The organism is Streptomyces sp. GQ60, assembly GCF_059758875.1.
In genome coordinates, this window is the sequence record NZ_JCAXEG010000027.1 from 1 (window position 1) to 54936 (window position 54936).

Sequence of the window (54936 nt, forward strand, 5' to 3'; positions counted from 1 at the left end):
GATTGCTCAATGAGGCAGCGCGTTGGTTGTCCATCGCGAATCCCAAGAATGTCCTATGCAAAACAGGAGGAAGTAGTGGTACTCAGGGGATCTGTCGGCACCCTCACGGAGCTCTTCAGGCAGTCTGTGGAGGCGCACCCGCACCGCTCGGCCGTGAGTGATGACACCCGGACACTGACCTATGCGCAGCTGGACGAGGAGTCCAACGCGGTCAGCGCACTGCTGCGGAGTCACGGCGTGGGGGCCGAGGACCGTGTCGGGATCTATCTGCAGCGGTCGGTCGAGCTCTTCGTGGCCATCCTCGGAGTCCTCAAGTCGGGTGCGGCCTATGTCGCCGTGGACAGTCGCTACCCGGACACCCGTCGCGATCTGATGCTGGAGAACAGCGGCGCGAAGGTCGTGCTCACCGAGGCCGGATGGGAGGACCGGCTGACTTCCGTGTCCGCTCGGATCGTCTCCATCGCGGACCGCGATGCCGCTGACACCGCTCCGGTCGGGGAGATCGTGGAGCCTCACAGCGCGGCCAGCGTGCTGTTCACCTCCGGTTCCTCCGGTGAGCCCAAGGCGATCGTCCTGGAGCACCGGAACATCGTCTCCTTCGCCAGTAACCCGAGCTTGCCGGCGCTCACGCCGGCGGACCGGACCGGCCAGATATCCAGCATTTCCTTCGATGCGTTCCACTTCGAAATGTGGAGCACCCTCAGGCACGGTGCGCAGGCGGTCATCCTCCCCCCCGTTCCGGATCTGCTGGCCGCCGACTTCCAGCGACAGATGAGGCAGTACGGCATCACGGCGATGCTCGTGCCCACCATGGTGATCAACCACGTGGTGCGCGAGGACCGGGACGCCTTCGCCCCGCTGCGCGTCCTCCAGGCCGGCGGCGACGTGCTCCTTCCGGGAGCTTGCCGGGCGCTGCTGGGCGGACAGTTCAAGGGCGCCCTCTACAACCTCTACGGTCCTGCCGAGATCACCACCGCCTGCACCGCGCATCAGGTGACGGCCGAGGACGCGGAGTCCGACGCCATCCCGATCGGCCTTCCTCTGGACGGCGTGTCGGTGCGGGTGCTCTCCCCGGAACTGGAGCCCGTGGCCCCCGGCGAGATCGGCGAACTGTTCGTCAGCGGCCCCGGCGTGGCCCGCGGCTACCAGGACCGCCCCGATCTGACCGACGAACGCTTCCTCGTCCTGCCGGGCGAGGACGGCGGAGAACGCATGTACCGCACCGGCGACTTGGTGCGGCAGCGCGAGGACGGCGCCCTGATGTTCGTCGGCCGTGCCGACAACCAGGTCAAGATCCGGGGCTACCGGGTCGAACCGGGTGAGGTCGAGCGGGGCCTGCGCCGCTACCCCGAGGTCCAGGAGGCCGTCGTACTGCCGGTCGGCGAGGGCAACGACCGGCGCCTGGTGGCGTTCGTGGTGCTCGAGAACGGCCTGGGCGTCAAGGAGCTGCGCGAGCGGGCCGAGCGGGACCTGCCGGACTTCATGGTGCCCAGTCAGTTCATCACGCAAGACCGGATCCCGGCGACGGCGCACGGCAAGCGCGACCTGGACGCCCTGCGCGCGACGCTCACCAAGCACCTGGAACGCGAGGCGTCCTACGCAGGTCCGCAGACCGACACCGAGCGGTTCCTCGTCGGCCTGTGGGAGAGCCTGTTCAGCGTCGAACGCGTCGGCAGGGACGAGGACTTCTTCGGCCTGGGCGGCCACTCGCTGCTCGCCTTCCGCATGCACCACCGCATCAACCGCGAGCTCGGCCTCACCCTCCCCTTCCCGGTGCTGCTCAACAACACCGTGCTGAAGGACCTCGCGGCCGCCATCGACGCGTCGCGCGAGGGGGCTACGGGATGAGCCACCAGACCCTGACCCAGCCGCAGGCAGTCACCGGCATCGACCTCACCGACGTCGACCTGTTCGTGCGCGGCGACCACACGGCCGCCTTCGCCAAGCTCCGTGCCGAGCAGCCCATCTACTGGAACGAAGGCGCCGACGGCAGCCGCTTCTGGGCCCTGACCACGTACGACGACGTGATGTGGGCCTACCGCAATCACGAGGACTTCGGCTCCGGGCGCGGCGCCATCGTGGGCGGCTCCTTCCGCAGTGAGGACGACACCTCGGCCGGGCGGATGCTGGTCACCACCGACCTGCCCCGCCACCGCATGCTCAAGCAGGTGATCCACCCGTCGATGTCACCGGGCGTGGCCAAGCGCGTCGCGGTACAGGTCGCCGAGCTCGTCGCCCAAGCCTTGGAGCGGACCCGTACCAACGGCGGCTGTGACTTCGCCACCGACATCGCTCCGGAGCTTCCGGCCGGTGCGCTCATGGTGATCATGGGCATCAGCCACGAGGAGGCCCACCACCTCATCGGGCTGACCCGGCGGATGGTCGGCTACCGCGACGAGATCTTCGTGGACACCGGCGGTGACCAGCGGCTACGCCTTGCCTGGCTGCAGGCCGAGGTCTTCGAGTTCTTCGCCGACATCGTCGCCGAGCGCCGCCGCAACCCCGGCGACGACCTGATCAGCATCCTCATGCGCGCGGAGGTCAACGGCCGCCCGCTGAGCGAGGAGGAGATCTTCTACAACTGCATGAACGTCGCCGTCGGCGGCAACGAGACGTCGTCGTACACCGCGTGCACCGGCCTGCTCGCCCTGATGGACCACCCCGAGCAGTACCAGCGGCTGCGCGAGTCGCCGCAGCTCGTCGGCACCGCCGTCGAGGAGATGCTGCGCTGGAGCTCGACCAACGCCTACGTGCAGCGGGTGGCCAAACACGATGTGGTGCGCGGCGGCGTCCAGATCAAGGCCGGCGAGTCCGTCACGCTGTGGAACTACTCCGCCAACCGCGACGAGACCCAGTTCGAGGACCCGCACCTCTTCGACATCACGCGCACTCCCAACCGCCACCTGACCTACGGTTCAGGGCTGCACCGCTGCATCGGTGCCCCCATCGCCCAGGCGGAACTCTCGCTGCTCTTCGAACAGCTGATGGCTTCCGGGTTCCGGTTCCGGCTTGCCGACGACGTGCGCCGGCTGCGTTCCAACTTCCTGCTCGGCATCACCCGCCTGCCGGTGGAGGTCGTCTGATGAGCACCCCCGCCGGCGACGGTCCGTACGTGTTCGGCGAGCGCATCGAACAGGTGGTGGCCCACCATGCCGCGCTGCGGCCGCACGCGGTCGCGGTCGAGCAGGGCGAACGGAGGCTCACCTACGGCGAGTTGACCGAGCAGGCCGCGACCGTCGCGGCCGCGCTGCGCCGGCTCGGCGTCGCGCCCGGCCGGCACGTCGCGGTGCGCATCCCGCGCTCACCGGAACTGGTGACCGCGCTGCTCGGCGTCCTGCGCGCGGGCGCCTCCTACGTGGCGGTCGACGCGCAGTGGCCGCAGGCACGGGTGGACGAGACGCTCCGGGGCACGGATGCGGCGCTGTTCGTCATCGATGTGCCCGGCGCGCAGACCGTCCCGGCCGCGGCGGAGGTGCGCACCGTCACCCTCGCCTCCCTGCTGGAGCTCGGGCGCACCGCCCCGACCCCCGAGCCGCTGTACGACGGCACCGCGACGGCCAGCGTCTTCTACACCTCCGGCTCCACCGGGAAGCCCAAGGGGGTGCTCTCCCCGCACCGGGGAACCATCCGCACCCTGGTCAACTGCCCCACCATCCCCCTCGGCCAGGACTCGGTGTTCCTCCAGGCGGCTCCGCTGCCCTGGGACGGGCTCTCGCTCGAACTGTGGGCACCGCTGCTCAACGGCGGCCGCTGCGTCCTGCTGGACCAGGCGGTCACGGCGCTGGACGCGCAGGCGCTGGAGGCGGCCGTACGCCAGGGCGTGAACAGCCTCTGGCTCACCAGCTCGCTGTTCAGCGTGCTGGCGGAGGAGCGGATCGACCTCTTCGACGCGGTGCGCCTGCTGCTGGTCGGCGGGGAACGGGTGTCGGTGAGCAACGCCCGCCGCGTGCTGACCGAGTTCCCCACTCTGCACATGGTCAACGGATACGGGCCGGCCGAGAGCACCATTTTCGCCACCACCCACGTGATCCGCCCGGCCGACGTGGAGGAGGGCAGCACGGAGATCCCGATCGGGACGCCGGTGCCCCGCACCACGGTGGCCCTGCTCGGCGCGGACGGGCAGCCCGTCACGGACGGCGATCTCGGCGAGATCGCGGTAGCCGGCGACGGGGTGGCCCTCGGCTACGCGGGCAACCCCGAGGAGACCGCCCGCCGGTTCTTCGCCGAGGGCGGCGAGCGCTTCTACCGCACGGGCGACCTCGCGGTGCGCGACGCCGAGGGGCTGTTGCGCTACCGGGGGAGGTCCGACCACCAGTTCAAGATCCGGGGAGTGCGGATCGAGGCCGGCGAGGTCGAGGCCGTCCTGGAGAACCACCCCGAGGTCACCTCCTGCTGTGTCCTTCCGCTGGAGACGGCGCCCGGGCGGGTTCAGCTCGCGGCGGCTTACACGACCGTCCACCAGCAGCCCCTGGACGAGGCGGAGCTGACGGCGTACGCGGCGCGCAACCTGCTCGACGCGATGGTGCCGACGCGGCTGGCACACGCCGTGCAGCTCCCGCTGAACGCCAACGGGAAGGCAGACCGCAAGGCGGTGGAGGCGCTGCTGCGCCGCGGCGCGGACCCGGCCGGGGACGCGCCGCTGCAGCCGGCCCAGGGCAGCCCGGTCCTGGACGACATCCGGGGCCTGCTCGGCCTGGCGCACCTGGCCGAGGACGACGACCTCGTCATGGCCGGGGCGAACTCGCTCGACGTGATCCGGCTGGCTGCCCGGGTCGGTGCCCGGCTGGGCGCCCGCCTGACCGCCTCCGACGTCTACCGGCTGCGTACGCCGCGCGCCATCGTCGCCCACTGCGCGCAGGCGGCCCCCGGCGAGCAGCTGCCCGCCCCCGGCCCCGACCGCGTGGCCCCCGCCCCGCTCTCCCGCGCCCAACAGCGTTTCTGGCTGGCGGAGATGACCTCTCCGGGAGCCGCGGACAACATGATCGTGCTGGCCTACGCACTGACCGGACCGCTCCGGCATGACCTGCTGCAGGCGGCCCTGAACGACGTCGTCGTGGCCCACCCGGCGCTGCGCACCATCTACCCGTGGCTCGACGAGGCCCCGCAGCAGCAGGTGCTCGCGCCCGCGGACGCGACCCCCGTGCTGGAACATGTCACACCTCCCAGTGCCGAAGGAATGCAGGAGCTGGCCGAAGCGGTAACGGCCGACTGGTGGACGCGGCCGTTCTCGCTGGAGGACGAGGCCCCGCTGCGGGCCCGGCTGTGCCGCCTGGCCGAGGACCGGCACCTGTTCTGCCTTCAGGTGCACCACATAGCCTTCGACGGATGGTCGGAGTCGGTGCTCATCGACGAGCTGGCGCGCGCGTACGCGGCGCGGTCGGAGGGCCGCGAGCACGAGGTGGCACCGGCGTTGTCGTACGGGGAGTTCAGCGCCTGGGAGGCGACCCGCCTCGACGACTGGGCCGGCCGTGACCTGCCCTTCTGGAAGGAGCAGCTGACAGCGGTCCCGGCACCGTTCCTGCCCGCTCCCGCGCGGGCGGCCGCCGGCCCGGCGGCCCGGTCGGAACGGGTCCTGAAGGTCGACGCGCAGACCGTGCGGCGGCTTGAGCAGGCCGCCGCCCGCCGCGGCGGCCCCGCCCTGGCAGCGCTGCTCGCCGGCGCCACTCGCGCCCTGGCCCGCACCTTCCACGCCGGCGACATCGCGGTGGGCTCGGTGACCGCGGGCCGCTTCGACCCGGCCCTGGAGCCGGTGGTCGGCTACTTCGTCAACCCCTTCACCGTGGTGCTCTCGCACCCGCACGACGGCAGCGCCGAGGGCCTCCTGGACCAGGCGACCGCCCAGGTGGTGACGCACCTCCAGCACGTGCACACCCCGTTTGACGAGCTCGTCCGCACCTTCTCGCCACCCCGGGACCGCCACCCCTTCTTCCAGACCTGGGTCGTCCTGCAGGGGCAGCCCCCGCACGGCAGCCTCGGCGGCCACGTGGCGGTCGAGCCGGTGCGGGTGCGCCCGCCCAGCACCGACATCGAGCTGATGCTGGAGGCCATCCCGGCTCCGGACGGCTCCTGGGACCTCGTCATGCTGTGGCGCGCGGACGGCATCACCGCCGCCCAGGCAGAGGAGCTCCTGGCCGAGCTGCACACCGCGCTCGGCGAGACGGCAGATTGCGCCTGAGGGAAAGACACCCATGCAGACACAGACAGCAGCCCCGGCCGCCCCGGCCGCCCCGGAGACCGACTCCGCGCAGCTGCGGAAGGTCCGTAGGTACTACGAACTCGTCGACTCCGGCCAGGTGCAAGCCCTGGTGGAGCTGTTCGCGGAGGAGGCCCAGTACCACCGCCCCGGCTATGAACCCCTGGTCGGTAAGGAACAGTTGGAGCACTTCTACCGGGAGCGGCGCGTGATCCGCGAGGGCCGTCACACGGTGACCACGACCGTCGAGTCCGGTGACTGCGTGGCCGTGCACGGCGAGTTCAACGGTGTGCTGCACGACGACCGGCAGAGCAGTCTGCGCTTCGCGGACTTCTTCCACCTCGACGCGGACGGCCGGTTCAGCAGGCGCGACACGTTCTTCTTCTCCCCGCTGGTCTGAGCCACCCGTCGACCGCGCCAGAAGACCGCAATCGAAAGGCCCGTGGGATCCATGAGTCCGAACACGGCGCGGCGGTGGCTGCGCCGCTTCCACCCCTGCCCCGACGCCCCCGTCCAGCTCGTGTGCCTGCCTCATGCGGGCGGCTCCGCGAGCTTCTACTTCCCGTTCTCGCAGGCGCTCTCGGGCAGTGCCGAGGTGCTGGGCGTCCAGTACCCCGGCCGCCAGGAGCGCCACCACGAGTCCGGCCTCACCGAGCTGCACACGCTGGCCGACCGGATCACCGAGGCCGTGGTGGAGGGGGCGGACGACCGGCCGCTGGCCCTGTTCGGGCACAGTATGGGCGCCATGCTGGCCTTCGAGGTCGCCGGCCGCCTCGAGGACTCGGGCACCGCGGTGGCGACGCTCTTCGTCTCCGGGCGGCGGGCCCCCTCCCGCCACCGCCCCCCGCGGAACGTGCACGGCTTCACCGACGAGCAGCTGGTGGCCGAGCTCGCGGCACTGGACGGGACCGACGCCGAACTGCTCGCCGATCCGGACGTGCTGCGCATGATCCTTCCGGCGATCCGCAGCGACTACGAGGCGGTGGAGACCTACCGCTACCGACCGCGGCCGCCGTTGCGCTGCCCGGTCGTGGCGCTGGTGGGCGATCGCGACCCCCGCGTCGACCTCGACGAGGCTGCCGCCTGGGCGGACCACACCGCACGGTCCTTCGCGCTCCAGGTGTTCTCCGGCGGCCACTTCTACCTGTCCGCCCAGCAGACCGCGGTGGTCGAGCTGGTGCGGCAGCACCTGATCGCGTCCACCCTGGTCGGTGCCGGCTGACCTTTCGTCCTCGAGCGCCGTCTCCCGCCGACGTACACCTGAACGTGGTCCTGGCAGGATTTCCGTGAACCGGGGCTCGCCCTCGTAGGGTTTCCCCATCGTGGCGACTCCGACCCGGAGCCCCCCAGGAAGTCGGGACGCATGGCGACGGAAACGCTGTCGAACGGCGCACGGCCCGCCCGCCGCGCCGGCCGGTCCGGCCGCACCGGCCGGATCCCGGGCGCCGTCCTCGCGCTCGGGGTGTACGCGGCCGTGCGCGGGGCCGGCGTGCTCGCGGTCGCCGTGGCGGCCTGGTGGAGCGGGCGCAACCCCCTGCGGGTGCTCGGGGAGTCCTGGGACTCCGTCTGGTACCTGCGGATCGCCGAGCACGGCTACGGGCGGACCCAGATCTATCCCGGCATCGGGTCCGTGCAGAGCGACTCCGCGTTCTTCCCGCTCTACCCCGTCCTGATCCGCTGCGCCTCCGCCGTGCTGCCCGGCTCCCTGACCGTCGCCGCACTGGCCGTCGCCTGGATCGCCGCGGGCGCCGCCGCCGTGGGGGTGTACCGGGTCGGCGAGCACCTGCTCGGGGCCCGTGCCGGGGTGCTGCTCGTCGCGCTGTGGGCGGCGCTGCCACACGCCCTCGTGCTGACCCTCGCCTACACCGAGCCCCTGCTGGCCGTCTTCGCCGCCTGGGCCCTGTACGCCCTGCTGCGCGGCCGCTGGGGGTGGGCGGCGGGGCTGGCCGTGCTCGCCGGACTGACCCGGCCCACCGGGATCGCCGTCGCCGCCGCCGTGACGGCGGCCGCCGCGTACGAGATCTGGCGGCGGCGGGGCCGCGCGCCCGCGGCGGTGTGGGCCGCCGGGCTGGCCGCTCCCGCGGGCTGGGCCTCGTACGTCCTGCTCGTCGGCGTGCGCCGGGGGGATCCGCTCGGCGGCTACTTCGCCGTGCAGAGCGGCTGGGGCTCGCGCTTCGACTTCGGCGCGGGGGCACTGCGCTCGGCACGGCACGCGCTGTCCGGCATCGGGCAGGTGGAGCTCGCCACGACGGTGACGGTGGTCCTGCTCGCCGCCGCACTGGTACTGGCCGGGCTGCTGGCGGCCGACCGGCGGATCCCGCTGCCGCTGCTCGTGTACACCGGCGTGCTGCTGGTCATGACCTACGGCGGCGCGGGCTTCTTCGAATCGAAGCCGCGCTTCCTGCTGCCCGCGTTCCCGCTGCTGCTGCCGGCGGCGGCCCTCATGGCGAAAGCCCGGCCGCGCACCGCGGTCGTGGTGACCGGGGTGCTGGCCGGGCTCTCGTACGGATACGGGCCGTACCTGCTGCTCGCGTCCGGGGTGGCGCCGTGAGGGTGGCGCCGTGAGGGTGGCGCCGTGAGGGGCCGGACCGGGACCTAGTTGGTCTCGGAGCCGCCCTCGCCGTCCTCGTCGGGCTTGCCGTCCGCGGAGTCGACTTCCTTCTCCAGGCCGAACTGCTCGACGAGCCACTTGTCGAACTCGATCGACGCGCGGACCCAGCTGACCGTGGAGGACACGAAGTGCTCCAGGTTGACGCCGGTGCCGATCAGCATCTGCGCCTCGCCGATCAGGCGGACGGAGCCGTCGTCGTGCGTGTGGCTGTAGACCTTGGGCCACAGCGTGCGGCGGTTCCAGTCGTCGATCGACTCGAGGAGCTGAGCCTTCTCTTCGATCTTGTGCGGGCGGTCGTAGAAGGTCCGCACGGAGAAGACCTGCTGCTCGTCCTCGCCGCGGAACATGAAGTACGTGCGGAAGTCCTCCCACGGCGCCGCGAGGTCACCCTCGTCGTCGACGACGTACTTGAGCTCCATCTGCTCCAGGAGCTGCTTGACCAGATCCTGATCGGGGACGACGGGGCCCGCCGGTCCTGTGGCCTGCGGATCGGGCTGCTGCCCTCCGAAGTTCGGAATCGAGGCCGGGTCGATGCTCACCGTGTGACTTCCCTTCGTGCGGATGCGGCCATCCTCCCCCATCGCGCCCACCCCGTGTCCACCCCGGACGGTGTCGATCCGCGCAGGGCGGACAGGAGTAGGGCCCGGGTAAGCCGGGCCCCGGGGATCCAGGGGCCCGGCTGAGGCGGGATTGCGCCGTATTGCAGCGCCTTGTTACGGCAGCGCTTCGTTACGGCAGCGCCTCATTACGCCAGTGCCTTGCCGACCAGCAGGTCGTCGCCCGCCACGGATACCCGGACGGTGTCGCCGTCGCGGATCTCGCCCGCGAGGATCTCCTTGGCCAGGCGGTCGCCGATGGCCGTCTGGATCAGGCGGCGCAGGGGGCGGGCGCCGTACGCCGGGTCGTTGCCCTTGTCCGCCAGCCAGGCCAGGGCCTCGGGGGTGACGTCCAGGGCCAGGCGGCGTTCGGCCAGGCGGCCGGCCAGGCGGCCGATCTGGAGCTCGGCGATGTGGGCCAGCTCGGCCCCGCTCAGGGCGGAGAAGACCACCAGGTCGTCGAGGCGGTTGAGGAACTCCGGCTTGAAGGTGGCCCGCACCACGTCCAGGACCCGGGCCTTCTTCTCGTCCACAGCTGTGGACGGATCCATCAGGAACTGACTGCCCAGGTTCGAGGTCAGGATCAGGATGGTGTTGCGGAAGTCCACGGTGCGGCCCTGGCCGTCCGTGAGGCGGCCGTCGTCGAGGACCTGGAGCAGGACGTCGAAGACCTCGGGATGGGCCTTCTCCACCTCGTCCAGGAGGACGACGCTGTACGGGCGGCGGCGGACGGCCTCCGTCAGCTGACCGCCCTCCTCGTAGCCCACGTAGCCGGGCGGGGCGCCGACGAGCCGGGCCACGCTGTGCTTCTCGCCGTACTCCGACATGTCGATGCGGATCATGGCCCGCTCGTCGTCGAAGAGGAAGTCCGCGAGGGCCTTGGCCAGCTCCGTCTTGCCGACGCCCGTCGGCCCGAGGAACAGGAAGGAGCCGGTCGGCCGGTCCGGGTCCGCGATGCCCGCGCGGGTACGGCGTACGGCGTCGGAGACGGCGCGCACGGCCTCGCCCTGGCCGATCAGGCGCCGGCCCAGCTCGTCCTCCATGCGGAGCAGCTTCTGGGTCTCGCCCTCCAGCAGCCGGCCCGCCGGGATCCCCGTCCAGGCGCCGACCACGTCCGCGATGTCGTCCGGGCCGACCTCGTCCTTGACCATGGCGTCTTTGGATCGTCCGGTCTTGGAGACCTCGGCCTCGGCCTCGGTGGCGTCCGCGAGTTCCCGCTCCAGGGCCGGGATCTCCCCGTAGAGCAGCTGGGAGGCGGTGTCGAAGTCCCCGTCGCGCTGGGCGCGCTCGGCCTGGCCGCGCAGGTCGTCCAGGCGCTCCTTGAGCTCGCCGACCCGGTTGAGGGACTGCTTCTCCTTCTCCCAGCGGGCGGTGAGGCCCCGCAGGTCCTCCTCCTTGTCCGCGAGGTCCTTGCGGATCTTGTCGAGGCGTTCGCGCGAGGCCGGGTCGGACTCGTTGTTCAGGGCCAGCTCCTCCATGCGCAGCCGGTCGACCGAGCGCTGGAGCTCGTCGATCTCCAGCGGCGAGGAGTCGATCTCCATCCGGAGCCGGGACATGGACTCGTCGACGAGGTCGATGGCCTTGTCGGGGAGGAACCGGGACGTGATGTAGCGGTCGGAGAGGGTGGCCGCGGCCACGAGCGCGCTGTCGTTGATGACGACCTTGTGGTGGGCCTCGTAGCGGCCCTTGAGCCCGCGCAGGATCGCGATGGTGTCCTCGACGCTCGGCTCCGCCACCAGCACCTGCTGGAAGCGCCGCTCCAGCGCCGGGTCCTTCTCGATCCGCTCGCGGTACTCGTCGAGGGTGGTCGCGCCCACCATGCGCAGCTCGCCGCGGGCCAGCATGGGCTTGAGCATGTTGCCCGCGTCCATGGAGGAGTCCCCGCCGGCGCCCGCGCCGACGACCGTGTGCAGCTCGTCGATGAAGGTGATGATCTGGCCGTCGCTGGACTTGATCTCCGCGAGGACCGTCTTCAGCCGCTCCTCGAACTCGCCGCGGTACTTGGCACCGGCCACCATCGCGCCGAGGTCCAGGGCGACCAGCCGCTTGTTCTTCAGGGACTCGGGGACGTCGCCCTTGACGATGCGCTGTGCCAGGCCCTCGACGACGGCGGTCTTGCCGACGCCGGGCTCGCCGATGAGCACCGGGTTGTTCTTCGTACGGCGCGAGAGCACCTGGACGACGCGGCGGATCTCGTGGTCGCGGCCGATGACCGGGTCGAGCTTGCCCTCGCGGGCGGCCGCCGTGAAGTCGGTGCCGAACTTCTCCAGGGCCTTGTACTGGCCCTCGGGGTCGGGGGTGGTCACCCGCCGCCCTCCTCTTGCTTTTTCGAAGGCGTCGCGCAGCTTCTTCGCGGTCGCGCCCTGGGCGGAAAGGAGCTCGCCGGCGGCGCCGCCCTTGGCGGCGACGGCGATGAGCAGGTGTTCGGTGGAGAGGTACTCGTCGCCGAGCTTCCCGGCCTGCGCGTCGGCCTCCGCCAGTACGGCGAGCAGCTCGCGGCTGGGCTGCGGGGGCGCGACCGTGGAGCCCGTGACGCTGGGCAGGGCGGCGAGCAGCCGGTCCGCTCCGGCGCGCACGGCGGCCTGGTCGGCGTCGGTGGCGGCGAGCAGGTCGGTGATGTTCTCGTTGTCCTCGCCGGCGAGGAGCGCCAGCAGCAGGTGCGCGGGCGTCAGGTCCGCGTGCCCGTCCTTGACGGCCCTGGTCGTGGCCGCGTTCAGCGCGTCCCGGCTCCTGTTGGTCAGCTCGGCATCCACTGCGCCTACTCCCTTCCCTACTTCGTGTGCTTTACATGAGCAACCTGCACAAAGTTGAGTCTATTCCACTCAAGGTGGAGGGACGTACCCTTCGCGCATGTCGACTCCCAGCCCGGCCGGCACGGCCCGCAGCGCACATGACGTACTCAACCCGACGCCGGAGTACCTCGCCTTCTGGCGGGAGCGGCACATCTGCACGCTGACCACGCACCGCCCCGACGGCAGCCCGCACGTCGTCCCGGTGGGCGTGACGTACGACCCGGAGGCCGGGCTGGCACGGGTGATCAGCAACAAGAACAGCAAGAAGGTCCGCAACGTACTGGCGTCGCAGGGCGACCCGCAGGGCGGGGCCCGGGTGGCGGTGTGCCAGCTGGAGGGGCGGCGCTGGGCGACCCTGGAGGGCCGCGCGCTGGTCCGTACGGACGAGGCCTCGGTCGCGGAGGCGGTCCGGCGCTACGCGGAGCGGTACGGGCGCACGCCCTCGCCGAACCCGGACCGGGTGGTCGTCGAGATCACCTTGGACCGGGCCCTGGGGCGCGCGTAGCCGCGGGCGGCCGGTTCGGCCGTGCCCGGTCCCAGGACGCCCGGTCCCAGGACGGCCGGTTCCATCACGGCCGGTTCCATCACGGCCGGTTCCATCACGGCCGGTTCAACCACTGGACACGGACATCACAGCGACGCCATCGTGGTCAGGTCCACGATGGCGTCGCTGTGTGGGGGTAGTGCCTGAGCGATCTGCGACGACGGGGGAATCGCTTCAGGCACTGCGGGGGGTGGCGGCGGATTCGGGCTCGAAAAGTTGGTGATCACGCTGGTCCAGATTGACGAAGACCATGCCGTACCGGATCTCGCAGCGGACGGGCTGCGGTGCGCCGCGGGGGCGGCGCAGACAACGGTAGGCGCGGACGTCCTCGTCCTCTTCCCGCACCACGATGATCGGCTGGCCGAAGAGGGTGACCTTCAGCGAGTCGCCGGCGTAGGGGATGGCGCTGGTGAGATCGATGAACTGCCAGCCGGAGCGGTAGGCCGATGCCATTTCACGGCGGAAGCCGTGGTCGTCGGGGGTCATCAGTCCCAGCCGAGGTCGTTGTTCGACGCGACGGCCGAGTCCCAGCCCAGATCGCCGGGCATCGAGTCCCAGCCCAGATCCGGCGGCGTCGTTCCTATCGACACGGCGAGCGCGCCGGTACCCCCCACGTCCCCACCGAAGGCGTTGACTGCCCCAAAGACCGCGGCGGCGGAGAACCCAATGGCAAGTACCGAGCGAAGCATTCTCTTGTACATGGTCGGCTTCGTCCTCACTTGATGGAAATCTTCTCCCCCGCGTGTCAGACGATGGCTCATTCGGGCACGTCACTGCCACAGGGACGATGCATCATGTTCTTGCATGTTCAGGACCCTGGGGGGTGGAGATTTGCCCACAAACAACACAAAGGCGACACATCCTCACCCCGTCACGTCCATGTGCGCCGAGGGGACGCGGCTCTACACGGCGGCGCTGAGCACCGGCCGGGTGGCTCGCGGCGAGGTCGAGAACGCCCCCTGCCTGCTCGAATTCGCTCTCCTGCGGCCCGACCCCGATGACGCGAACCAGCTCCGCGCGGTTCCGCCGTCCGTCGCGCTCGCCCAGCGGCTCCATCCGCTCGAACGGGAGATTCAGGACCGGCGCCGGGACACCATAGATCTCACCGACGCATTCGAGCCGTTTCTGACCATCAGCGCCCAGAGCCCCGCGAACACCCACGCCATCACCGTGCTGGAGGGCTTCGACCAGATCCACACCGCCCTCGACCAGGCCACCGCCGAATGCCGGACCGAGGTGCTGACCGTACAGCCGGGCGGCGCGCGGTCCACGTCCGTCCTCACGGAGGCGCTGGAGCGCGCCGCTCCCCTCGTCAACCGCGGGGTCCGGATACGCACGCTCTACCAGCACACCGTGCGGCACAGTCAGGGCACGCTCGCCTACGTGGACCGGATCTCCGCGGGGAAGGTCGAGATCCGCACGCTCGAAGAGCTCATAGAGCGTCTCATGATCTTCGACCGCACGGTGGCTTTCATCCCCACGAGCGACGACCGCAAGACGGCCCTGGAACTGCGCCACCCCGGGCTGGTCGACTACCTCATCAAGGTGTTCGAGCAGTTGTGGCACCGCGCCGTGCCGCTGTCGGCGGAGGTGACCTACCAGCACACCCCCGGCGGCATCTCCGGCGTGCAGCGCTCCATCGCCCAGCTCCTCATCGAGGGGCACGTGGACGAGGCCATCGCGCGCCGGCTGGGGATGAACGTACGGACCTGCCGTGCCCACATCGCCAAGCTGGCGGCCTCGCTGGGCAGCGGCAGCCGGGCGCAACTGGGCTTCCTCATCGCCCGGTCGGGGATCCTGGAGGACCCGGACTCCCGGCCCTGAGGGCCGCGCCGGGGCCCTCAGGGCCCCGGTGGCGGACGCGGAAGGCCCCGCCCCGGGAACGGGGGCGGGGCCTTCTCCGCGCGTCCGTACGGGCGCGCTCAGCCCATCGGGCGCTTGGGCGCCGGCCGCCAGACGACCAGGGCACTGCCCGGCTGCGGAGGCTGGTACGGGACCAGGTCGCGCCGGTACGAGGCGTGCACCTGGGCCTCGCGCTGCTGGAGGACGGCGGCGGCGCCGTCCACGGCCGTCGAGAGCTCGGCCACGCGCTGCTGGAGCGCGGCGACCTGGTTCTCCAGCTCGATGATCCGCTTGATGCCGGCCAGGTTGATGCCCTCTTCCTGGGACAGCGCCTGCACCGTGCGGAGCAGTTCGATGTCACGGGCCGAGTAGCGCCGGCCGCGCCCGGCCGTACGGCCCGGGGAGACCAGGCCGAGGCGGTCGTACTGGCGCAGGGTCTGCGGATGCAGGCCCGAGAGCTGGGCGGCCACCGAGATCACGTAGACCGGGGTCTCATCGGTGAGCTGGTACTGGCTCCTACGGCGGCCGTCCATGTCATGCTCCCTTCGCGGACTCGAACAGCGCGGAGCGCGGGTCCTCGGACTCCGTCGCCTCGCGGTACAGCTCCAGGGCCTCGCGGGCCTTGTCGTTCAGCTCGGTCGGGACCGCGACCTCCACCGTCACGAGCAGGTCGCCGCGGGTGCCGTCCTTGCGGACCGCCCCCTTGCCGCGAGCCCGCATCGTGCGGCCGCCCGGGGTGCCCGGGGGCAGCTTCAGCGTCACCGAGGGGCCGTTCAAGGTCGGGACCTTGATGTCGGCTCCCAGCGCCGCCTCCGCGAAGGTCACCGGAACGGTCACCGTGAGGTTGTCGTCCTTGCGGCCGAAGACCGGGTGCGCGTCCACGTGCACGACCACGTACAGATCGCCGGCCGGGCCGCCGCGCTCGCCCGGAGCGCCCTTGCCGCGCAGCCGGATCCGCTGGGAGTCGGAGACCCCCGCCGGGATCCGGACCTGCATGGTCCGGGAACTGCGGGCCCGCCCGCTGCCCTTGCAGATGTCGCACGGGTTCTCGGCGATGAGGCCGCGGCCCTTGCAGTCCGCGCAGGGGTCGGTCAGCGAGAAGCCGCCGCCGCTGCCGCGCGAGACCTGGCCGGTGCCGACGCAGGTCGGGCACACGCGGGGCGTGCCGTTCTTGTCGCCGGTGCCGGAGCAGGCCTTGCAGGGCGACTGCGAGGACATCCGGAGCGGGACCGTGGCCCCGTCCACCGCCTCCGTGAAGGAGAGGGTGACCTCCGACTCGATGTCCTGGCCGCGGCGCGGCTGGGTACGGGTTCCCGCACCCGCGCCGGCGCCGCCGCGGTTGAACAGTCCGCCGAAGACGTCGCCCAGGCCGCCGCCGCCGAAGCCGCCGGCCGCGCCGCCCTGCGGCTGGCCTCCGAAGAGGTCGCCGAGGTCGAAGTTGAACGAGCCGCCGCCCCCGCCCGGGCCGGGGCGGAAGCCCCCGTTGCCGAACAGGGCGCGGGCCTCGTCGTACTCCTTGCGCTTCTTCGGGTCGCCGAGGATGTCGTTCGCCTCGGAGATCGACTTGAAGCGCTCCTCGGCCGAGGCGTCGCCCTTGTTGGCGTCCGGGTGGAACTCGCGGGCGAGCTTCCGGTACGCCTTCTTGATCTCGGCCTCGGTGGCGTCCTTCGGGACACCGAGGACCTTGTAGTAGTCCTTCTCGACGAAGTCCTTCGTGCTCATCCCCGGTGTCCCTCCTCTCGTCCTGCTCGTGCTTCTGGTCCTACACGTCGTACGAAGGGCGCCGCAGCTTCAGCCCTCGTCGGGGGCATCCGAGGCCTTGTCCGACGGGTCCGACGAGTCAGCCGAGTCCGCCGAGGACACGGTCTCCGCGGCCTCGGACTTCGGCGCCGCGCCCGGCTGGGGCTCGGCCACCGCGACCCGCGCGGGACGGATCGTACGCTCGCCGATGCGGTACCCCGGTTGCAGGATCGCCACGCAGGTGTCCTCGGTGACGTCCGGCGCGTACGAGTGCATCAGGGCCTCGTGGATCGTCGGGTCGAAGGGCTCGCCCTCCTTGCCGAACTGCTGCAGGCCCATCTTGGCCGCGGCGGTCTCCAGCGATTCGGCCACCGACTTGAAGCCGCCGACCAGCTCGCCATGTTCCCGCGCCCGGCCGATGTCGTCCAGGGTCGGGAGGAGCTCCGTCAGGAGGGACGCGACCGCGATCTCCTTGACGGCGATCCGGTCCCGCTCCACCCGGCGACGGTAGTTCTGGTACTCCGCCTGGAGCCGCTGGAGGTCCGCGGTGCGCTCGCCGAGCGCCGTACGGGCCTGGTCCAGCTGGGCCAGGAGAGCGACATCCGGTGCTGCTGCTGAGTCCCCGGCCGGGGCCGCGGCCTCCTCCTTGGAGGAAGCTGCGGCCTTCGGCTCGGCGGCGTCGTCAGGTGCGGCGTCGGCGGGGACTTCGGGCTTCTCGTCGAAGCCCGGGGTCTCCTCCGACATCAGGCCGCGCCACCCTTCGGCTTCTCGTCGTCGACGATCTCGGCGTCGACGACGTCGTCGTTGGCGTCGGCCTGGCCGGCGTCACCGGTCGGCGCGCCACCGGCGGCCTGGGCACCGGCGTCGGCGTAGATCGCCTGGCCGAGCTTCTGGCTGACGGCACCGAGCTTCTCGGTCGCGGTGCGGATCTCGGCGGCGTCCTCGCCCTTGAGCTTTTCCTTCAGCTCGGCGATGGAGGCCTCGACCTCCTCCTTGACGTCGGCCGGGACCTTGTCCTCGTTGTCCTTGACGAACTTCTCCGTCTGGTACACGAGGCTCTCGCCCTGGTTGCGGGACTCGGCCGCTTCCTTGCGGCGCAGGTCCTCGTCCGCGTACTGCTCCGCCTCCTGGCGCATGCGGTCGACCTCGTCCTTGCCGAGCGAAGAGCCGCCGGTGACGGTCATCTTCTGCTCCTTGCCCGTGCCGAGGTCCTTGGCCGTGACGTGCATGATGCCGTTCGCGTCGATGTCGAAGGAGACCTCGATCTGCGGGACGCCACGCGGGGCCGGCGGCAGGCCGGTCAGCTCGAACATGCCGAGCTTCTTGTTGTACGCCGCGATCTCGCGCTCGCCCTGGTAGACCTGGATCTGCACGGACGGCTGGTTGTCCTCGGCCGTCGTGAAGATCTCGGACCGCTTGGTCGGGATCGTGGTGTTGCGCTCGATGAGCTTGGTCATGATGCCGCCCTTGGTTTCGATACCCAGGGACAGCGGGGTCACGTCGAGGAGCAGGACGTCCTTGACCTCACCCTTGAGAACGCCCGCCTGGAGGGTCGCGCCGATGGCGACGACCTCGTCCGGGTTGACGCCCTTGTTGGCGTCCTGACCGCCGGTGAGCTCCTTGACGAGCTCGGCGACGGCCGGCATGCGGGTGGAGCCGCCGACCAGGACCACGTGGTCGATCTCGGACAGGTTGATGCCCGCGTCCTTGATGACGTTGTGGAACGGGGTCTTGCAGCGGTCGAGCAGGTCCGCGGTGAGCTGCTGGAACTGGGAGCGCGTGAGCTTCTCGTCCAGGTGCAGCGGGCCCTCGGCGGAGGCCGTGATGTAGGGCAGGTTGATCGAGGTCTCCGTGGAGGAGGACAGCTCGATCTTCGCCTTCTCGGCGGCCTCGCGCAGGCGCTGGAGCGCCATCTTGTCCTTGGACAGGTCGACGCCGTGGCCGTTCGCGAACTGCTTCACGAGGTAGTCGACGACGCGCTGGTCCCAGTCGTCGCCACCGAGGTGGTTGTCACCGTTGGTGGCCTTCACCTCGACGACGCCGTCGCCGATCTCCAGGAGCGACACGTCGAAGGTGCCGCCACCGAGGTCGAAGACGAGAATGGTCTGGTCGTCCTTGTCGAGACCGTAGGCCAGGGCGGCGGCCGTCGGCTCGTTGACGATGCGCAGGACGTTGAGGCCCGCGATCTCGCCGGCCTCCTTCGTCGCCTGGCGCTCGGAGTCGTTGAAGTAGGCCGGGACGGTGATGACCGCGTCCGTGACCTTCTCGCCCAGGTACGCCTCGGCGTCGCGCTTCAGCTTCTGCAGGATGAAGGCGCTCATCTGCTGCGGGTTGAAGTCCTTGCCATCCAGGTTGATCTTCCAGTCAGTGCCCATGTGGCGCTTGACGGAGCGGATGGTCCGGTCCACGTTCGTGACCGCCTGGCGCTTGGCCACCTCGCCGACGAGGACCTCGCCGTTCTTGGCGAAGGCGACGACGGACGGCGTGGTCCTGGCGCCCTCGGCGTTGGTGATGACGGTGGGCTCGCCGCCTTCCAGAACGCTGACGACGGAGTTAGTGGTGCCCAGGTCGATGCCGACCGCACGTGCCATTTTGATTCCTCCAGCTGACTTGAGTGGAACAGACTCAAGGGTGCCGCACCGTTCCCCCGGTGTCAACAGAGGTGAGTCGAGGGGGCTCAACCTTTAGGCTGCGCTTACGCTCAGGAGCAGGAAATCCAGCCGCCCGGCGCGTGCAGCGCGGGGCCCGGGCCCGCGCCCCCAGCGGCGCCGCCGCACCCGAACGGGGCACCACGGCCGCGCGGCACCCCCACACCGCCGGAGGCGTACGGCACCGTGCTGGCATGCACAAGCTGCTCGCGCTCCCCGCCCTGCCAGGGCCGTGGCCCGCCAGGCCATCGGCCAAGCGGGTGCTCGACCTCGCGGGAGCGGCGCTCCTGCTCGGGGTGCTCCTCGTACCCCTGCTGCTGACCGCCGGCCTGCTGTACGCGACCCAGGGCGCGGGCGTCCTCGTCCGCGAACCGACGGCGGGACTCGCCGGACGGCCCTACCGGGCGTGGCGGTTCCGCGTCGGCAAGGGGCGGGCCGGGGCCGCGCTGGAGCGGTGCTCGCTGGACCGGCTGCCACAGCTCCTCAACGTGGTGCGCGGCGAGATGTCGCTGGTCGGGCCGCGCCCCGGAAACAGCGCGTCGGACCGGCCCGAGCGGCTCCTCGTACGGCCCGGGATGACCGGGCTGTGGCAGGTGAGCGCACGTTCGGACCTACCGTGGGAGGAGAGGGACCTGCTGGACCGGCACTATGTGGAGAACCACTGGCTGGGGATGGACCTGGCGATCCTCGCGCAGACCCCGCGGGCGGCCTGGCGGCACGGGCGGCCCTGAGGCGGGGGCGGGGCGAGCCGAGGCGAGGCCCGCCACGGCCGGGGGCGAGCGACGCAGATCACCGCGCGCTCGGCTACATTGCGGCGTCGGGACTGGGTAACCTCAAGCCTTGACTGGATAAGTTACCGCTTAGTAAGTGCCGCCCGAGGAGCCCTCCCATGCAACTCGCCGCGATCATCGTGTCGCTGGTCCTGACCGTGGTCGGCGTCGCGCTGCTCGCCCGAGCCGTGGCGCAGATCTACCGCTTCGTGAAGCTCGGACAGCCCGTACCGGCCGGCAGCCGTACGGACGACCCGAAGTCCCGAACGCTCACCCTTGCCCGGGAGTTCCTCGGCCACAGCCGGATGAACCGCTGGGGCCTCGTCGGCTTCGCGCACTGGTTCGTCGCGATCGGCTTCCTGACGCTGCCGCCGACGTTGGTGCAGGCGTACGGCCAGCTCTTCCAGGCGGACTGGGTGCTGCCGATCATCGGCGGCTTCCTGCCGTTCGAGCTCTACATCGAGTTCATCGGCCTGATGACCGTCGTCGGCATCCTCGTCCTGATGGGGATCCGCCTCGCGTCGCTGCCCTCGCGGGCCGGCCGCAAGTCGCGCTTCGCGGGCTCGAAGGCCTGGCAGGCGTACTTCGTCGAGTACATCATCCTGACCATCGGCCTCGCGATCCTGTGCCTGCGCGGCCTCGAAGGCGCGATCCACCACGTGGACTCGTACGAGCCGGCGTACTTCGTCTCGTACCCGCTGGTGCTGGCCTTCAAGGGCATGTCGCTCGGCGCGCTGCAGAACGCCATCTACTTCACCGCGATGATCAAGATCGGCACCTCGCTGATCTGGATGATCGTCGTCTCGCTGAACACCAACATGGGTGTGGCCTGGCACCGCTTCCTCGGCTTCCCGAACATCTGGTTCAAGCGCAACGCCGACGGCGCGGTCGCGCTGGGCGCGCTCCAGCCCATGACCAGCGGTGGCAAGGTCATCGACTTCGAAGACCCGGGCGAGGACGACGTCTTCGGCGTCTCGCAGGTCGAGCAGTTCTCGTGGAAGGGCATCCTCGACTTCTCCACGTGTACGGAGTGCGGCCGCTGCCAGTCGCAGTGCCCGGCCTGGAACACGGGCAAGCCGCTCTCCCCCAAGCTCCTGATCATGTCGCTGCGCGACCACGCGCACGCCAAGGCCCCGTACCTGCTGGCCGGTGGCGGCAAGGACATGGAGGGCAACGAGAAGGCGACGCCGGAGCAGCTCGCGAACGTGCCCGCGGCCGCGCTGGCCGAGGCGGAGCGCCCGCTGATCGGCACGGCCGAGGAGAACGGGGTCATCGACCCCGACGTCCTGTGGTCCTGCACGAGCTGTGGCGCGTGCGTCGAGCAGTGCCCGGTGGACATCGAGCACATCGACCACATCGTCGACATGCGGCGCTACCAGGTGATGATCGAGAGCGCGTTCCCGTCCGAGGCGGGCACGATGCTCAAGAACCTGGAGAAGAAGGGCAACCCCTGGGGCCTCGCGAAGAAGCAGCGCGTCGAGTGGACCAAGGAGGTGGACTTCGAGGTCCCGATCATCGGCAAGGACGCGGAGGACCTCTCCGAGTTCGACTACCTGTACTGGGTCGGCTGCGCGGGCGCCCTGGAGGACCGGGCGAAGAAGACCACGAAGGCCTTCGCCGAGCTGCTGAACATCGCGGGCGTCAAGTTCGCGATCATGGGCGGCGACGAGAAGTGCACGGGCGACTCCCCGCGCCGCCTGGGCAACGAGCCGCTCTTCCAGCAGCTCGCGCAGGAGAACGTCGCGATGCTGAACATGGCGTTCGGCGAGGAGGACGAAGACCCGGGGACCAAGAAGCCGAAGTCGGCGAAGCGGATCGTCTCCACCTGCCCGCACTGCTTCAACACCATCGCGAACGAGTACCCGCAGCTCGGCGGCGAGTACGACGTCATCCACCACACGCAGCTGCTCCAGCACCTGATCGACGAGGGCCGGCTCACGCCGGTGACTCCGGTCGACGGGCTGATCACGTACCACGACCCGTGCTACCTGGGCCGGCACAACAAGGTCTACACGCCGCCGCGCGAGATCATGTCGGCCGTGCCGGGCCTGCGCCAGCAGGAGATGCACCGCCACAAGGAGCGGGGCTTCTGCTGTGGCGCGGGTGGCGCGCGGATGTGGATGGAGGAGCGGATCGGCAAGCGCATCAACAACGAGCGCGTCGAGGAGGCCCTGTCCCTGAACCCGGACATCGTCTCCACCGCCTGCCCCTTCTGCCTCGTCATGCTCACCGACTCGGTGAACGGCAAGAAGAACGACGGCCAGGCGAAGGAACACGTCACGGTGGTGGACGTGGCGCAGCTGCTGCTGGACTCGGTGAAGACGCCGGAGCCGGTCGCCGAGCCGGAGCCCGTCGCCGAGCCGGTGGCGGAGCGGCAGGCCGACGCCGCGGCCGAGGCGCCCGAGCCGAAGGCGGAGGGCCCGGCGCAGCCGGTGACCGACGCCGGGGCCGACGCCGAGGCGAAGTAGCCCGCGCGGTACTGAACGCCGGAACGGCCCGTCCCCCGTGGGGGGCGGGCCGTTCCGGCGTTCGGGGTACGGGGTACGGGGTCCGCAGGTCAGGACCGGCCGGCGGACCGGCTGCGGCGCAGCATCGCGAAACCGAGGCCCGCGGCGCCCACCGCGGCCATGCCCCCGCCGGCGGCGAGCAGCAGCGGGGTCTGCCCGTCGCTCTGCGCCGACACCGGGGCCACACCCTCGGCCCCCGCCTTCACGCCGCCCTTCGGCACGACCCGGTCGGCCGCCTTCTTCTCGACCGGCTTGGCGACCGTGGCGTCCTTCTCCCCGCCCTTGGCGTCCTTGGCGACCTCGTACTTCTCGATCAGCTTGCCGCTGCCGAAGTCGTAGACCCAGCTGTTGCCACCGCTCTTGCCGTCGATGACGACGAACTTCACGCGCTTCCCGTCCTGGACGAGCTTGTACGTCCAGCCGTCGTTCGTCGCGGTCGGGTGCTTCAGGTCCATCGTTCCGAGGAGGTTCCCGTTCGGCATCGACAGCTCGACGCGCTTGCCGTTCGGGCCGTCGATCAGGCGCGCGTTGCGCCCGTCGGGCATGGCGACCTGAACGGAGTTCTCCTTCTTCTCCACCGGCTTCGGCTTCTCCACGGGCTTCGGCTTCTCGACGGGCTTCGTCGCGCCCTCCACCCACGACGTGACGGTGCCGTTCGGCTGGAGGACGACGTGCAGACCGTTGTTCTGGCCGTAGGCCGGCGCGCCGCCCATGCTGACCAGAGTGTCCAGCTTGCGGTCACCGGCGAAGATGACGGCCTCGAAGTGGCCGTCGCCGAACGTGTAGACCCTGGCGACCGATCCGTCGGCCAGCTTCACGGTGGTGACGTAGTCCCGGACCGAGGGCTTCACGGGCGGCGTGGTCGGCGGCGTGGTCGGCGGCGTGGTCGGCGGGACGCTCGGGTCCACCTGCGGCTGCTGCGGGTCCACGGACGGCTGCTCGACGCCGGGCAGGACCTGCGGGTCCGGTACGGCCGGGGTATCCGCGAAGGCGGACCCCACCGGAAGGGCGAGGACGGCGGCCGCACCGGCCACGACGGCGGCGGTACGGAGGCTGGTGCGACGGTGCGGTCTGCGCATGACGGGGCTCTTCTCGTGTCGTTCGTGCTGCGTGGCGGTGGCTACGTCAACGAAGCTACGGAGCCGGTATGTCCGTATTCCGTCGGAGATGTAACAGGCATCCGCAGACTGTCGCGCAGCCGCGTAACCCGCCCCGGTCCACCCTGAGAAGGCCCTCCAGGTACCCCCTAGGGGATGTCACAGCTCAGCCGCAAAGGGGGCTTCTTCCCCCGGCCCGGCCACCCGGCCGCCCCGGAGCGGGTACTTTCGATCACGTGGCTGGATTCAGGATCGGACGCGGCCGGGACAACAACCGCACCCCGCAACAACCCCCGCGGCAGCAGCCGTACGGTCAGCAGCAGGCGCCCCAGGCGCCCGCACCGTACGGCCAGCAGCCCTACGCACCCCAGCAGTGGCCCCAGCAGGCCGCTCCCGGGGGCCACGGCGAGCCCGAATACTTCGACCCGCACGGCGGCAACTCCGGCCAGGGCCAGGGATACGGCTACGGCCATCCCCCCAGCCCGGGTCCGGGCCGGGGAGCCGGCGGACCGAGCGACTCGCCGGGCTACACCCAGGCCTTCTCCATCGGCGAGGACCCGTACGCGTACACCCAGGGCGGGACCTACCAGGCGGGCGCGGCCCAGGCCGCCGCCCCCACCGGTCCGCGGCTGCCGTGGAAGGAACTGCTCCGGGGCATCGTGACGCGCCCGGGCCCGACCTTCCTGCAGATGCGCGACTACGCCGTCTGGGGGCCGGCGCTGATCGTGACCTTCCTCTACGGACTGCTCGCGGTCTTCGGCCTCGACGACACCCGCAACGACGTCATCAACGCCACCCTCCCCAACGCCTTCCCCATCGTGCTCTCGGCGGGCGTGGCCTTCGTGATCTGCGGCCTGGTCCTCGGCGCCGTCACCCACACGCTGGCCCGCCAGCTGGGCGGAGACGGATCGTGGCAGCCCACGGTGGGCCTGTCGATGCTGGTCATGAGCCTGACGGACGTACCGCGCCTGCTGTTCGCCATGTTCCTGGGCGGCGACAACATGCTCGTCCAGATCCTGGGCTGGGCCACCTGGGTGGCGGCGGGCGCGCTCTTCACCTCCCTCATCAGCAAATCGCACGACCTGCCGTGGCCGAAGGCCCTGGGCGCGTCGGCCATCCAGCTGATCGCGCTGCTGTCGATCATCAAGCTGGGCACGATCTAGCGCACGCACACGCACACAGAGGGGCCCGCCGCGCACCGCGCGGCGGGCCCCTCTGTCACGTTCAGTGGCGGGCGGGCGTCAGGCGTCGAGGACCTGTCCCTCGCGCTTCACGACGGGGGGTTCGACCGACCAGGGGAAGTTGACCCACTCGTCGGTCTTCTTCCACACGTACTCGCACTTCACGAGCGAGTGGGACTTCTCGTAGATCACGGCGGACCGGACCTCGGCGACGTGCCCGAGGCAGAAGTCGTGCACCAGCTTGAGCGTCTTGCCGGTGTCGGCGACGTCGTCGGCGATCAGCACCTTCTTGTCGGTGAAGTCGATCGCCTCGGGCACGGGCGCCAGCATGACCGGCATCTCCAGGGTGGTCCCGACCCCGGTGTAGAACTCCACGTTCACCAGGTGGATGTTCTTGCAGTCGAGCGCGTACGCCAGACCGCCCGCGACGAAGACGCCGCCCCGGGCGATGCTCAGGATGATGTCGGGCTCGTAGCCGTCGTCGGCGATGGTCTGCGCCAGCTCGCGCACGGCCCGGCCGAATCCCGCGTAGTCGAGGTTCTCGCGCACGCCGTCACTCACTCCGTCACTCATGCCTCGTGCCTCACCTGGGTCCGGTGGAAGTTCTGGAAGGACCGCGAGGCCGTCGGGCCGCGCTGGCCCTGGTACCGCGATCCGTACCGCTCGCTCCCGTACGGGAACTCCGCGGGCGAGCTGAGCCGGAACAGACACAGCTGCCCGATCTTCATACCCGGCCAGAGCTTGATCGGCAGTGTGGCGAGGTTCGACAGCTCCAGCGTCACGTGCCCGGAGAACCCCGGGTCGATGAACCCGGCGGTCGAATGGGTCACCAGTCCCAGCCGGCCGAGACTGGACTTCCCCTCCAGTCTGGAGGCGATGTCGTCGGGCAGCGAGATGACCTCGTAGGTCGACGCGAGTACGAACTCCCCCGGGTGCAGGATGAACGCCTCGTCACCGTCCGGCTCGACCATCCGGGTCAGATCGCTCTGCTCGGTGGCGGGGTCGATGTGGGCGTAGCGGTGATTCTCGAAGACCCGGAAGAACCGGTCGAGACGTACATCGATGCTGGAGGGCTGCACCATCGACTCGTCGAACGGGTCGATGCGAACCCGTCCGCTGTCGATCTCGGCCCGGATGTCTTTATCAGAGAGAAGCACGTCCCGAGGATACGCAGAGCGCGCGGGCCGCCCCAATCGAGGCGGTCCCCGCGCGCCGGTGTCTACCGCTTCGGCGCCGCTCCCACGGGCACGGCATGCCGCAGCCGCGCACAGCGCGGACACCGCAGCAGCCGACCCGGCCCGATCCGACCGGCACCGAGGTGCTGCAGCGGGAACGAAGCGGTGCTGAACACGTGCCCTTCGGCACAACGGACGACGGTGTGCTCCATCGAGTCCCTTTCCCCAACCAGCCGTACTGCGATGAATCGCCACATTAGGGGATGAACAAGACCCACTCCAGCCGCCGCTCCGCACACACAAGGTACGCCCCAACTCCCGCCCCCACGACCCTCCGTACGTCCCGCACGCGGCACCACTCCCGGGGCGAATTCACCAGGGGTCGATCATGGGGTAGGGTGAGAAACGATAGCGCTCCAGGCAACTGGATCACTGCGCGGATGTAGTTTAATGGTAGAACATGAGCTTCCCAAGCTTATAGCGCGGGTTCGATTCCCGTCATCCGCTCTTGCAAGAAGGCCCAGGTTAGCGACCTGGGCCTTCTTCGTTGTCTAGACCTATTCAGGAGTCCCGCACCACTTGCGCACCATTTGACTCCTGTACGGCCTGCTCGGCGGCCTTCTGCCGGGCGGCCCGCACCATCCCGTCCAGCCCGCCGGCCACCTCCTTCTGACGCTCGTGGTCCGAGTGTTGGTAGATCAGCGCCGCCTTCTCGGACGACTGACCCGCGCGAACCATCGTGTCCCTGAGCGTGGCCCCGGATCGTGTCGAGAGGGTGTGCCCCGTGTGACGAAGGTCGTAGAACCTGAACGACTTCGGCATGCCGACCTTCACCCGCGCCTTGGCCCACTTCCGCCCGAAGGTCGTACGCCTGAACGGCGCCCCCTTCTCCCCCACGAAGAGGAGACCCTCCGGGCCCTTCTCCGCGTACCACGCGACGTGCCGGCGCAGGTCTTCCCGCAGGAACTCGGGCAGAACGACGATCCGCTTACCTGCCTCGGACTTGGTGGGACCTTCGGCCCGCTTCCCGGTGTTCAGCTCCGGGGCCGCCTTCCGGACGCGGATCGTCATGGCGTCGAGGTCCACGTCCTTCCGTCGCAGCTCTGCCTGCTCCTCAGGACGCATCGGGCCGTAGGCGCCGAGGTAGACCATCAGCCTCCACCGAATACCGATCGCTTCGGCCAGCGCGTCCACCTGCTCCACCGTCGCGATCTCCCGCTCAGGAGCGGCCTCCTTTCCCGCTCCCTTGATCCGGCACGGGTTCCGCCGGATCAGCTCATCGTCAGCCGCGGTCCCGAGGATCGCCTTCAGGAGGCGGTACGACTTGGCGACCGTGGTCGGCGCGTTCGTCGCGTCGAGTCGGTGTGCTCGCCACTCTCGAATGCGGGGCGGGGTGAGCTGGTCAAGGTCCCAGTGCCCCAGGAACGGCACCAGGTGCAGACGCAGCAGCCGCTCGTACAACTCCCTCGTGAGGAGTCCGACTCCGCGTTCGGCAACCCACTTCGTGGCGTACTCCTCGAAGTTGACCGCTCCGGCGTCCGGGTCCCGCCAGTCGCCCCGGGTCATGTCCGCCTCTACCTGCGAGAGCCACACCTCGGCGGCGGTCTTGGTCTCAAAGGTCTCCGGCGCCCGCCTCCTCTCCCCCGCGGGGTCGAGGTAGGACGCGGTCCAATACCCGGAGCGGTACTGCCGGACCGCACCGAACCGACGCTTAGCCTTGGTCTTCTTCGTGCGCTTGGCAGCCATCAGGCAGCCCTCCGCATCCGCCGGCGGACGGGAACCGCCGGAACGACGCTCGCGCGCATGTACTCCTCAAGCACGCTCACCGCGATGCGGACGTGCGTGCCGAACTTGCTGTAGGTGATGCGTCGTTCGGCGACGAGCCGCCGGACGAACCGCTCATCCTTCATCCCCAGGTGCTCCGCAGCCTCCTTCACGCTGAGGTACTGGTCTTCCAGAAGCGCCGTCTGACTCGGTGCGGACGACAGGTGCCGCATGCGGGCGGTGCTGCTCACGCGTCTTGCCTCCTGGTTGGGATGGGCCGCTAAGCCCTGCTCCTAGAAATCCGCTACTGCCGCTACCTCCGCTACCGCCCTGGTCAGGGGCCTGTTTGGGGTAGCGGATTGGGTAGCGGTAGCGGATAGATGCGCGACCGGCCCGGCCGTTGAGGGCCGGGCCGGTAGCGGGTGTTGCTGTTGGGGTAGCGGATGATTTTGAGCCTCCCGCTACCTCCTTATGCCGTCTGACCTGCGAGGTAGCGGCGGTAGCGGAAGTAGCGGATTCTCAGGGGGTGGGGGGCGGGCAGTACCTCGCCCACGCGTCCGCGAGGTCGGCGGCGTAGTAGCCCTTGAGGACCGCGCCGCCGCCCTTGATGTTGCGGGGCTCGATCGGCTTGTTGGCCCCGGTCATGTACTCGCCGAGCATCTTCGCGAGGCTCCGGGAGGTCAGCGGCTTGCCGCCCATGTCCGCCCACGGCGCCTCCTCCAGCGCATACAGGCGGTCCAGAACGGCGACGGTGGGCAGGCGCTCGATCCCGTTCAGGACGTGGTCACGCAGGTCCGTGAGCAGCCGGATCCCGATACTGCCCTTGTCGTCCACCTTGGACGCGGCCACGATCTCCGCGCACGCGGTACGGGCCCGCGCCGGCCACTCGCCCCCGGCCGCGTCCGCGACGGCGATAAGCGGCTCCCACACGTCGGCGGGCCGGTCGGTGACCTCGTCCGGCATCTCGGGGAACACCCCGTCGACGAGGTGGCGGACGCTGTCGGCCCAGACGGCGAGGCGGTCGCGCAGGGCGTGGCCTTCGGGGGCGTGGAGGCGGCGGCGGAACGGCTGCACGTGCTCGTTGCGGGCCCGGCGGCGCATCCGGATGATGACCGACCGGGTCAGGATCGTGTCCGGCAGCGAGCCGAGTCCGGCCATGGCCACCACACAGAACGAAGGGAACTCCTGCACCGTCTGGTTCGTGCCGTCCCCGACGCAGCGCCACATGCCGGCGCCCCGGTGGTGGCCTGCGTTCATGAAGCCGCGGAGCGGCTCGTTGTCTCCGGCCTTGGGTCCGAAGATGGTGTCGACCTCGTCGAAGAGGATCGTGGGGCGGGTGTCCAGGGTGGAGACGGCGCGGAAGAGGACCGGTGCGGACGCGTTCGCGGCGACCAGCGGCTGAGGGACCAGGGTTTCTACGATCTCCAGCGCGCGGGACTTGCCGGACCCGGGTTCCGGGGAGAGGAAGGCGAGGCGCGGGGTGGAGTCGAAGCAGTCGAGCAGGTGCGCGTGGGCGTCCCACAGGGTGACGGCGACGTAGGCGGCTTCGGTGGGGAAGACGTTGAAGCGGCGGTGGAAGGCTTCCACCGCGTCCAGCAGTACGGCGCCGTCGGTGGGGGCCTGCGTGGGCGCGGGGGCGGTGGTGGTGTCGACGGTCATGCGGCCTTCCTCCGGTGGGTGGCGGTGCGGCCCAGCGGGCACGCGGTGCGGTGGTTGGTGTGGAGCTGGATGAGCGCGAGGACCTGCCGCTGTCCGACGGCGGAGCGGTTGTGCCCGCACTCGCACTTCGAGGTCGCGGTGGGTACGGCGCCGCGCGGGGCGCAGATGTGCAGGACGGCGACGATGTAGCGGCCGTCGGCTGCCGGGTGCGGGTCAGGGCGAAGGGATGAAGGGACGCCTTCGGCGACGACTTTCAGCGCCCCACTGCCGCCGTTGGCCGGGGTCGGTTCGGCGATGCCGGGGCCGGTGGGGGGCTGGGTGAGGCTCTTCAGGGAGGAGCGGGGGTGGGCGCTCATGCCGTCCGCCTCATCGCGTTGCGGGCGATGGACCAGTTCAGACCGGAGCGGATCGTGTTGCGGCACTCGGCAGACGGCAGGCCGGCCGACTCCCCCGCCCACTGAAGAGCCTCCTCCACCACCGCGCGGTCGAGGTCGCCCGCGGCGATGAACCGTCCCAGGGCTCGCGCGGCCCGGAGCAAGGTCCCGTTGCGCTCCCCGGCCGGGGCCGACTCCACCGACGCCGTCTCGGCGTTCAGTGCGGCGGCCGCGTACCTGCCAGTCCGCTGGGTGGCAGGGCGGCCGGTGAGCTGGCGCAGGGCCTGCCTGGGTGCCAGCAGCCCGTACAGCCACGCGGGGAACGGCGCCGGAGCTACCGGATCGGTGACCTCGTACAGTCCGGCCGCCGTGGTGCTGCCGGGGGCAACGACGTAGCCGCCCCAGGCCCGGGTATCGATGAGCCTGCCCAAACGGCCCGCCGTGTTCCCCAGCCGGATCCCGTCCGGGGCCGTGAAGTACAGGTGGGCACCGCCGGTGGGAGTCCGCACTGAAAGCGTGGCCGGGACGGCCTGTCCGGCGCGCTCGCAGAGCGCCTTGAGGGTGTCCGCGCCGCCAGGCGCGTCAGAACTCCCCTTGCCCTTAGGGACGTCGAGGTCCACGACGACGAGGTGGGAGGGGCCGGTGGCGATGCCGACGTTGAACGGGAGGCGGTCCCACGCGCGCCGGATGCGGTCCGGGTCGCTCGTGGCTCGGTCCTCCCATTTGCGGTGGCCTCCGGCGCAGTCCCCCAGGGCGGGGCAGTGCTCTTCGCCGTGGAGGGCTGGCCGCTTCTGTCCGGGGCGGAGCGGGAAGACGCTCCAGCCGAGGGCGGCGGCATCGAGCGCGGCCGTCAGCAGCGCGGATGCGGGTTGATGGGTCATGCTGGATTCCTCCAGTGAGAGCTGGAAGAGAGCGGCCCCGCTTCATTGGCGTGAGTGGGGGGCCGCTCTCGTCGTGTCAGTGGTGGGTGTGGTCGGTGGCGAAGTCGATGAGGCGCTTGGCCTCGTCGGGGGTGACGGTGCTGTACCGGACGCTGATGAGGCAGCCGGGGTGGGGGCAGCGGATGATGCGCTTGCCCGCGAGGAGGGCGAGCGCGTCGGAGATCCGCTCCGAGAGCGGCTGGGGCTGGACCTGCTTCATGGACGGGCCTTTCAACGGTTGTTGAGGGTGCCGGTGGCGCGGCCGAACATGCCGGACGCGCTGATGTTCTGGGTGACGTGCTGCACGGGCGCCGCACCCCGACCGCTCGACCCGCGCCCGGCGCGGAGGACCATCGGGGCGATGACGCCGGCGGCAATGAGGGCGATGGCGGCCCAGAGTGCTTCGGTCATGGCGATCAGTCCCGGGGCGGCGTAGGAGATCCCGAACCCGGCGGCGGCGATCCCGCCGCCGACGGTCGGGGCGAGGAGGGCGGTGGTCTTGGCCCACGCCGGGACCGGCTGCGCGGCCGGGGCGAGGGGCTGGGGCTGGGTGTAGGCGAGGGTCCGGTAGCCGCTGGGGAGGGTAACCATCTCGACTCCCGGGAGGAGTTCGGTGGGCAGCATGGCGGGCTGGTGGATCGCGGTCGGGTAGACGATGGGATCGCCGTAGCGGGTGGCGGGGGTGGTGCTCTGGATCGTGGGCTCATAGGGCATTGCAGGCTCCTGGACGCGGTGCGGGCGGCCCCTAGGTGGTGGGGCCGCCCGCTGTGGGTGGTCGCTCTGCGTGGTTCTAGTGGGGTGCGGCTACTGGGTAGTGGGTAGTGGGGTCCCCAGTAGAAAGGGCCTGTTGGGGGCCTGTGGGGGCGCTAGTGGGGTGTTCTACTGGGTAGTGGGGTGTGCCCCACTACCCAGTACCCGGTAGCTGTCTGTGAACGGTTCAGGCGTGGTCGGGGTGGACGTAAACGGAGTGCGGTCCGTTGTCCCGGTAGACCAGCTCGCCCCGCTCGGCGGCGGCCCGCAGGGCGGCGCGGACGGTCTTGCGGTCCTTGCCGACGAGGTCCGCGACGGCCGCCGGCTTCATGCCCTCGGTCCCGGCCGCGTAGATCGCGGTGACGGCTTCCGGAAGCCATCCCGGCCCGGTGTCCCGGCCGCCCTCGCCCCGGTGCGCGGACAGGTTCAGCCCCGGCCGCCGCGGCTGCTCCTGCTCCTGCTCCTGCTCGGGTTCGGACTTGGGGTCGGGGGCGAACTCGACGGACATGAGCCGCTCGAACTCCGCGTCCATGTCGCTCGTCTCCGGGGCGGCCGGGGCCTGCTCGCGGTGAGCGGACAGGTTCAGACCCGTACCCGTCCGGCCCGTCGGTGCGGTGCCCGGTGTGCTGGCGTCGGGGTCGGGGGCGGTGTGCTGGTGTTCGGTGATCCATGCGGTGCGAGCGGTGTCCCAGCGGCGGGCATAGTCCGGGCCCGCGGCCTTGGCGGAGACGGCGTCCAGGTACGGGTGCCGTTCCGAGGTGGCGTGGACGATGTCACCGATCTGGTTGGGGAGGATCCGCCAGGTCCCGAAGAGGGCGGCGGGCGATTCGGGGGTGCCCATGAATCCGGTGCCCTTGTGGGGTGCCTGCTCGATCCGCAAGCCGGTCCCGCCGGGGAACAGCTTGGACAGGTCCATGCCCTCGGTCGCCCCGCCGGTCAGCGCGACGCGGGTCTTGGCTTCGCGGCGGATCATCATGTCCCCCAGGACCGCCCCGGTGGCTCCCAGCGCGGTGAGGACGGTGCGGATGCCCATGGCGCGGAGCATCCGGATCACTTCGAGGATCTTCTTGGCGAGCTTGCGGGTTTCCGGATCCCGGCTGATCAGGATCTCCGCGCCCTCGTCGATCAGGAGCATGATCTGCGGGATCTCGTGGCTGATGGGCAGGAGGTCGGTGTTGGCCTTGGCCATGAGGTCCTGGTAGGCGCGCTTGCGGTAGTTGCCGACGCGCAGGGCCGCGTCCAGCATCAGGTGGGCTTCCTCGTGGCTGGCGGCGAGCCAGTCGATCCCGGGCCGCACCGGCTGGCCCTGGCCGGAGCCGTCCATGGCGGGCCGGATCCAGGGCAGGCCGGCCGATCCGGCGTTGAGGTCGATGACCCAGGTCAGGATGTCGTCGGCCCGGGCGAACCCGGCCAGGATGACGTGGACCATGTTCGTCTTACCGGATCCGGTCGGACCGACGACCAGCGCGCACTGCTCGCGCAGGTAGGTGAGGATCTCCTCCGCGTTGGTGCGGTACCCCCACGGAATGCCGGTGTGGATCGACAGAGCGCTGTAGTCGGACGGGTAGGGGACTTCCGCCGCAAGGACGTTGACCGTCGTCACGTCGATCAGGACGCGCCCCTGGTCAATGCCCGGGGATGCGGCGGCGGTGCAGCCGTGCGGGAGCCGGGCATCCGCCGACAGGCGGGCGTTCTCGCGGGCGATCCGGTCGTAGGTGGTGCCGCCCGCGGGGAGTTCGGCGTCGATCGTGAAGCCGGTGTTCGTCGGCCACATCTCCACGGCCACGATCCGCAGGGTGATCCCGCAGACCCGCTGGACACGGTCGACCCACTCGGCTGCGATGGCCCGCCGGTCCGCGGACAGTTCGCGGGCGACCTGCCGTTCAGCGGCGGCGATGGCTTCGAGCTCGCGGGCTTCCTCGTAGAAGCCGACCGAGCGGGCCGCCGCCCCCATGCCGACGCCGATCACGGCGAGGGAGCCCAGCGCGGTCCAGTTCAGGGGGCCAGTGGCCAGCGCCCACGTAGTCCAGCCGGATCCCAGCAGCCAGGAAGCGGCCCGCGCGCCGATCGTGCGAGCCGCGAGCTTCTGCCGCAGCCCCGAAGCGGTGTGCCCGATCGCCCCGACCGTACCGACGGCCAGCGCCCAGGACGGGGGCATGTGGGCGAGGGTGCCGACGGTGGCGACGGCGTAGGCGCCGGTGGTGGCGGACAGGGCGCCGGTGATGGGGCCGTGGCCGGCGGCCCAGTCCAGGGCGAGCCCGTTGTGGGTGATGGTGTTGGTGGTGGTCATCAGACGTTCCAGCCCTTCTCGGCCTCGGGGCCGTTGCGGGGGTCCTCGTGGCGGGCGATGTCGGCCTCATGGGCCTTGCGGAACGCCGGACCCAGGTCCTCGGCCACGGCGACGGCGGAGTTGATCGCGCCGTAGATGTCGGCGAAGCCGTCCGCGACTTCCTTCTCCAGCGGGAACTCGGTGTCGGAGCGCTCCGCGAGGATCTGCATGACGTTCGCGATCGAGGTCAGGGCCTCGGGGAGACCCTCGATCATCGCGAGGATCTCCATGGCGTTCTCGGGCTCGTAGGCCTGGGCCGCCTGCTCCATCTCGGCGGCGAGCTCTTCGAACCTGAACCCGGATGCGTTGCTCACAGCTGCTCCTTGGCTGACGGGAGGTGCGGGAACGTGCGTGGTGGGACGGGCGGCGCGGTCACCGAGGAGGTCGCCTTCGGCCTCCTGCTCGGTCCTGGCCTGGGCCAGGACCTCCTCCATGTCCGCGTCGTGCTGCGCGGCAATGCCGAGGTCACGCTCGTGGCGTTCGTCCTCTGCACGGGCCAAGAGACGCTGGTAGAGGCGGCGCCCGGGATTCTGGAGCCAGGCCCAGCCGAGCTTCCGGCCAAGCGGTGTGGTCAACAGGCCGACGGCGCCCAGCAGCGCGCCGAGCATGCCGGCCATCGCCCGGCGGGCGTGGAAGCGGGCCGCGGACATGCGCAGAGCCTTCCGCGTCGCCTTGCGGGAGGGTGCGGCGAGCTGCTTGACGCGGTTGCGGAACGCCTTCTCGTGAACGCCGGCCCGGCCGTTGGCGACCGCCCGGCCCGCGCTGCGGTCCCGCAAGGAGCGGACAGCACCAACGGCCGTGTCGCGGACGGCGGCGGCCTTGCCCATGGACTTGGCGAGGGTGCGGGCAGCCGGACCACGCGCCTTCGTACCGGCGGAGGCAGCGCGCCCGGCGGCTTTCGTGGCCCGCCGGGTGTCTGCGACCTGCCGGCGGGCCTGAACTGCAGCCGTGCGGGCCGCGGATCGAGTCGGCGCCTGCGTCTTGGCCTGGGAGCGCAGGTCGCGGACCTGCCCGGCCCGGCCACCGGCCAGACGACCAGCAGCCTCCCCGACCCGCTGACGGGCCGACGGCTTACCCGCATTGCTCGAGGCACCGGACCGGCCAGCCGACCGGACACCGGACGCGGCGGCCGCGCGGTGCCGGGCCTGCCCGCCACTGATCCGTCGGGATCCGGATCCCCCACCGGTACGGGGGCTGGTGCGGGGCTGGGAGGGGATCAGGCCCATGGTGCCGCGGCCCTTGCTTCCACCGGCGGTCCGTTTGGTGGCCGGGGCGGGCTTGGCCGCGGGCTTCTTCTTGCGGTCCTTGCTGCGCTGGTGGGCGGCGGCGGTACCCAGGACAGCGGCGCCGGTCATAGCGATCGCAGCGGCGATCGGGCCACCGGCCAGAGCCGCGGTGGCCAGCAGTCCGGCGGCGGTGTTCGTCCCGGTCAGGGACAGCGGCCCCACGGGGAAACCGCCCGGGGTGTGCTCCACCTCCTTGGCCTTGGCGGTAGCGGTGGGCTCTGCCGGGGCCGGGGTGGGGGTGGATTCTTGGGGTGGGGCCTGCGGTTCGACGGTCGTTTCGGTCATGCTGAACGTGCTCCCTCGGGAGAAGAGGGCCCGGCCGCCCGCCTCCTACAGCAACGGCCGGGCCCTGCCTGTACGTGCAGGTCAGAACTGGTTCGGCTCCAGCGCGAAGAACATGGTGTTCGCGCGGGCCATCTCCGGGTGCTCGGCGGTGACGTACTGCCGGATCGCCTGGTAGGCGTCGTAGCGGGTCGTCCCCGCGGGCGGGGTGTAGGTGCCGTTCTTCGTCATCGCCGCCAGGCCAGGCAGCTCCAGGGTCATGACCCAGAAGTGCGTGCCCTGGGCGGCCGGGGCGGGGGTGGTGGTCTGTGCGCTGGGCGTGGTCACGGGAGTCTCCTGATCAGGTCGAGGGTCAGGCGGCGCACTGTTCGTCATCCGGGTACGCGCAGGGGACGCACATGCCGAGCGATGCCGGGATGACGTACCCGGCATCACGCGAGCAGGCAGGGCAGGTCCGGCGGGCCGCGTTCGCCTTCGCCAGAGCAGCGGCCTTGGCCGGCGTCATCGGGCGGACCGGGCGGGCCAGCTCTATCCGGTAGAGGTAGGCGACCAGCGGCTCACGCTCATCGCGGGGCCGCTCCACCTGCGCGACGACGTCCTGTCCGCCAGGGCGCAGGCCGGCGGCCCGCAACTGCCTTCGAGTGGCCAGGCCGTCGGGGGCCAGGCGCCAGGTGTAGACGGGGAGGGTGGACATCAGCTCACCCCTGCGGGGAGGGCGGTGCGGTCCTCGTTGAGGCGCTGGTAGAGCTTGTGGACGTAGGAGGTGGACCGGGTGGAAAGCCGGGCCGCTTCGGGGAGGCTCTTGCCCTGCACCCAGCACGCGCGGATCACGTTCGCGGCCTCATCGGCGGACAGCCGGACGGGTTCCCGCTCCACCTGGTGGACCGGGGTGGACGTGCGGGGGAAGGACGGGTGGAACACCAGGCCCTCACCGCAGATGACCAGCGGTTCCACCCGACGCCGTACGTCCGTTGTGGCAGCCGGAGCGACTGCGGGTGTGGGCGCCGGGGGCGGGGTGGAGGTCTGGTGGACGGGGTACGCGTCCACCTCGTTCTCTCCGGCGTCCACCAGGGTCTGGAGGTGGGCGATTTTCGCGAGGATCGCGTGCCGGTAGTGGCTGATCGCTTCGGCGAGAACGATCAGGAGGACCGGGGGGATGGAGTGGAGGACGAGCCCGGCCGGGTCGACCGCGCGGGGGAAACCGAATGCCGTTCCCTCGGGCCAGAGGGAGGTCCAGCAGTTCATGACCCAGGTGCCCAGGCCGGCGAACCAGCGCAGTACGGCGGCCCAGCCGGAGGAGGTGAGCCCGTACTCGGAGAGCCGGCCGTCGAAGATGAGGACCGCTCCGAGCGCGACGGCCACCATCGGGTCGAGCATCCACGCGATCCATGGGGACACGTGGTGGTCGATCGCGAACATCGTCACGTTCGACGCGGTGAACACCAGCGCCACGAACGCGACAGCCACCAGGACCCGCGTCAGCTTCGACAGCATCCCCGCAAGGGCTGCGATCTGCTCCAGCGGCTCCCGCCCCGTCACCGGTCCTCCCCTGGAGGGATCCGGTGGACGTCGACCGAGCCGAGGAAGCGGACCGGGTCGGTGTCGTCGTCGGCCAGCTCGTGCCACTCCCACTGCGCTCCCTCAACGACCTCGTATCCGAGGGCGGCGAGGGCCGTGGTGCGCTCGGCGAGGGTGGGGACCGGGGAGGTGCGGGCGAAGTCGTGGCCCGGCCAGTCCTTCGGGGCGGGGCTGTCGGTGACCACGTACACCTCCCAGGTGCCGTGGTAGCCGGTCGCGATGCGGGCGCTGTGCGTCATGCGGCACCGCCCGTCATGTTCACCGCGGCGACGGCCCGGTTGGTCAGGTCCCGGCGGACCGCGAGCATGCGCCGGCGGGCCCGGCGGATCCGCTGCTCGTCCAGCTCGGACGGCGCCCGGTCGAGTACGGCGATCTCCGCGTCGAGGAGGTCGACGTCCGCCAGGATCAGCGGCAACTCGAACTCGATCGCGTCCAGCTCCGCGTCCGACGGCTCCAGACCGTCGGACCACGGGGTAACGATGCTCTGAAGTGCAGCGATGGACTTCATGGGTCTTGCTCCTTCTGAGGAGGAACGGGGCCCGAACAGCAGCCCCCGGCGTTCCCGCGCCGGGGGCTGCACTGTGTTGGGGGTGAAGCAGGAAGGACTCCGGCTCCCCTCGACCCCGCCCGTACAGCGCCGAAGCGCCGGACGGGCGGAGGAGGCAACCGGCCGCCGCCCGTGGGGCGACGGTGGGTTGATCAAGTGCATTGGTCATCTCATTCCAGGAGCGCGCTCCTGGGGGTAGGCAGAGATCAGCCGTCCGGTTGACAAGGGGAGCCGGCGCCCTCGGCCAATAGGCCTCCGCACCCTGAGCTGCGTTTATAGGCGCAGCTCACCCGTTCAAGCCTGACCAACTTGGCTAGCCCGGTGGGCACAGGAACAACGTAGCCAGCCTGGCTAGTCACGTCAAGAGGTGGATAGCCAGGCTGCCCAAATAGTCAGGTTGGCCGTACCATCGAGCCATGACCTTTGCGCTTGAGCCTCTGGACCCGGACGACGATCGACCGCCGTACGAGCAGGTCGCGCGCAGCCTTGGCGCGGCAATCCGAACGAGGAAGCTGGCACCCGGCGAGCGGCTCCCGTCGCACAAGATGCTGACGGACCACTACGGCTTCGCCCGAGCAACGATTCAGCGAGCCCTGCGTGACCTGGAGGACGAAGGTCTAGTCGTGTCCCGGAAGGGCAGCGGCGTGTTCGTGCGGAACCGCACCGAACGGCCGGCCGGACTGCGTCCGTACGTCGAGCAGGCCTTCGGCAGCCACAACGTGACGATCGACTTCGCGGGATTCTCCAGTGAGACGCTCCACGGAGCCTTGCAAGAGCCGCTCGACAAGATTCGAGTGGGCCGCCTGACACCGTCGAGCATCCGGATCCGCATCCTGGTTCCCGACATGGACGTACCGCAGGCAGCTCCGGTGCGCCGGGAGGACAGCGCTGACGACCCGCGGCTGCGCGCCCGCATGCACGACATCATGGTCGGCTACACGCGCAGCATCTCCGACGCCATAAGCGAGCTCAGCCATCTCGGACTCGTCCAGGAGAGCAACGTGGACGTCCGCGTACACAGCGGGACGCAGTTCTTCAAGCTGTACGTGATCAACAACGAGGACGCGTTCTTCGGCTACTATCCGATCCGCCCGAACAAGGTGGTGGCTCAGGGCGAGGCCATCGAGATCTACGACCTCGTCGGCAAAGACACGATCCTCTTCCACCACTCGGTCAACGAGGGCGATTCCTCCAGCGGAGCGCAGCAGGTAGAGCAGGCTCGGATGTGGTTCGACAGCGTGTGGGAGACGATCGCAAGGGACGCCAATGCCGACGCAAGCTGACGCACTCGGCGTTGTACTCAGCGCGTCGAAGGCAATCCTCTTCGACTTCGACGGACCTGTCTGCGACGTGTTCAAAGGCCTGCCGGCGCCTGCTATCGCTAGCGAATTGGCCGCGCTACTCTCTGTGCTGGCACCCGCCCTAGAGGCTCCCGCACGCGCTACGGACGACCCAATGGAGGTTCACCGCCTCTCCCAAGAGGGCGGCAGCACCGTCCTCGCGGCAGTAGAGGCGGCCCTCACCGCAGCAGAGGTCCGGGCGGTAAAGGTCGCTGGGGATCCAACAGTCGGTGCCGTTGAGACTCTCCACGCCGCTCGTAACATGGGCCGGCATGTGGCAATCGTGAGCAACAATTCGGTCGAGTGCATTCGGGAGTACCTATCCCTGCACGGGCTAGCGGTGTTCGTCGACGAAATCATCGGACGCCCTGAGCTGCGACCTGATCTGATGAAGCCGTCCCCTCACCCACTGCTGATCGCTGCCTCAACTCTCCAGGTTGCACCCAGCCTGGCAGTACTCGTAGGCGACTCCGTCACGGATATCGAGGCTGCACACGCAGCGGGTGCCCGGAGTATCGGATACGCGAATAAGCCCCACAAGTGGGCCTCCCTGACTGACGCCGGTGCAGATGTCGTGCTGCTCCGGATGCAGGAGATCGCGGACGCTTTCGATGATCCCCGGTAGAGCCTGGCTGGCCATCCGGGCATAATCACCCCGCCGGCCGCCGCAGGCTGTACCCTCGGCCGATCGGGCTGCCAACGGAGCACCTCTGCCTCTGGGCTGTGGCAGCTCCTGGCGATGGGGAGTCCGATGGCAGCAACCTTGGACGAGCAGTCAGTGAAGCGGCTGGCCTACATCCGCATGCTGTACGAACAGGGTGTGTCTCAGGCAAAGCAGCCCATGCCTATGAGTGCAAGCAGCCTGCTCTCACTACACGACTCTGTGGAAATGTTCCTGGTGTTGTCCAGTGATGTCCTCAATGAACAGGTCGACAAAAAGACGACGTTCATGGACTACTGGAACAAGATTAAGAGCGTCCAGTTGAGTGGCGCTGCTGGAATGCGACGCCTGAACGATGCCCGGAACAGTCTGAAGCACGCGGGCGCCATGCCGTCGACAGAAACTGTTCAGCAGGCCCTGTCTGACACTTTCGCCTTCTTCGACGACAACGTCCGGCGGGTCTTCAGCGTGCCACTGTGGTCCGTGGACACGTCCTACGTCATCCCTCAGCCTAGGGCGCGGGAATTCGTCCGACAGGCCGCGCTGCGATTTGAGGCCGGGGAGGGCGGAGCCGCTCTGGCCCTGCTCCAGCTGAGCCTTGTTGAAGTACTTGAGGCGCAGCAATGGTGGCCACACGGGACACTCATGGCGAAGATCTCTAATCCCCGGAACCGCTTCTCGAAGTTGAGCCGTTCATTCAGGGCGGCCTTCGGACGGACCTACAGCAATGACATCGTCGATGCCGCACGGGAACTGGAGCATCTGGAGGCGGCGGTCACCGACCTACAGGACAGCCTTCAGTGGATGGCCCTGGGCGGCAACCTCCACCACTACGCCCGGTTTCAGGCTCTGACGCCTCGGAGTATCTATTGGACACGAGGAGCTGACGAAGCCTCGATTCAGAACGTTCTCGGCGGCCTGGATGTGACCTCTCGTACCCCCACACGTGAGGAGTTCGATTTCTGTCGACAATTTGTCGTCACGACGGCTCTGCGAAGGGCGGACCTCGACGCACACGTCCTCACGCCGTCGTGGCAGCGTGAAGTCACTGCCGGTGACGGGGACTGACGTGGTCGATCCGAGCCGTGTCCTCCAGACGCTGAGGGGTAGCCGTCGGTTCGCCTCTGATCTGCCGCAAGGTCGCACCACTTGCGCACCACATGAGGCGGACAACAGCGGTAAACACCGGTCCAAGCCAGCCTGCGAGCCGAACCCTCCCGGGGACTGAAAACGCAGGTCAGAGGCACAGTCAGGTGAGCTGGAGCGGGGATTCCCAAGCTTATAGCGCGGGTTCGATTCCCGTCATCCGCTCTTGCAAGAAGGCCCAGGTCATCGACCTGGGCCTTCTTCGTTGTCTAGACCTCTCAGCCCCTGCCGTGCCCTCCGCGTGCCCCAACTCGCGGGAATCGCCTGCTCGGAGGGGGCGCGGCGCACCACATCCACCACCTCAAGCCCAGGCCGTCTCGAATCACGAGACGCATTTCGCGTGACCTGCACCTGCACCACAACCGGGCCGCCCTGGCGTGAATTCGCTTCCACAAAGCCGCCGTTGACGGCGAGCCGGATGGCGGGCGGACCCGGCGTTGTGGCCCGACGTGGGCACAGAGGGTTTCGGTGCAGAAAGGCGCCTGGGGCAGGGCCGCGAGGTCGCCGCCCTGCCGCTGTCAGCCCGTCTTGAGCATGGTGCGCATCTGGGCGATCTCGGCGGTCTGGGAGCTGATGATGTCGTCGGCCAGGGCCTTGGCGGGGCCGTAGGCGCCCTGTTGCTTCTCCGTCTTGGCCATGTCGATGGCGCCTTCGTGGTGCTCGATCATCATGGTCAGGAACATGGTGTCGAAGGCGTTGCCCTTGGCGTTGCCGAGCCGGTTCATGTCCTGGTCGTCCATCATTCCGGGCATGCCGGAATCGCCGTGGCCCATGCCGTCCATGCTGGCGCCGGTGGGGACCTTCTCGCCCCACGCCTTGAGCCAGCCGGACATGGTCTCGATCTCCGGGGCCTGGGCCTTCTTGATCTTTTCCGCGAGTGTCTTGACCTCGGCGGAGGCGCCGTGGGCGGCGACCATGTCGGACATCAGGATGGCCTGGCGGTGGTGGGGGATCATCCCCTGCGCGAAGGTGACGTCCGCCTGGTTGTGCCGGTCGGCCTCTGTCGACGCCGGGGCGGTCGTGGTCGCGGGAGTGGTTCCGGCCGTGTTCGCGCTGTTGTCGCTGCCGCACGCGCCAAGGAGCAGGCCGGCGGTGACCGCGGTGGCCGCCAGGGCCGCGCGGCGCGGCAGGGATCGGTTCGTGTTCATTTCGTTGGACTCCAGTGATCGAATGCGGGAAGGAAGGGCTGAGCCGTCGGTGGCTGGCGCCTTCGGGCGCATGCCACAGGAGGAGCCCCTATATCCGCAGGATCTGGAGATCGGCGAGCAGGGGTGGCGCCCGCCCTCCGGCGGGCTCGTAGGCCGGCGCGAGCGACAGCGCGGCCGGAGTGTCGGCGGTGCCGCTCGGCATGCCGGTGAGGGGTGCGGTGTCCGGCGCGGCGATGCCGGGGGACCCGGGCAGGGCCGCGGACGCACACATCTGGTCCGCGTGTCCGCCGTGGCGGGTCGGGCTCGGGTCATCGTCGGGGCACAGGTACTGCGGGCCGGCCTGCGCCGCCGCCACGTGGTGGGACATGTGCTCGGTGGCGCCCGTCGACGGCAGCGCGGCGGCAGTGCCCAGAGCGTGCATGCCGAGCAGCCCGAGGGTGAGTCCGAGAACGAGCAGCAGCCTGAGCCGCGGCATCGGCTGGGGCTGCGGCGGCGTGCGGGGCTCGCGGACGGTCACATTTCCCACCGTAGGCCGCACTCGCACCCGGCGCAGCGCGACCTGGGCCCGGTCACCGGCCATGACCATCACCTCCCCGTCCGCCGGGGCCGTAGGGGCCGGGCGTGGCAGGCGGAGGCACTTGAGGGCGGGGGCGTTGACGGCGACGATGACGCTGGATCCGGGCATGGACAACGCAGCGATCTCCGAGGGCGGGATCAGGCAGGTGGCGGGTTCCAACACGCCTGCGGCAAGATGCGCCAGAACCTCGGCTGGGCCACCGGCTACCACTCATCGCCATGCCCATCGGGGGTTTCGTCCAGGCGGCGCAGGCCGATCGTGGCTGACATTCCCCCGGCGACGCCACCGATGAGGATGACCACTTCACAGCAGGTGCTCCGCGCACTTGCCAATACCCCCAGGTAGGGCGCTGGCCCCGATCACGGCGACGCCAACGGCGGCCCGCAGGATGCGGCCTGCCGGTCAGGGCCGCCGAGGAAGAAGCGGGATTCACGGCGCCCAGGAGGGCGGATGGGGTGGGATGTGCGCGTAGCTCTCTGGGGTGGTCATCCGATGCTTTGGAGGGCATTCAGGGCGGCGTCGAGCCGGCGGGTGGCTTCCTCGGCGACGGGCTGGAGGGCGGGCAGGCCGGTGAGGGTGACCATGATGCCGGGGTCCAGGGCCTGGACGGCGGTGCGTGAGCCGTCGGTGCGGACCACGACGTTGCAGGGCAGGAGGAGGCCGATGGTGCGGTCGGCGTCCAGGGCCTGGCGGGCGAGCGGCGGGTTGCAGGCGCCGAGGATCAGGTAGTCCTCCATGTCGTGGCCGAGCTTGGCCTTCAGGGTGGCGGTGACGTCGATCTCGGTGAGGATGCCGAAGCCCTGCACGGCAAGGGCCTCGCGGACGGCGGCGACGGTGGTGGCGAAGTCGGTGTCGAGGTGGACGGTCCGGTCGTAACGCATGGCGTCATCTCTTTTCCGGGGGCGCGTGGGCGGGCGGGCGTAGCCGCCCTGTGTGAGCGGGTTCCCCATGCCGCCAAAAATACCCCCGGGGGTACCCGTGTTAGGCTCGAAATATACCCCCGGGGGTAAATGTCAGCCGAAAGGAGCAACCGCGTGTTCTTCATCGACACCATCGAGACCGAGGGTCTCGGAAACCGCAGCTACCTGGCGGGCGGCGCGCACACCGCGGTGGTGGTGGACCCGCCCCGCGACATCGACCGTGTCCTTGCGGCCGCTGCGGGGCGGGGGGTACGGATATCGCACGTGGTGGAGACCCACGTCCACAACGACTACGTCACCGGCGGCCTGGACCTGGCCCGCCTGACCGGCGCCGCCTATCTGGTGCCCGCCGCCGCCCGCGTTGCCTTCACCCGCACACCGGTAGCCGACGGCGACACCGTGAGTGTGGACGAAGGCATCACGCTGCGGGCGATGGCCACCCCCGGCCACACCCCGCACCACACTTCCTACGTCCTGGAAGAGCAGGGGGCGGTGGCGGCGGTCTTCACCGGAGGGTCACTGCTGATCGGTTCGGTGGGCCGCCCCGACCTGGTCGAGCCGCGGCTGACCGAACAGCTGGCCCGCGCCCAGCACGCCTCCGCCCACCGGCTGGCCGCCGAGCTCCCCGACGAGACACCGGTGCTGCCCACCCACGGCTTCGGCAGCTTCTGCTCCTCCTCCCAGTCCGAGGGCGACGCCACCACCATCGGCAAGGAGAAGACGGGCAACGACGCCCTGGTCAAGGACGTCGACTCCTTCGTCGCCGCACTGCTGGCCGGCCTGGAGGACGTTCCCGCCTACTACGCCCACATGGGCCCGGCCAACGCCGACGGCCCCAACCCGGTGGACCTGACCGCACCCCCGCTGGCCGACGCCGCGGACATCGCCAAGCGCCTGGCCGCCGGGGAGTGGGTGGTGGACCTGCGCAACCGGATCGCGTTCACGGAAGGGCACGTCGCGGGATCGTTCAACTTCGAGGCCGAGGGGAAGATCGCCACCTACCTCGCCTGGATGATCCCCTGGGGCAAGCCCGTCACGCTGCTCGCGGAGTCACCCGCCCAGCTCGCCGCCGCCCAGCGTGAACTGGTCCGCGTCGGCATCGACCGCCCGGCCGCCGCCGCCACCGGCACCCCCCGCGACTGGATGCCCGCCGGCCACACCCCGCGCTCCTTCCCCCGCGCCACCTTCGCCGACCTCGCCACACAGGCCCCCGGCCCGGACGTGGTCCTCGACGTACGCCGGGACTCCGAGCGCGCCACGGGCTGGATCGAAGGCTCCGTGCACATCCCGATCCACCAGCTGCACGGGCGCCTGGCCGACGTTCCGGCCGGGACGGTGTGGGTGCACTGCGCGGGCGGGATGCGCGCGGGCATCGCCGCCTCCCTGCTCGACGCCGCAGGCCGCGACGTCGTCGCCGTCGACGACTCCTTCGACGCCGCAACCGACGCCGGCCTGCCCCTCACCACCGGAACCGGCAGCTGAACCACAGCCACCCCCGCCTCTGCCCCCGAGAATCGGAAGGAAGACGGATGTTCCTCTTCCGTCGCGGCACCGCCCGCGTCACCCCCGCCCAGGCCCGCCAGAGCACCACCGACGGCGACGCCGTCCTCCTCGACGTACGCGAACAGGTCGAGTGGAACGCCGGACACGCCCCCGGCGCCCTCCACATCCCGCTCTCCCGGCTGGCCACCGGCGCCGCACTGCCCTCCGCCACCGAGGGCCGGCCGCTGGTGGTGATCTGCCGCTCCGGGCACCGCTCCCAGCAGGCCGCAAAACTCCTGGCCGGGCGCGGAGCCGAGGCCACCGACGTCAAGGGCGGCATGAACGCATGGGCGGCGGCCGGCCTGCCGGTCGTCGACGAACGCGGAAGCAGCGGCCGGATAGCGTGAGCACCCTCGTACTCGCCCTCGCCGCCGGGGCCGTCATCGGCCTGGCTCTCGGGGCACTCGGCGGAGGCGGCAGCGTCCTGGCCGTCCCCGCCCTGATCTATCTCCTCGGCTTCACCCCGGCCGCCGCCACCACCGCCTCACTGATCATCGTCACCGCAACCTCCGCCACCGCCCTCTACACCCACGCCACATCCGGCAACGTCCGCTGGAAAACCGGCGCCCTGTTCGCGGCCGCCGGGATCGTCCCCGCGATCACCGCGGCCACCCTCGCCACCCGCCTGCCCGAAGCGGTGCTGACCGCCGCGTTCGCCGCGATAGCCGCCCTCGCCGCCCTCGCCATGCTCAGAACCCCGGCCGCCAATCCGCAGCCCGAGCCGGTCCGGCCCGTGCGGGCGGCAGGAGCGGGCGCCGGACTCGGGGCGGTCACCGGATTCCTCGGCGTCGGCGGCGGCTTCCTCGCCGTCCCCGCACTCGTAGGCGTCCTCGGACTGCGCATGCGCGCCGCAGTCGGGACCAGCCTGCTGGTCATCACCGTCAACTCCCTCGCCGCACTCGCCGCCCGCGCCGGCACCAGCACGCCCCTGGACTGGACGGTCATCGCCCCCTTCACCGGCGCCGCGATCCTCGGAGCCTGGGACGGCAAACGCCTCGCCGCCAAAATCTCCGGCCCCACCCTCCAGCGGATCTTCGCGATCGTGCTCCTGGCCGTCGCCGCCCTCATGCTCACCGACGCCCTCCACTGAGCCTCCCCCTCCCGCGACGGCGCCCCGCCGCCACCCTCCCGCCGATACCCCCTGGGTAACGCCGTGCCCATCACCGGGCACTGTCGACAATAAGGATGGAACGCCACATCATGACCACACCCCGCACCCTGGATGCCGACCAGGCCAGCAGCCGTCTTCACGAACTGATCGTCCTGGACGTCCGCACTCCCGGCGAATACGCCGCGGGCCACCTGCCCGGCGCCCTCAACATCCCCCTCGACCACCTCGACCGGGCCCTGCCCGACATCCGCCACGCCTCCCGGCGCGGCGACATCCTCGTCGTCTGCGCTTCCGGATCCCGCTCCGAGAACGCCTGTCACACCCTCGCCGCCCACGGCATCACCACCGCCACCCTCACCGGCGGCACCGGCGCGTGGGCCGCTGACGGCCACCCCCTCCACCACCCCGACGGCGCACGGCGAACCGCTTGGAGCATGGAGCGCCAGGTACGCCTCACCGCCGGCGCCGTCGTCCTCGCCGGCCTCGCCCTAGGGCGGCTGCACCCCGCCTTCCGCCTCGCCTCCGCCGGCATCGCGGGTGGCCTGGTGTTCTCCGCCGCCACCAACACCTGCGGCATGGCCGCCCTCCTCGCCAAACTCCCCCACAACCGCCCCCACCAAGGCGACCTCGACGCCACCCTCGCCGCCCTCCGCGACCACTGACCCTCACCCGCCAAATACCCCCTGGGGTACCATGAGGGAAGACCGCACAAGGCCAGGAGGCAACAGGTGAAAGTCGACGACGACGCAGTCAACGCAGTCCTCAACCGGCTGCGCCGCGCCCAGGGACAACTCGCCGGCGTCATCGCCATGATCGAAGCCGGCCGCGACTGCAAGGACGTCGTCACCCAGCTCGCCGCCGTCTCCAAGGCCCTCGACCGCGCGGGCTTCAAAATCGTCGCCAGCGGCATGCGCCAGTGCATGACCAACGCAGACGAGAACCAGGCCCCCATGACCGAGGAAGAACTCGAAAAACTCTTCCTGGCCCTCGCCTGACCTGCACCCCGCACCAAAACGGCCCCGTCACGGCAAAGAAGTGACGGGCCAGGTTTCCACAGCAGCTACCGGTTGGCGGCGTTGAACTTCCAGCGCCGGGCCAGGGACACGCAGACGAGCGCGACCAGGACCGGGACCTCGGTCAAGGGGCCGACGACGCCCGAGAGCGCCTGCCCGCTGGTGACGCCGAAGGTGGCGATGGCGACCGCGATGGCCGGCTCGACGTTGTCGCTGTTCGTCTGCGTCCACAACGCCGGTCGCTCCCAGATGGCCGCGGCCTGGCTGACCCACCTCGCTGGGAACCGCATCGAGGTCCGCTCCACCGGCTCCGCCCCGGCCGACTCCGTGAACCCGGCCGCGGTCGAGGCCATGCGCGAAGTCGGCATCGACATGTCCGCGGAGACCCCGAAGATCCTCACCGTCGACGCCGTGAAGGCGTCGGACGTGTGCATCACCATGGACTGCGGCGGCGCCTGCCCCGTCTTCCCCGGCAAGCGGTACCTCGGCTGGAAGCTCGAAGACCCGGCCGGCCAAGGCGTCGAGGCCGTCCGGCCGATCCGCGACAAGATCAAGAAGATGGTCGAGGGACTGATCGATGAGATCGCCCCTGCTCCGTCTGCCTGACCGCTTGCGGGCGCAATCCCCGATATCGGCGACCTGCCCGCGCCGGAAACCCGTCGGCGATGCGGGCGGCTCACCCCCCCTCGGGAGCGCCAAGGCGAAGGGCGTGCCCCAACCGTGCCCTTAAGGACGGTCAACAGCGGTCAGAACGGGTTCAAGAAGGGACCTCGGAAGGCGCCCTACAGGGCCCGTTTATGCAGGTCAGGACCCATGCGGAACCGTTCCGCACAGTAGATTCCCAAGCTTATAGCGCGGGTTCGATTCCCGTCATCCGCTCTTGCAAGAAGGCCCAGGTCATCGACCTGGGCCTTCTTCGTTGTCTAGACCTGCTCACGCGTCCCGGACCACTTGCCACCACGTGGCCCCAGCGGGGCCTGCTCGGCGGCCTTGTGCCGAGCAGGCCCCGCAGCGCGCGGCGGCTACGACCGGGTGCCGGTGCGGTCCGACACGCGGGTGGACAGAACCTGGCCCAGCGCCAGCACGCTCAGGCCGAACATCAGGATGCCCAGGGGGACATGGAGCGACGGCATGTGCGCGATGCCCAGCACCACCTGCACCGAAGCGAGTACGAGGAAGCCGGACGCGTACAGGATGGGACGGGGTGATCCGCCGCCCGGCCGCCACGCCAGGATGGCGGCGAGCACGTACAGCACCGACGCGCCGTACATCACCTTCGATCCGGCGTCGTGCAGTACGTAGCCGTGGGACGAGGACAGCAGCATTCCGGCGGTGACGGCCTGGAAGAAGAGGGCCAGCGTCTGCAGGGCTATCGCGACCTGCGGGAACGTGACTCTGCCCTGCGCTGCCGTCGTCTGTGTGGCCATGACGCGGTCCCCTCTTCTGCCTCGCGGCGGTGGATCAGTAGTGTCTCGGTGGTCCGACGACGCAGCTCCTCGAAATGTGAGGCGAAGCGCCGACCTCACACTCCGGTGCGGTGTTTCGTCGAAGTGCCGAGAGCGGAACCGGACGAGAAGAACCAGGGAGCGGTCGCGACCATGAGCACCCCAACCGAGCCAGGACATGAACGGTCCGAGCCGGGCCTGAGCGCTGTCGTCGACGAGCGGCGACAGCTGATCAATCTCGCCTACCGGCTGCTCGGTTCGCTGGCCGAGGCCGAGGACGCCGTGCAGGAGACCTACACCCGCTGGTACGCGATGTCGCGCCAACGGCAGGAGGCCATCGACTCTCCCGGTGCCTGGCTGACGACGGTGGCCAGCCGCATCTGCCTGGACATGCTCGGCTCGGCGCGGGCCCGGCGCGAGCGCTACGTCGGTGCATGGATACCCGAGCCGCTGCCCGACCGTACGGAGTGGTCCAGCGGACCGGCGAGCGGCGGGACCGAGCCGGCCGACCCCGCCGACCGGGTCACCCTGGACGAGTCGGTGAACATGGCCTTCCTCGTCGTGCTGGAGTCGATGACGCCGGCCGAACGCGTGGCGTTCATCCTGCACGACGTCTTCCGGTACTCCTTCGCCGAGGTCGCCGAGATCGTCGGCCGGACGCCCGCGGCCTGCCGGCAGCTGGCGTCCTCGGCCCGTCGGCGCATTGGCGCCGCGCGGGCTCCGGCGGCCGCGACGGCCGGGCAGGCCGGTCTGGTGCGGGATTTCAAGGAGGCATGGGAGGCCAAGGACATCAAGGCCCTCGTCGACCTCCTCGACCCCGGCGCCACACTGACCGCCGACGGCGGCGGCCTGGTCGGCACCGTCCTGCGCCCGGTCGAGGGCAGCGAGCACATCGCCCAGTACCTGATCCACATCGCCGACAAGGCCCCTGGGCTGACCCTCCTGGAGCGGACGGTCAACGGCCGGCCCGGCCTGGTCGCCCAGCACGCCGACGTCACCGTCACCGTGGCGGCGTTCAGCTTCACCGGCGGCCGCATCACTCGCATCTGGGCGGTCCGCAACCCGGAGAAACTCCGTCCGTGGACCGAGAACGGACAGAGCTGACCCGACGCCAGGTGGGCCGGCCGGGGCCGCGGCCCCGGAAGTCCCTTCAGAAGGCGCGCAGCGCGTCGCGGGTGTTGGTGCGGTACAGGCCGACCTTCGGGTTGGCGACGGTGCCCGGCTTGGCCAGCCGGAGGCTGACGCCGTCCGCGTTCGGCATGTGCTCCTGGTCGGCCAGGACGTTGACCTCGTCGGCCACGGGGCCGTTGCCACCCGACGGGTTGAGGTCCACGGCCGCGTACGCGGTGGCGCCGGGGTGCACCGGGTACGCGGGGGCGCCGCCCAGACCACCGGGGGCGGTGGCCTGGAGACCGAGCGCGGCGCCCTTGGCGCTGAAGCCGACGGTGGGGAAGTAGTCCAGACCGCAGGAGGTGGAACCGTTGTTGGTCACGGTGATGACGCGGACCGTGGCCGGAGTGCCCGCCGGGGAAGTGACCTTGACGGTCAGGTTCCGCGCCGAGCAGGGGTGGGTGTAGGCGTAGGAGTCACCGGTGGTGTCCCCCGAGCCCTTGCCGCCCGGACCGGCCTTCGCCGGGGCGGCGGTGGCCGTGCCGCTTCCGGTGGCCGTGCCGCTTCCGGTGACCTTGCCGGCGGACGGGGCTGCGGAGGCGCCCTCCCCGGACGGCGTCACGGTCCCGGTGGAGACCGGCTTGTCCCCGCTCTTGGTCGCGGCGGGGTTCGCGGTCGGCCCGCCGGCGCTGTCCGAGCCGCCGCAGGCGGTCAGGGCCAGAGCGAGGCCGGCGGTGGCGGTGGCCAGTGCGGTGGTGCGGAGTCGGTAGGTGCGCATGGGGAACTCTCCGTGTCGGTGCGGTCGTCAGACGCGGGCTTGCGCTTTCCGCCTGACGAGACGTTGGGTGGGGCTGCTGTTCCGGGCGGCGGGCGGGTTGGGCCCTCCCGTTGCGACCGCGGAATCCGGCCGCCGGATCCGGCCGCCGATCCGATCGGCGGACCGGCGGGCTGATGACGCAACTGTGGAGCCGGTTTCGTCCCAGTGGCGTCTGGACCGGGATAGTAGGAACCCTGTAACGCTCCCGACCCCTCTCACCTGGGCGATCGGGCGAGCCTGGAACGTGCTTCCGGGATGAGGGGGAGGGTGGAATGGCCACGGAGACGGAGCGGTTCGCGGAGCTGATGCGCGGATTCAAAGAGCGCTCGGGACGCAGCTACGGCACGCTCGCCAAGCGTCTGCACTCCAGCAACTCGACGCTGCACCGCTATTGCAGCGGCGCCGCGGTGCCCACGGAATACGCCCCGGTGGAGCGGTTCGCCCGAGTCTGCGGTGCCTCGGCCGACGAACTGCTCGTGCTGCACCAGCAGTGGCTGCTGGCGCTGGTCGAGCGGCGGCGGGGAGTGATGGAGGGGCAGGCCTCGGGGTCGGCGGCGGCAAACTCCGCGGCGCTGCAGGACGGTGACGCCGCGCCGGAGGTGCCGTCTGCATCGGCGGTGGTGGAGGCCGGGGAGGCTCCGGAGTTCCGGCCGCAGGATGAGACCGACCCCGCACCCGCACCGGCACCGGCCCCGGCGTCCGCGGCCGGGTCCGACCCGGCGCCCATCCCCGCTCCCGAGCCGGCACCGGCGGAGCCCCCCGCCCCCGCCGCCCTTGCCCAGCCCGGCGGCCCCGCGCGGGCCTCCGTACCGGGGGCCCGGCGTCCCCGTCTGCTGCTGGCCATCGCGGCCGCCGTGGCCACCGCCGCGGTGGCGGCGACCGCCGCCGCCGTCTCCGCCATGGGAGATACGGGTCACGGGGACACCCGCCGCGGCGCCACCCAGCCGTCCTCGCGCGAGCCGGCGGCGGCGGGCCCGGCCCTGCCGTCCGGCGGGTCGTCGTCACCCACGCCCACAGCCGACTCCGCACCCCCGTCCAGCCCCGGACCGTCGTCCCCCTCGGCGACGTCCGCGTCCAGCTCGGCGGCCGCCCCCAAGGAGGGGGCCTCCCCCACCGCCCCGTTCACGGTCAACGTCCTGCCCGACAACTGGGACAGTCCCTGCGACCAGTGGTTCGCCCTGGACAAGGCACCCGGCACGGTCCCCCCGCCCCCCGCCGGGCCGGCGACCGAAGCGTGGGCCCGGGCCCTGGACGCCGTCCCGGCGGGGCACCTGCGCATGCAGCTGACCGTCCAGGGCACCGAGGGCAAGCCCGCGGTCCTGCACGCGCTGTACGTCCATGTCGTGAGCGGCCGCAAGGCTCCCGGCTGGAACGCGTACACCATGGGCTCCGGTTGCGGCGGCGCGCTGGTGCCGGCGTCCTTCGCCGTGAACCTGGACGACGCCTCCCCCAGGGCCCGGCCCGTACCCGGCAAGGAGGGCGAGCGGCCGACGGCCTCGACCGACTTCCCGTACAAGGTCTCCGCCACCGACCCCCAGGTGCTGAACATCGACGCCGCCACACTCGGTCGGGACGTCAGCTGGTACCTGGAGCTGGCCTGGAGCAGTGGTGACCGCAAGGGCACCACCCGCATCGACGACCACGGCCGCCCGTTCCGCACGGTCGCCCTGAACGCCGGCCACACCTACTGGTACAACGCGAACAACAACGCCTGGCTGCCGTACACGGAATGAAGGACCCGGGGCACCCGGTCCGAAATGCGGCCCCTGACGAGTGTCAGGCGAGTGTCAGTGCTGGGCCCGGGCGATGAGGAGGGCGACGTCGTCGTGGTCGCCGGGGCGGCGCAGGGCGTGGAGGAGCATGTCGCAGGTCTCCTCCAGGGATCGCGGCGGCTTTGCGAGGAGGGCCAGGAGGGCGTTCAGCCGTTCGTCGATGGCCTGGTCGCGGGTTTCGACCAGGCCATCGGTATAGAGGACCAGTTGGTCGCCCTCGTTCAGGTCGAACGTGGTGGTGTGGAAGGGGACGCCACCGACGCCGAGGGGGACCGCGGTGGGCAGTTCCAGCAGTTCGGGCGGCTGCCCGCGACGCGTCACCACGGGGGGCATGTGGCCCGCGTTGGAGATGAGGCAGCGGGTGTGGTGGGGGTCGTAGACCGCGTAGACGCAGGTCGTGATGGTCTGTCCCATGGGGTCGGTCAGGCGGTCGAGGTGACGCAGTACCTGGGCGGGGTCGAGATCGAGGTCGGCCAGTGTGCGGGTGGCCGTTCGGAGCTGGCCCATCGTCGCGGCGGCGCTGATGCCGCTGCCCATGACGTCGCCGACGACGAGGGCGGTCTTGTCGCCCGTCAGGGGGATGACGTCGAACCAGTCGCCCCCGACCTCGTCCGCCGCTTGGGCGGGCTGGTAGCGGTAGGCGATCTCCAGGCCGGGCGAGGCCGGTGGCTCCTGAGGGAGGAGGCTGCGCTGGAGGGTCAGGGCGGTGTTGCGTGCCTGCTGGTACCAGCGTGCGTTGTCGATGCACACGGCGGCGCGCGCGGCCAGCTCGCCGGCCAGGACCTCGTCGTCGGCGGTGAACGGTTCCGGATTGCGCAGGCGCTTGAGGTCGAGGGCGCCGAGGACTTCGCCGCGGGCGATGAGCGGCACGGCCAGGTAGGAGTGGAGTCCCTCGGCGGCCAGCATGCCGACGGCTTCCGGACTGCGGGCGATGCGGATCAGGTCGTCGGCGTCCACGTGGGGCACCCGGACCGGGCGGCCGGTGTTCACGCACCGGGTGACCAGCCGGTCGGCGTCGTAGCGTGCCACCTCACCCGGCTGATCGGCCGCACGCACCGCGTCCGTGGAGTACGCGGCAGCCACGGCCAGCGCCCTGAAGACCGCTGACCCTTCGGGTGCGGCCACGGTCGCCCGGCTGTGCAGGATGCTGTCGAGCACGTCCACCGCGGCGACGTCCGCCAGTTCCGGCACGGAGACCTCGGCGAGTTCGCGGGCGGTGCGGTCGAGGTCGAGCGTGGTCCCGATGCGCAGGGAGGCGTCGGCCACGAGCGCGAGGCGCTGCCGGGCCCGGGCGGCCTCGTCCTTGGCTCGATGCCGCTCACTGACGTCGACGACGGAGGTCGCGACGCCGAGCACCTTCCCGTTGGAAGCCTCCAGCCGGTAGAAGGACACCGACCACACGTGCTCACGGTCCGGGTCGGCCGGGGTACGGCCCTTGGACTCGCGGTCGAGGATCGGGACCCCGTCGGCCAGAACGTCGCGCATCGCGGACTCGATGGCCTCGACATCCAAAAAGGGCAATGCCTCTCGGACGTTCCGGCCGACATGATCGGCAGCCGGCAGGCCGTTGATGCGTTCCAGCGCCGGATTGACGGCCACGTACCGCAGATCGGTGTCTATCACCGCCAGCCCGATCGGGGACTGCGAAATCAGCCGGGTGGACAGCGCCAGATCCCGCTCCACCCGCCGCAGCGTCGCCTGGTCGGTGGCCAGGCCCAGGGCATAGACGCCTTTGCGGCCGTCCTCCAGCCGCATGTTCCGGAACTCCACCAGCCGCGTGCCGCCGTCCTTGTGCCGCACGGGAAAGACGCCCGCCCAGCTCGCCCCGCCCGCCATGACCCGCGCGAACAGGTCGACCACCAGTTCCAGGTGCTGCTCGTGGACCAGCAGCCGGCCCGCGAACCGGCCGAGGGCCTCGGCGGAGGTGTATCCGAACAGTTCCTCGGCCTGCGGGCTCCACAGGGTGATCCGCCCGTCCGCGTCGAGCACCACGGCCGCGACCTTCAGCACATCCAGCAGGCCCCCCGGCTCGGGGGAACCACCCTCCGAGGGCCGGCCGGGTTGGGCCTGGAAGGGTTCGGTTGCGCGCATCCCGGGACTCCTTCCACCCGCTGCCCGCGACTCCCATCCTCCCTCCCCCACGGCCGACCCCGCACCTCGCCCCGGCCGTGAATCCCGCCTTACGGACATCACCGCAGGTCGGCGGCGGTGCCTCGGCCGGTGCCCGTCCGGTGCCCGGCCGGCGGCGTGCACGAGCCCGCCGCGCCGCGGCCCGCCGCCCGCTGCGTGTCAGGGGCCTAGGGGCCTAGGGGCCGAGGGGGCCGAGGGGGCCGAGGGGGCCGAGGGGGAAGAGGGGGCCGACTGGCCCACCGTAGATCGCCGGTCTCCGCCGGGGACCTTAGGTTTTCGTGGAGATGCGGGGCCATCCCCTGGCGAACGGCCTGCTCGATCATGATGCGTGGTTGGCTCACATCCGTCGTCTGCGCGCTGCTGCTCCTGGTGTCCGGCTCGCCGGCGTCAGCCTCCGCCTCGGCCGAGGCCCGGCCCCCATCGCTCAAGGTCATGACCCGCAGCCTCTATTGGGGGGGACCGACCTCACACCCGTCTTCACCGCGGGCAGCCCGGACGCCCTCGTCGCCGCCGTGACGGCAGCGTTCGCGAACGTCCGTGCCACGAACTTCCCGGAGCGCGCGGAGTCGCTGGCCGACGAGATCGCCGAAGCCGATCCGCATCTCGTGGGCCTGCAAGAGGCCGTGCTGTGGCGCAGCCAGACGCCTGCCGGGCCGGGCAGTGCGACCCACGTGGAGTACGACTTCCTGCGGATCCTGATCGACGAGCTCGCTCGGCGCGGCAAGCACCATGCCGCCGTGGCCACCGTCACCACCGGCGACTACGAGGCGCCGCAGTCCACGCCCGACGGCCTGCAGGACATCCGCCTCACCGACCGTGATGTGCTCCTGGCCCGTACCGACCTTCCGGCGAACGCGTTCAAGGTGGACCACGCCCAGGCGCGGCAGTTCACGGCCAGGGTGACGCTGAACAACCCCGTGCTCGGCACCGTCGTCGTACTGAAGGGCTGGGTCGCGGTCGACGCCGCCGTACGCGGCCGCACCACCCGGGTGGTCAGCACCCACCTGGAGGTCCTCAGC

54 protein-coding genes, 1 tRNA gene and 1 pseudogene (1 of these 56 only partly in view) are annotated in these 54936 nt (G+C 70.5%); 24 read left to right on the top strand and 32 right to left on the bottom strand.

The genetic code is table 11. From position 1 onward, the window contains the following. Positions 1–48 precede the first annotated feature (48 nt). The 6 genes from AC6CKD_RS35175 to AC6CKD_RS35200 all read left to right on the top strand — a co-directional run bounded on the left by AC6CKD_RS35175 (position 49) and on the right by AC6CKD_RS35200 (position 8744). On the top strand, positions 49–1848 hold the full coding sequence (locus AC6CKD_RS35175; protein ID WP_498333078.1) for a non-ribosomal peptide synthetase: 1800 nt from the start codon (positions 49–51) through the stop codon (positions 1846–1848). After that, the gene (locus AC6CKD_RS35180; RefSeq protein WP_498333080.1) at positions 1845–3083 is read left to right on the top strand and encodes a cytochrome P450; all 1239 of its coding nucleotides are present in this window, start codon (positions 1845–1847) and stop codon (positions 3081–3083) included. Before AC6CKD_RS35175 ends, AC6CKD_RS35180 begins: the two co-directional genes overlap by 4 nt. Beyond that, positions 3083–6175, top strand: coding sequence for an amino acid adenylation domain-containing protein (locus tag AC6CKD_RS35185; RefSeq protein ID WP_498333082.1), 3093 nt, complete (start codon positions 3083–3085; stop codon positions 6173–6175). The genes AC6CKD_RS35180 and AC6CKD_RS35185 overlap by 1 nt, the downstream gene beginning before the upstream one ends. 13 nt (positions 6176–6188) lie before the next feature. After that, entirely contained in the window at positions 6189–6593 is a 405-nt protein-coding gene (locus tag AC6CKD_RS35190) for a nuclear transport factor 2 family protein (RefSeq protein WP_498333084.1), read from the top strand. A gap of 51 nt (positions 6594–6644) precedes the next feature. Then, the gene (locus AC6CKD_RS35195) at positions 6645–7415 is read left to right on the top strand and encodes a thioesterase II family protein (RefSeq protein ID WP_498333086.1); all 771 of its coding nucleotides are present in this window, start codon (positions 6645–6647) and stop codon (positions 7413–7415) included. Between the two features lie 141 nt (positions 7416–7556). Beyond that, positions 7557–8744 carry a mannosyltransferase family protein gene (locus AC6CKD_RS35200; RefSeq protein WP_498333088.1) on the top strand — a complete coding sequence of 396 codons (1188 nt, stop codon included), beginning with the start codon at positions 7557–7559 and terminating at the stop codon, positions 8742–8744. A 44-nt stretch (positions 8745–8788) separates the two neighbouring features. Here AC6CKD_RS35200 and AC6CKD_RS35205 read toward each other — a convergent pair whose 3' ends face one another. Then, positions 8789–9343, bottom strand: a complete 555-nt coding sequence (locus AC6CKD_RS35205) for a type III secretion system chaperone family protein (protein ID WP_498333090.1) — start codon at positions 9341–9343, stop codon at positions 8789–8791. Positions 9344–9549: 206 nt separating this feature from the next. Further along, complete coding sequence (gene clpB / locus AC6CKD_RS35210) at positions 9550–12153, bottom strand: ATP-dependent chaperone ClpB (protein ID WP_498333092.1); 2604 nt, start codon at positions 12151–12153, stop codon at positions 9550–9552. Between the two features lie 97 nt (positions 12154–12250). Here clpB and AC6CKD_RS35215 point away from each other — a divergent pair, with 97 nt between their 5' ends. Further along, positions 12251–12697 (top strand): pyridoxamine 5'-phosphate oxidase family protein, encoded by a 447-nt coding sequence (locus tag AC6CKD_RS35215; RefSeq protein WP_498333094.1) that lies wholly within the window; start codon positions 12251–12253, stop codon positions 12695–12697. A 213-nt stretch (positions 12698–12910) separates the two neighbouring features. Here the strand turns inward: AC6CKD_RS35215 and AC6CKD_RS35220 are convergent, their stop codons facing one another. Both AC6CKD_RS35220 and AC6CKD_RS35225 read right to left on the bottom strand, forming a co-directional pair. Beyond that, the gene (locus tag AC6CKD_RS35220) at positions 12911–13222 is read right to left on the bottom strand and encodes a Rieske (2Fe-2S) protein (RefSeq protein ID WP_266906367.1); all 312 of its coding nucleotides are present in this window, start codon (positions 13220–13222) and stop codon (positions 12911–12913) included. After that, entirely contained in the window at positions 13222–13350 is a 129-nt protein-coding gene (locus AC6CKD_RS35225; RefSeq protein WP_498333096.1) for a hypothetical protein, read from the bottom strand. Before AC6CKD_RS35225 ends, AC6CKD_RS35220 begins: the two co-directional genes overlap by 1 nt. Before the next feature lie 190 nt (positions 13351–13540). On the opposite strand from AC6CKD_RS35225, the gene AC6CKD_RS35230 reads away from it, so the two are divergent. Then, on the top strand, positions 13541–14560 hold the full coding sequence (locus AC6CKD_RS35230; RefSeq protein ID WP_498333098.1) for a helix-turn-helix transcriptional regulator: 1020 nt from the start codon (positions 13541–13543) through the stop codon (positions 14558–14560). Between the two features lie 98 nt (positions 14561–14658). Here the strand turns inward: AC6CKD_RS35230 and AC6CKD_RS35235 are convergent, their stop codons facing one another. The 4 genes from AC6CKD_RS35235 to dnaK form a co-directional block, all read right to left on the bottom strand. After that, complete coding sequence (locus AC6CKD_RS35235) at positions 14659–15111, bottom strand: heat shock protein transcriptional repressor HspR (protein ID WP_478683942.1); 453 nt, start codon at positions 15109–15111, stop codon at positions 14659–14661. A gap of 1 nt (position 15112) precedes the next feature. Next, on the bottom strand, positions 15113–16300 hold the full coding sequence (dnaJ, locus tag AC6CKD_RS35240; protein ID WP_498333100.1) for a molecular chaperone DnaJ: 1188 nt from the start codon (positions 16298–16300) through the stop codon (positions 15113–15115). 69 nt (positions 16301–16369) lie between these two features. Beyond that, positions 16370–17062 carry a nucleotide exchange factor GrpE gene (grpE, locus tag AC6CKD_RS35245; RefSeq protein ID WP_498333101.1) on the bottom strand — a complete coding sequence of 231 codons (693 nt, stop codon included), beginning with the start codon at positions 17060–17062 and terminating at the stop codon, positions 16370–16372. Continuing rightward, positions 17062–18909, bottom strand: coding sequence for a molecular chaperone DnaK (gene dnaK / locus AC6CKD_RS35250; protein WP_498333103.1), 1848 nt, complete (start codon positions 18907–18909; stop codon positions 17062–17064). Before dnaK ends, grpE begins: the two co-directional genes overlap by 1 nt. Before the next feature lie 251 nt (positions 18910–19160). On the opposite strand from dnaK, the gene AC6CKD_RS35255 reads away from it, so the two are divergent. Continuing rightward, positions 19161–19697, top strand: a complete 537-nt coding sequence (locus AC6CKD_RS35255) for a sugar transferase (RefSeq protein ID WP_498333105.1) — start codon at positions 19161–19163, stop codon at positions 19695–19697. A 158-nt stretch (positions 19698–19855) separates the two neighbouring features. Further along, positions 19856–22204, top strand: a complete 2349-nt coding sequence (locus AC6CKD_RS35260; protein WP_498333107.1) for a (Fe-S)-binding protein — start codon at positions 19856–19858, stop codon at positions 22202–22204. A gap of 89 nt (positions 22205–22293) precedes the next feature. On the opposite strand, the gene AC6CKD_RS35265 is transcribed toward AC6CKD_RS35260, so the two are convergent. Continuing rightward, positions 22294–23322: a hypothetical protein gene (locus tag AC6CKD_RS35265; protein ID WP_498333108.1), complete on the bottom strand. Its 1029-nt coding sequence runs from the start codon at positions 23320–23322 to the stop codon at positions 22294–22296. A gap of 254 nt (positions 23323–23576) precedes the next feature. Between AC6CKD_RS35265 and AC6CKD_RS35270 the strand changes: the two genes are divergently transcribed. Next, positions 23577–24503 (top strand): Yip1 family protein, encoded by a 927-nt coding sequence (locus AC6CKD_RS35270; RefSeq protein ID WP_498333110.1) that lies wholly within the window; start codon positions 23577–23579, stop codon positions 24501–24503. 78 nt (positions 24504–24581) lie between these two features. Here AC6CKD_RS35270 and AC6CKD_RS35275 read toward each other — a convergent pair whose 3' ends face one another. Together AC6CKD_RS35275 and dcd are read right to left on the bottom strand one after the other, a co-directional pair. After that, on the bottom strand, positions 24582–25094 hold the full coding sequence (locus tag AC6CKD_RS35275) for a phosphoribosyltransferase (RefSeq protein ID WP_498333112.1): 513 nt from the start codon (positions 25092–25094) through the stop codon (positions 24582–24584). Next, complete coding sequence (gene dcd, locus AC6CKD_RS35280; protein ID WP_053675430.1) at positions 25091–25678, bottom strand: dCTP deaminase; 588 nt, start codon at positions 25676–25678, stop codon at positions 25091–25093. Before dcd ends, AC6CKD_RS35275 begins: the two co-directional genes overlap by 4 nt. Positions 25679–26132: 454 nt before the next feature. On the opposite strand from dcd, the gene AC6CKD_RS35285 reads away from it, so the two are divergent. Beyond that, positions 26133–26203, top strand: a tRNA-Gly gene (locus AC6CKD_RS35285). Positions 26204–26257: 54 nt separating this feature from the next. Here AC6CKD_RS35285 and AC6CKD_RS35290 read toward each other — a convergent pair. The 14 genes from AC6CKD_RS35290 to AC6CKD_RS35355 all read right to left on the bottom strand — a co-directional run bounded on the left by AC6CKD_RS35290 (position 26258) and on the right by AC6CKD_RS35355 (position 37146). Continuing rightward, the gene (locus AC6CKD_RS35290; protein WP_498333114.1) at positions 26258–27442 is read right to left on the bottom strand and encodes a tyrosine-type recombinase/integrase; all 1185 of its coding nucleotides are present in this window, start codon (positions 27440–27442) and stop codon (positions 26258–26260) included. Then, on the bottom strand, positions 27442–27711 hold the full coding sequence (locus AC6CKD_RS35295; RefSeq protein ID WP_498333118.1) for a helix-turn-helix domain-containing protein: 270 nt from the start codon (positions 27709–27711) through the stop codon (positions 27442–27444). Before AC6CKD_RS35295 ends, AC6CKD_RS35290 begins: the two co-directional genes overlap by 1 nt. A gap of 268 nt (positions 27712–27979) precedes the next feature. Next, positions 27980–29119, bottom strand: coding sequence for a DUF3631 domain-containing protein (locus tag AC6CKD_RS35300; protein WP_498333121.1), 1140 nt, complete (start codon positions 29117–29119; stop codon positions 27980–27982). Further along, positions 29116–29475 (bottom strand): hypothetical protein, encoded by a 360-nt coding sequence (locus AC6CKD_RS35305; RefSeq protein WP_498333123.1) that lies wholly within the window; start codon positions 29473–29475, stop codon positions 29116–29118. Before AC6CKD_RS35305 ends, AC6CKD_RS35300 begins: the two co-directional genes overlap by 4 nt. After that, positions 29472–30374 carry a bifunctional DNA primase/polymerase gene (locus AC6CKD_RS35310; RefSeq protein WP_498333124.1) on the bottom strand — a complete coding sequence of 301 codons (903 nt, stop codon included), beginning with the start codon at positions 30372–30374 and terminating at the stop codon, positions 29472–29474. Before AC6CKD_RS35310 ends, AC6CKD_RS35305 begins: the two co-directional genes overlap by 4 nt. 76 nt (positions 30375–30450) lie before the next feature. Then, positions 30451–30633 carry a hypothetical protein gene (locus AC6CKD_RS35315; protein WP_498333126.1) on the bottom strand — a complete coding sequence of 61 codons (183 nt, stop codon included), beginning with the start codon at positions 30631–30633 and terminating at the stop codon, positions 30451–30453. A gap of 11 nt (positions 30634–30644) precedes the next feature. Continuing rightward, positions 30645–31127, bottom strand: a complete 483-nt coding sequence (locus AC6CKD_RS35320) for a hypothetical protein (RefSeq protein ID WP_498333128.1) — start codon at positions 31125–31127, stop codon at positions 30645–30647. 223 nt (positions 31128–31350) lie between these two features. Then, a complete protein-coding gene (locus tag AC6CKD_RS35325; protein WP_498333129.1) occupies positions 31351–33453 on the bottom strand; it encodes a hypothetical protein in 2103 nt (700 codons plus the stop codon). After that, positions 33453–35063, bottom strand: coding sequence for a hypothetical protein (locus AC6CKD_RS35330; protein WP_498333131.1), 1611 nt, complete (start codon positions 35061–35063; stop codon positions 33453–33455). The genes AC6CKD_RS35325 and AC6CKD_RS35330 overlap by 1 nt, the downstream gene beginning before the upstream one ends. Before the next feature lie 81 nt (positions 35064–35144). Further along, on the bottom strand, positions 35145–35387 hold the full coding sequence (locus tag AC6CKD_RS35335) for a hypothetical protein (RefSeq protein ID WP_498333132.1): 243 nt from the start codon (positions 35385–35387) through the stop codon (positions 35145–35147). A 25-nt stretch (positions 35388–35412) separates the two neighbouring features. Continuing rightward, complete coding sequence (locus AC6CKD_RS35340; protein ID WP_498333134.1) at positions 35413–35754, bottom strand: RRQRL motif-containing zinc-binding protein; 342 nt, start codon at positions 35752–35754, stop codon at positions 35413–35415. After that, entirely contained in the window at positions 35754–36599 is an 846-nt protein-coding gene (locus AC6CKD_RS35345) for a hypothetical protein (protein WP_498333136.1), read from the bottom strand. Before AC6CKD_RS35345 ends, AC6CKD_RS35340 begins: the two co-directional genes overlap by 1 nt. Further along, a complete protein-coding gene (locus AC6CKD_RS35350; protein ID WP_498333137.1) occupies positions 36596–36877 on the bottom strand; it encodes a DUF6303 family protein in 282 nt (93 codons plus the stop codon). Before AC6CKD_RS35350 ends, AC6CKD_RS35345 begins: the two co-directional genes overlap by 4 nt. Next, the gene (locus tag AC6CKD_RS35355; RefSeq protein WP_498333138.1) at positions 36874–37146 is read right to left on the bottom strand and encodes a DUF6284 family protein; all 273 of its coding nucleotides are present in this window, start codon (positions 37144–37146) and stop codon (positions 36874–36876) included. The genes AC6CKD_RS35350 and AC6CKD_RS35355 overlap by 4 nt, the downstream gene beginning before the upstream one ends. A 455-nt stretch (positions 37147–37601) precedes the next feature. Here AC6CKD_RS35355 and AC6CKD_RS35360 point away from each other — a divergent pair, with 455 nt between their 5' ends. From AC6CKD_RS35360 to AC6CKD_RS35370, 3 genes are all read left to right on the top strand, one after another. Next, positions 37602–38468: a GntR family transcriptional regulator gene (locus AC6CKD_RS35360; RefSeq protein ID WP_498333139.1), complete on the top strand. Its 867-nt coding sequence runs from the start codon at positions 37602–37604 to the stop codon at positions 38466–38468. Continuing rightward, on the top strand, positions 38452–39150 hold the full coding sequence (locus AC6CKD_RS35365; protein WP_498333140.1) for an HAD family hydrolase: 699 nt from the start codon (positions 38452–38454) through the stop codon (positions 39148–39150). The genes AC6CKD_RS35360 and AC6CKD_RS35365 overlap by 17 nt, the downstream gene beginning before the upstream one ends. Positions 39151–39276: 126 nt before the next feature. Beyond that, positions 39277–40254 (top strand): hypothetical protein, encoded by a 978-nt coding sequence (locus AC6CKD_RS35370; protein ID WP_498333141.1) that lies wholly within the window; start codon positions 39277–39279, stop codon positions 40252–40254. Between the two features lie 596 nt (positions 40255–40850). Here AC6CKD_RS35370 and AC6CKD_RS35375 read toward each other — a convergent pair. From AC6CKD_RS35375 to AC6CKD_RS35385, 3 genes are all read right to left on the bottom strand, one after another. Then, positions 40851–41480, bottom strand: a complete 630-nt coding sequence (locus AC6CKD_RS35375) for a DUF305 domain-containing protein (protein WP_498333143.1) — start codon at positions 41478–41480, stop codon at positions 40851–40853. 88 nt (positions 41481–41568) lie between these two features. Continuing rightward, complete coding sequence (locus AC6CKD_RS35380; RefSeq protein WP_498333145.1) at positions 41569–42165, bottom strand: DUF6153 family protein; 597 nt, start codon at positions 42163–42165, stop codon at positions 41569–41571. 377 nt (positions 42166–42542) lie between these two features. Beyond that, complete coding sequence (locus AC6CKD_RS35385; protein ID WP_498333147.1) at positions 42543–42938, bottom strand: DUF302 domain-containing protein; 396 nt, start codon at positions 42936–42938, stop codon at positions 42543–42545. 153 nt (positions 42939–43091) lie between these two features. Between AC6CKD_RS35385 and AC6CKD_RS35390 the strand changes: the two genes are divergently transcribed. The 5 genes from AC6CKD_RS35390 to AC6CKD_RS35410 all read left to right on the top strand — a co-directional run bounded on the left by AC6CKD_RS35390 (position 43092) and on the right by AC6CKD_RS35410 (position 46625). Continuing rightward, positions 43092–44459 carry a rhodanese-like domain-containing protein gene (locus AC6CKD_RS35390; protein WP_498333149.1) on the top strand — a complete coding sequence of 456 codons (1368 nt, stop codon included), beginning with the start codon at positions 43092–43094 and terminating at the stop codon, positions 44457–44459. Between the two features lie 47 nt (positions 44460–44506). Next, positions 44507–44866, top strand: a complete 360-nt coding sequence (locus AC6CKD_RS35395; RefSeq protein ID WP_498333151.1) for a rhodanese-like domain-containing protein — start codon at positions 44507–44509, stop codon at positions 44864–44866. Continuing rightward, complete coding sequence (locus AC6CKD_RS35400) at positions 44863–45609, top strand: sulfite exporter TauE/SafE family protein (protein WP_498333153.1); 747 nt, start codon at positions 44863–44865, stop codon at positions 45607–45609. The genes AC6CKD_RS35395 and AC6CKD_RS35400 overlap by 4 nt, the downstream gene beginning before the upstream one ends. A gap of 110 nt (positions 45610–45719) precedes the next feature. Then, a complete protein-coding gene (locus AC6CKD_RS35405; RefSeq protein ID WP_498333154.1) occupies positions 45720–46292 on the top strand; it encodes a rhodanese-like domain-containing protein in 573 nt (190 codons plus the stop codon). A gap of 66 nt (positions 46293–46358) precedes the next feature. Further along, positions 46359–46625 (top strand): metal-sensitive transcriptional regulator, encoded by a 267-nt coding sequence (locus AC6CKD_RS35410; protein ID WP_030010943.1) that lies wholly within the window; start codon positions 46359–46361, stop codon positions 46623–46625. A 65-nt stretch (positions 46626–46690) separates the two neighbouring features. Here the strand turns inward: AC6CKD_RS35410 and AC6CKD_RS35415 are convergent. Beyond that, a pseudogene (locus AC6CKD_RS35415) lies at positions 46691–46855 on the bottom strand (ACR3 family arsenite efflux transporter); the annotation flags it as partial. Between AC6CKD_RS35415 and AC6CKD_RS35420 the strand changes: the two are divergent. Next, entirely contained in the window at positions 46836–47249 is a 414-nt protein-coding gene (locus AC6CKD_RS35420) for an arsenate reductase ArsC (RefSeq protein WP_498333156.1), read from the top strand. The pseudogene AC6CKD_RS35415 and the gene AC6CKD_RS35420 overlap by 20 nt on opposite strands. Before the next feature lie 416 nt (positions 47250–47665). On the opposite strand, the gene AC6CKD_RS35425 is transcribed toward AC6CKD_RS35420, so the two are convergent. Continuing rightward, positions 47666–48070, bottom strand: a complete 405-nt coding sequence (locus AC6CKD_RS35425; protein WP_498333158.1) for a hypothetical protein — start codon at positions 48068–48070, stop codon at positions 47666–47668. A gap of 171 nt (positions 48071–48241) precedes the next feature. On the opposite strand from AC6CKD_RS35425, the gene sigJ reads away from it, so the two are divergent. Further along, entirely contained in the window at positions 48242–49192 is a 951-nt protein-coding gene (sigJ, locus tag AC6CKD_RS35430; protein WP_498333160.1) for an RNA polymerase sigma factor SigJ, read from the top strand. 46 nt (positions 49193–49238) lie between these two features. Here the strand turns inward: sigJ and AC6CKD_RS35435 are convergent, their stop codons facing one another. Continuing rightward, positions 49239–49976, bottom strand: a complete 738-nt coding sequence (locus AC6CKD_RS35435; RefSeq protein WP_498333161.1) for a DUF4232 domain-containing protein — start codon at positions 49974–49976, stop codon at positions 49239–49241. A gap of 311 nt (positions 49977–50287) precedes the next feature. Between AC6CKD_RS35435 and AC6CKD_RS35440 the strand changes: the two genes are divergently transcribed. Next, entirely contained in the window at positions 50288–51748 is a 1461-nt protein-coding gene (locus AC6CKD_RS35440; RefSeq protein WP_498333163.1) for a helix-turn-helix domain-containing protein, read from the top strand. 54 nt (positions 51749–51802) lie between these two features. Here the strand turns inward: AC6CKD_RS35440 and AC6CKD_RS35445 are convergent, their stop codons facing one another. After that, positions 51803–53878 (bottom strand): SpoIIE family protein phosphatase, encoded by a 2076-nt coding sequence (locus tag AC6CKD_RS35445; protein ID WP_498333165.1) that lies wholly within the window; start codon positions 53876–53878, stop codon positions 51803–51805. Between the two features lie 488 nt (positions 53879–54366). On the opposite strand from AC6CKD_RS35445, the gene AC6CKD_RS35450 reads away from it, so the two are divergent. Next, positions 54367–54936, top strand: the 5' portion of a protein-coding gene (locus tag AC6CKD_RS35450) for an endonuclease/exonuclease/phosphatase family protein (protein ID WP_498333167.1). 399 nt of this gene lie beyond the right edge of the window; the window shows 570 of its 969 coding nt (coding positions 1–570); the start codon lies at positions 54367–54369; its stop codon lies beyond the right edge, outside the window.

What these genes read in the sequence shown, in the direction of transcription:
- AC6CKD_RS35175 (WP_498333078.1), top strand. Translation starts at nt 49, where the DNA reads ATGTCCTATGCAAAACAGGAGGAAGTAGTGGTACTCAGGGGATCTGTC.
- AC6CKD_RS35180 (WP_498333080.1), top strand. Translation starts at nt 1,845, where the DNA reads ATGAGCCACCAGACCCTGACCCAGCCGCAGGCAGTCACCGGCATCGAC.
- AC6CKD_RS35185 (WP_498333082.1), top strand. Translation starts at nt 3,083, where the DNA reads ATGAGCACCCCCGCCGGCGACGGTCCGTACGTGTTCGGCGAGCGCATC.
- AC6CKD_RS35190 (WP_498333084.1), top strand. Translation starts at nt 6,189, where the DNA reads ATGCAGACACAGACAGCAGCCCCGGCCGCCCCGGCCGCCCCGGAGACC.
- AC6CKD_RS35195 (WP_498333086.1), top strand. Translation starts at nt 6,645, where the DNA reads ATGAGTCCGAACACGGCGCGGCGGTGGCTGCGCCGCTTCCACCCCTGC.
- AC6CKD_RS35200 (WP_498333088.1), top strand. Translation starts at nt 7,557, where the DNA reads ATGGCGACGGAAACGCTGTCGAACGGCGCACGGCCCGCCCGCCGCGCC.
- AC6CKD_RS35215 (WP_498333094.1), top strand. Translation starts at nt 12,251, where the DNA reads ATGTCGACTCCCAGCCCGGCCGGCACGGCCCGCAGCGCACATGACGTA.
- AC6CKD_RS35220 (WP_266906367.1), bottom strand. Translation starts at nt 13,222, where the DNA reads ATGACCCCCGACGACCACGGCTTCCGCCGTGAAATGGCATCGGCCTAC.
- AC6CKD_RS35230 (WP_498333098.1), top strand. Translation starts at nt 13,541, where the DNA reads ATGTTCAGGACCCTGGGGGGTGGAGATTTGCCCACAAACAACACAAAG.
- AC6CKD_RS35235 (WP_478683942.1), bottom strand. Translation starts at nt 15,111, where the DNA reads ATGGACGGCCGCCGTAGGAGCCAGTACCAGCTCACCGATGAGACCCCG.
- dnaJ (WP_498333100.1), bottom strand. Translation starts at nt 16,300, where the DNA reads ATGAGCACGAAGGACTTCGTCGAGAAGGACTACTACAAGGTCCTCGGT.
- grpE (WP_498333101.1), bottom strand. Translation starts at nt 17,062, where the DNA reads ATGTCGGAGGAGACCCCGGGCTTCGACGAGAAGCCCGAAGTCCCCGCC.
- dnaK (WP_498333103.1), bottom strand. Translation starts at nt 18,909, where the DNA reads ATGGCACGTGCGGTCGGCATCGACCTGGGCACCACTAACTCCGTCGTC.
- AC6CKD_RS35255 (WP_498333105.1), top strand. Translation starts at nt 19,161, where the DNA reads ATGCACAAGCTGCTCGCGCTCCCCGCCCTGCCAGGGCCGTGGCCCGCC.
- AC6CKD_RS35260 (WP_498333107.1), top strand. Translation starts at nt 19,856, where the DNA reads ATGCAACTCGCCGCGATCATCGTGTCGCTGGTCCTGACCGTGGTCGGC.
- AC6CKD_RS35265 (WP_498333108.1), bottom strand. Translation starts at nt 23,322, where the DNA reads ATGCGCAGACCGCACCGTCGCACCAGCCTCCGTACCGCCGCCGTCGTG.
- AC6CKD_RS35275 (WP_498333112.1), bottom strand. Translation starts at nt 25,094, where the DNA reads ATGAGTGACGGAGTGAGTGACGGCGTGCGCGAGAACCTCGACTACGCG.
- AC6CKD_RS35290 (WP_498333114.1), bottom strand. Translation starts at nt 27,442, where the DNA reads ATGGCTGCCAAGCGCACGAAGAAGACCAAGGCTAAGCGTCGGTTCGGT.
- AC6CKD_RS35300 (WP_498333121.1), bottom strand. Translation starts at nt 29,119, where the DNA reads ATGACCGTCGACACCACCACCGCCCCCGCGCCCACGCAGGCCCCCACC.
- AC6CKD_RS35305 (WP_498333123.1), bottom strand. Translation starts at nt 29,475, where the DNA reads ATGAGCGCCCACCCCCGCTCCTCCCTGAAGAGCCTCACCCAGCCCCCC.
- AC6CKD_RS35310 (WP_498333124.1), bottom strand. Translation starts at nt 30,374, where the DNA reads ATGACCCATCAACCCGCATCCGCGCTGCTGACGGCCGCGCTCGATGCC.
- AC6CKD_RS35315 (WP_498333126.1), bottom strand. Translation starts at nt 30,633, where the DNA reads ATGAAGCAGGTCCAGCCCCAGCCGCTCTCGGAGCGGATCTCCGACGCG.
- AC6CKD_RS35320 (WP_498333128.1), bottom strand. Translation starts at nt 31,127, where the DNA reads ATGCCCTATGAGCCCACGATCCAGAGCACCACCCCCGCCACCCGCTAC.
- AC6CKD_RS35325 (WP_498333129.1), bottom strand. Translation starts at nt 33,453, where the DNA reads ATGACCACCACCAACACCATCACCCACAACGGGCTCGCCCTGGACTGG.
- AC6CKD_RS35330 (WP_498333131.1), bottom strand. Translation starts at nt 35,063, where the DNA reads ATGACCGAAACGACCGTCGAACCGCAGGCCCCACCCCAAGAATCCACC.
- AC6CKD_RS35340 (WP_498333134.1), bottom strand. Translation starts at nt 35,754, where the DNA reads ATGTCCACCCTCCCCGTCTACACCTGGCGCCTGGCCCCCGACGGCCTG.
- AC6CKD_RS35350 (WP_498333137.1), bottom strand. Translation starts at nt 36,877, where the DNA reads ATGACGCACAGCGCCCGCATCGCGACCGGCTACCACGGCACCTGGGAG.
- AC6CKD_RS35355 (WP_498333138.1), bottom strand. Translation starts at nt 37,146, where the DNA reads ATGAAGTCCATCGCTGCACTTCAGAGCATCGTTACCCCGTGGTCCGAC.
- AC6CKD_RS35360 (WP_498333139.1), top strand. Translation starts at nt 37,602, where the DNA reads ATGACCTTTGCGCTTGAGCCTCTGGACCCGGACGACGATCGACCGCCG.
- AC6CKD_RS35365 (WP_498333140.1), top strand. Translation starts at nt 38,452, where the DNA reads ATGCCGACGCAAGCTGACGCACTCGGCGTTGTACTCAGCGCGTCGAAG.
- AC6CKD_RS35370 (WP_498333141.1), top strand. Translation starts at nt 39,277, where the DNA reads ATGGCAGCAACCTTGGACGAGCAGTCAGTGAAGCGGCTGGCCTACATC.
- AC6CKD_RS35375 (WP_498333143.1), bottom strand. Translation starts at nt 41,480, where the DNA reads ATGAACACGAACCGATCCCTGCCGCGCCGCGCGGCCCTGGCGGCCACC.
- AC6CKD_RS35380 (WP_498333145.1), bottom strand. Translation starts at nt 42,165, where the DNA reads ATGCCCGGATCCAGCGTCATCGTCGCCGTCAACGCCCCCGCCCTCAAG.
- AC6CKD_RS35385 (WP_498333147.1), bottom strand. Translation starts at nt 42,938, where the DNA reads ATGCGTTACGACCGGACCGTCCACCTCGACACCGACTTCGCCACCACC.
- AC6CKD_RS35395 (WP_498333151.1), top strand. Translation starts at nt 44,507, where the DNA reads ATGTTCCTCTTCCGTCGCGGCACCGCCCGCGTCACCCCCGCCCAGGCC.
- AC6CKD_RS35405 (WP_498333154.1), top strand. Translation starts at nt 45,720, where the DNA reads ATGACCACACCCCGCACCCTGGATGCCGACCAGGCCAGCAGCCGTCTT.
- AC6CKD_RS35420 (WP_498333156.1), top strand. Translation starts at nt 46,836, where the DNA reads ATGGCCGGCTCGACGTTGTCGCTGTTCGTCTGCGTCCACAACGCCGGT.
- AC6CKD_RS35425 (WP_498333158.1), bottom strand. Translation starts at nt 48,070, where the DNA reads ATGGCCACACAGACGACGGCAGCGCAGGGCAGAGTCACGTTCCCGCAG.
- sigJ (WP_498333160.1), top strand. Translation starts at nt 48,242, where the DNA reads ATGAGCACCCCAACCGAGCCAGGACATGAACGGTCCGAGCCGGGCCTG.
- AC6CKD_RS35435 (WP_498333161.1), bottom strand. Translation starts at nt 49,976, where the DNA reads ATGCGCACCTACCGACTCCGCACCACCGCACTGGCCACCGCCACCGCC.
- AC6CKD_RS35440 (WP_498333163.1), top strand. Translation starts at nt 50,288, where the DNA reads ATGGCCACGGAGACGGAGCGGTTCGCGGAGCTGATGCGCGGATTCAAA.
- AC6CKD_RS35445 (WP_498333165.1), bottom strand. Translation starts at nt 53,878, where the DNA reads ATGCGCGCAACCGAACCCTTCCAGGCCCAACCCGGCCGGCCCTCGGAG.